This window comes from uncultured Pseudacidovorax sp., from assembly GCF_913773995.1.
Classification (GTDB): domain Bacteria; phylum Pseudomonadota; class Gammaproteobacteria; order Burkholderiales; family Burkholderiaceae_C; genus Xenophilus.
Genome location: NZ_CAJYES010000190.1, coordinates 1 through 56,139 on the forward strand (window position 1 = coordinate 1; position 56,139 = coordinate 56,139).

A 56,139-nucleotide genomic window follows, 5' to 3' on the forward strand; every position below is an offset into this window, starting at 1 on the left:
AGCTTGCCGGCCTTGATGTAGGGCAGCGAGCCGGTGATGGAGGTGCCGTGGATGTCGATCTGCCCACCCAGCAGCGCCTGCAGCGCCGGCGCGTCGCCGTTGAAGGGGATGTGCGTGGTGCTGAAGCCCTGGGCGCGCTCGAAGGCGATGGGCGCCAGGTTGGTCAGGATGGAGGCGCCCGGCGAGCCGCGGTTGATCTTGCCGGGGTTGGCCTTGGCATAGGCCACCATCTCCTTGATGTTCTTGTAGGGCAGGTCGGTGCGGCCCACGATCACCGAGGGCTGGTAGGCGATCTGCGTCACCGAGGCGAAGTCCCTGGCCGGGTCGTAGGGCAGCTTGTCGTACAGCGCGATGTTGTTCGCCAGCGTGCCCAGCGACGAGACCAGCACCGTCTGACCGTCCGGCTTGGAACGGGCCACGTAGTCGGCCGCGAGGATGCCGCTCGCACCCGGCTTGTTCTCGATGATGACGTTCATGCCGTGCTTGTTCAGCTCCTGGGCCAGGATGCGGCAGTACTGGTCGGTGCCGCCTCCAGCGGCGAAGGGCACCACGATGCGGGTGACGTTCTGCTGGGCGAAGGCCGTGCCCAGCGCGCAGGCGCCGAGCAGCAGGCCGGCCAGGAAGTGGCGGCGATGGCTCATGGTGTGTCTCCAGGTCTTGGGCCCTGTCTCGGGCGTGGCGGCCAGTCTAGGGGGGTGTCCACAGACCTTGATCTCGATCAATGAAAAGATGCTTTCCGACTCCTGCACATCGGGGCGCGGATCGGCTGCGGACACTGCACCGATGCAGCCGCTGCACCTCGACATCCGCCGCCTGGGCACCACGCGCGACCAGCTGGGCGAAAGCCCCTGCTGGGACGCCGAGGCGCAGGCCCTGTGCTGGATCGATGCGCTGGCCGGCGCGGTGCACCGCCTGCGCCCCGCCACCGGCGCTGTGGAATCGCACGCGCTGCCCGCGCCGCTGGGCGCCATCGCGCCGGCGCAGGGCGACGCGGTGGTGGTGGCGCTGCGCCATGGCTTCGGCCGCTACGACTTCGGCACCCGCCAGCTGACGATGCTGGGCGACATCGGCCTCACGGATGATGAGGTGCGGCTCAACGACGGCAAGTGCGACGCGGTGGGCAACTTCGTGGCCGGCACCATGCACATGAACCGGCCGGCGGATGCGCCGGTGCGCGGCGGGCTCTACCGCCTGCGGCCGGACGGCCGCGTGGAGCAACTGGCCGACGACATCGGCTTTGCCAACGGGCCCTGCTTCAGCCCCGACGGACGCACGCTCTACCTGGCCGACAGCCTGGCCCGCGTCATCTGGGCTTACGACTACGACCCGAAGTGTCCACTGGCCAACAAGCGCCGCTTCGTCGAGACGCATGCGTTCGAGTCCGGCCCCGATGGCGCCACGGTCGATGCCGAAGGGTTTGTCTGGAGCGTGCTGGTGCGGGCCGCACGGCTGGCCCGCTTTTCGCCGTCGGGCGAGCTGGAGCGGCTCGTGCCGCTGCCGCTCACATACCCGACCAGCCTGTGCTTCGGCGGGCCGGGCTTGACGCAGCTTTATGTGACCAGCATCTCGCGCAGCGCCCGGCTGGAAGGCCGTCTGCCGCAGGACGGCGGCCTGTTCGTTCTCGATGGGCTGCCCGTGGCGGGCTTGCCCACGCAGCGCTTCGGCGGGTGAGCGGCGAGCGTCATGCCTCGTCGCGTCGGCTCAGCCGGCCGCGAGCTTCAGCAACTGCACCAGCTTGGTCGCCTGCGCCGGGCTCAGGCGCGCCAGCGTGGCGTCGCTGACGCTGGCGGCGGCATCGGCAAGTCGTTCGTAAAGCGCCAGGCCCTCCGGTGTCAGCGAGACCAGGACCCGGCGCCGGTGCGCCGGGTCGTCTTGGAACTGCACCAGTCCCCGTGCTGCCAGGCGATCCGCCACGCCCTTGATCGTGGCGGCATCCATGGCGGTCATGCGCCCCAACAGGTTCTGCGAGCACTCCTGCACCTGGGCCAGCATGGAGATCACCGCCCACTGGGTGGGCGTCAGTCCGTCCAGGGCCTGGGTCAGCAGTTCCGCATTGCGCTGATAGAGAACCCGCAGCAGGAAGCCGACCTGTTCATCCAGTCGATAGCTCATCAGGCGATTGTGCTTTTGTGCGCCGAGCCGGTGCGCCGGCCCTGGCTCGGATTCTGCTAAGTGCCACGGTCCGATTGTTTGCATGCAAACAATCAAAGCGGCATGGCGAGGCTGCGGACGGCGCTCGCTCCTGTGCAAGCTGATTCCAACTCAATCGATCGCGAGGGATTCCATGACGAAGATGCAAGGATGGTGCGTGACCGGCGTGGCTGCGGCCGCCACGCTGCTGATGACCGCATGTGGAGGAAGCGGCGGGGGCACGAGCTTCGCGCCCACCGCAGCAGCGCCTGTGCCCGCGCCCGGCGGCACCTCGGCAAGCGCGCCGGCGCCGGCGCCTGCGGCCAGCTTCCAGGCCCAGTGCGGTGCCTTGGCCGGCCTGCCGCTGGCCAACGGAAAGCTGGTGAGTGCGGTGTACACGCCGGCAGCGGTCAACGCGGCAAGCCCGGCATCGTCGACACCCGACCACTGTCTGGTGCGCGGTGAGCTCAACAAGCGCACCGGTGTCGACGGCAAGCCCTACGCCATCCTCTTCGAGCTGCGGCTGCCCAAGGACTGGAACCAGCGCTTCTTCTACCAGGGGGGCAGCGGCGTGGACGGCAGCGTGCCGGTTGCGCTCGGCGCGTATCCCGGTGGCGGCGCCACGCGCAATGCGCTGCTGGACGGCTATGCGGTCGTGACCACCGACTCAGGCCACGAGGCGCCCTTCGACATGAGCTCGAACGTCACCTTCCTGTTCGCGGTCGATCCGCAGGCCCGTGACGAATACGGCGACAAGCAGCTGCCGCTGGTGGCCGGCTCGTCGCAGGTGGTGATGAAGCAGCTCTATGGCATGCAGCCCAGCCGCTCCTATTTCGTCGGCTGCTCCAACGGCGGGCGCCAGGCGATGGTCGCGGCCCAGCGCTATCCGCAGCTCTTCGACGGCATCGTGGCCGGCGCGCCCGGCTTTCGCCTGACGGCGGCGGCGCTCGAGGGCTCGATCTTCCGTGCCCAGGCGGCGGCGTCGGTGGCGCCCTTGGGCACCGACGGCAAGCCCGACATCTTCAATGCGCTCACGAGTGCGGAGAAGGACACGGTGCGCAACCGCATCCTCGCCAGCTGCGACGCGGCCGATGGCGTCACCGACGGCATGGTCAGCAAGCCGAGCGCCTGCAACCCCGATCCGTCCCAGTGGGTGTGCACCGGTGGCGCCACCAGCAATTGCCTGACGCCCGAGAAGGCGGCCTACGTGAAGAAGTTCTTCGGCGGTGCGAAGACCTCCACCGGCCGCCAGATCTACGGGCCGTGGCCCTATGACCCCGGCATGATCGACACCGTCGGCACGCCGGCCCAGCTGTACTACGCCATCTTTGCGGGCGAGGCCTCGCACGTGTACACCACGCCGCCCACGGTCACGACCGACCTGCTCGGCTACGCCCGCACGGCCAACCTGGATGCCGAATACGCCAAGATCTTCGACGTGGCCGGCATCTACACGCGTTCGGGCCACGAGTTCACCGACGCGGACTCGGCCGACATGGACGCCTTCCGAGCGCGGGGCGGCAAGATCCTCGCGTTCAACGGCACGGCCGACTGGGCCTTCTCCTTCACCGATCTGTCCAGGTACCAGGACCGCGTGATCGCACGCTACGGCCGCACCGAGGCCGACAAGTTCGCCCGCGCCTTCGCGGTGCCCGGCATGGACCACTGCAGCGGCGGCAAGTACGGCACCGACCAGTTCGATGCCTTCGGTGCGGTGGTCAACTGGGTGGAGAAGGGCCAGGCGCCCGAGGTGATGGTCGCTACCGCACGCGCCGCCGCGGGCGTGGCCTGGCCCGGGCGCACCCGTCCGCTGTGTCCTTATCCGAAGGAAGCGGTCTACAACGGCTCGGGCAGCATCGAGTCGGCCAGCAGCTTCAGCTGCCGCTGACGGGCGGCACGGCGCCGGCACCGCACCGCGTCAGGGCGGTGCCGGCGCGTCGTCCTGCAGCGCCTCGGCCACGAAGTCCACGAAGGCCCGCACCTTCAGCGGCAGGGCGCGGTTCTGGCGGAACACCGCGAAGATGCCATTGGAAAAAGCCCGCACCGCGAAGCGGTACTCGGGCAGCAGACGCACCAGCGTGCCGTCCTGCAGGTTGCTGCGCACCGTGGGCTCGGACAGCAGCGCGACGCCCATGCCGCCCAGCGCGGCCAGGCGCAGCATCTCGCCGTTGTTGGCGCTGAGCACGCCCTGGATCGCCAGCTCCTGCTGCATGCCCTGTTCGTCCACGTACTTCCAGGTCGTGGCCTCGTGCTCGCGCCGGTAGGTCAGGCATCGGGCCTGCGGCAGGTCGCTCGGATGCCTGATGCGTGAATTGGTCTTGAGGTAGGCGGGGCTGGCCACCAGCACCTCGTCGCTGGAGAGCAGCCGTTTGATCACGAAGCCCGAGTCGTTGGATTCGCCGGTGCGGATGTCCACGTCGAAGTCGTGCTCGACCAGGTTGACCGGATGTTCCGACAGCTCGATCTGCACCTGGATGTCCGGGTAGCGCTGGGCGAAGCGCGGCAGCAGCGGGGCCACCACGCGCAGGCCGATGTGGGTGCGCGAATGGACGCGCAGCCGGCCCTCGGGCCGCTGGCGGGCGCTGCGCGCGGCCTGCTCGGCATCGGCCATGGCTTCGAGCACGCCTTCCGCGCGCGAGAGGAAGGCCTGGCCGGCCTCGGTCATTTTGAGATTGCGGCTGGTGCGGTCCACCAGCTGCACGCCCAGCTCTTCCTCCAGCGCACTGATGCGCCGCGAGATGGTGGCCGGCGACAGGCTCAGGCTGCGTGCCGCGGCCGAGAGGCTGCCCTTGCGCTGGGTGGTGACGAAGATGCGCAGCGAGTCGAGGGCCTTCATTTCGAAAGACGCAAAGAAGGTGTGCGCATGACGGTGCGCTGGCAGGCCGGGGCGTTCCTAGCATTGATCCACGTCACGAACCAACGATCAGGAGCAACGGCCATGGACTTCGGAATCTTCATTCTGATGCAGCAGCGGAACAAACATAAGACCTCGCACGAGATCCTGCGGGACGCGGTTGAGCAGACGCGTCTGGCGGACGAGCTGGGCTTCGGCGCGGCATGGTATGCCGAGCACCACTTCAGCAACTACGGCATGTGCTCGTCGCCGTTGACGATGATCGCGCATTGCGCGGCCGCCACGCGCCGCATCCGTCTGGGCACGGGCATCGTGGTGGCGCCGCTGTACACCCCGGCCCGCCTGATCGCCGACGTGGCGATGGTGGACCAGCTGTCCAACGGGCGGCTCAATCTGGGCATCGGCTCGGGCTACCAGCATTTCGAGTTCGAGCGCTTCGGCGTGGCGCTGGAGACGGCCAAGGCGCGCACCTTCGAGATGCTCGACATGCTGGAGCTGGGCCTCAAGCAGCCCAAGTTCAGCTACGACGGCCAGTACTACCAGCAGCCGATGAGCGCCATCAGCCAGCGTGCGGTGCAGCAGCCCGGCCCGCCGATGTGGATCACCAGCGTGGACCCGAGCTTCGTCGCCCGCGCCGTGCGCGGCAACCACCATGTGTTCGTTTCGGGCGGCGACGGCGGTCTGGAGAAACTGGCCAGCACCCGCGCCCTCATCGACCGTGTGGCCACGCAGGAGGGCAAGGACCCGGCTGCCGTGCCCGTGGGCCTGCTGCGCGCGGCGTATGCCAGCAACGACAAGGACGAGGTCGAGAAGTACCTGGACTGCGCCCGCTACCAGCGCCGCATCGCCGTGAGCCTCAAGCGCCGCACCGCGCAGATCGCCGACGACTACCAGGTCGAGGAAGGCATCGTCGAGGGCGAGCCCACGCTCGACGAGATGCGTGCCCTGCTGCCCGTGGGCAGCATCGACACGGTGATCGAGCGCGTGGTCAAGGAGATTCGTACCCTCAAGCCGGTGCACTACTGCTTCCAGACCCAGATGGGCGACTTCGACCACCCCACCATGCTGCGCCAGCTGCGCACCTGGGCCGAGGTCATCATCCCCACCGTGCAGCAGGAGATCGCCAACGACCCGCCGCACCGCGCCGCCGCCGCCCAGCCCGAACTGGCCACGGCCTGAGCCGCACGCCGAGGCTCCACCATGACTGCGCTTGCCACCGCCGAACGCACCCGGCCCGCCATCGAGCCCACGCTGCTGCGCCAGCACCTGGGCTGCTTTCCGACCGGCGTGGCCATCGTCACCACGCGCACGGCCGACGGCCAGCCCGCGGGACTGACCTGCAACAGCTTCAGCTCGGTCTCGCTGGAGCCGCCGCTGGTGCTTTTCAGCCTGCGCAAGGCGAGCCGCCTGCTCGACACCTTCCAGCAGGCCGAGGGCTTCGCCATCCACATCCTGGGCGAGCACCAGGACGCGCTGTCGGGCCGCTTCGCCTCCAGCAGGATCGAGCACAAGTTCGAGGGCGTGGCCTGGCGCGAGGGCGAGCTGGGCATGCCGCTGCTGGACGATTGCCTGGCCAGCTTCGAATGCAGCTTGTTCGCTGCTCATGACGCGGGCGACCATGTCGTCTTCATCGGCGAGGTGCAGCACCTGGGCGCCGGCACGGGCGAGCAGGCGCTGGTGTTCTACAAGGGCGCGTACATGCGCCTGGCCGAGTCGCTGCGCCACCGCGTGGTGCAGGGTGGCATGGGCGACGCCGACGTGGACGAGGCCTATCGCACGCTCTACGGGCGACTGCTGCGCTTGGCCTGCGAGCGCGCGAGCGAGGCCGAGATCGACGCCATCGAGGCCGCCGCCGCGCTGATCGAGGCGCATCCCGAGGACGCGCCGCTCAAGGCCCGCATCGACTCGGCCAGCGCCTTCTTCGGCGCGATTGCCGCCGCCGGCCACAACGACGCGCTGATGCTCATGGCCCAGACCATGACCACGGTGCTGCGCGAGCGCATGACCCATGTGCTGTCGGTGCGTGCGCGGCCCGACCTGTACCCGCTGCGGCGCGCCGTGGTGCGCCACCTGCGTGAACGCGATGCCGAAGGCGCCGCCGCCGCGCTCGATGCGCTGATCGACCAGCTGCGTCGCGGCTGAGCGACCACACCGACGCGCCGCGCCCGAGCGCCCGCCGCCATTCCCGATTGAGTGAGAGAGACGAGGAGACACGATGTCCATCGACTACGCCGCGTTCCGGCGTGAACTGGAGGCCTTCGCCCGCCAGGCCTGCCCGCCCGAGATCCGGGCCATGGTGGCCGCCGGCCAGAAGATCACCAAGCGCGAGTACCAGGCCTGGCAGAAGATCCTGAACGACCGCGGCTGGGGCGCACCCAGCTGGCCGGTGGAAGTCGGCGGCACCGGCTGGGACATCCGCCAGCGCCTGATCTTCGAAGAGGTGATGGCCGAGAACGACTGCCCGCCGCTGTACCACCACGGCCTGGGCCACATCGGCCCGGTCATCATCCGCTTCGGCACGCCCGAGCAGAAGGCCCGCTTCCTGCCGCGCATCCTCGATGGCTCGGACTGGTGGTGCCAGGGCTATTCGGAGCCGGGCTCCGGCTCCGACCTGGCCTCGCTGCAGACCAGCGCCCGCCGCGACGGCGACGACTGGGTGGTCAACGGCCAGAAGATCTGGACCTCCCACGCGCACGAGGCCAGCATGATCTACATGCTGGTGCGCACCTCGAAAGAGGCGAAGAAGCAGGAGGGCATCTCGCTGCTGCTGGTGCCCATGGACACGCCCGGCATCACCGTGCGGCCCATCCGCACCATCGACGGCTGGCACCACCTCAACGAGGTCTTCTTCGACGAGATGCGGGTGCGCGCGGACAACCTGATCGGCGAAGAAGGCAAGGGCTGGACCTGCGCCAAGTTCCTGCTGGAGCGCGAGCGCCTGCCCCCGGCCAACGTGGCCCGGCTGGCGCTGATGCACCGCCAGGTCTCGGCCCTGCTGCAACAGGCCGCACAGGCCGCGGGCGCCCGGCGCGACTTCGGCGTGCTGCAGCACAAGCTGCTGCTGTGCGAGGCCGAGCTGCAGGGCGCCCGCGTGATGATGGCCAGCGCCACCGACGACCTGATCCACCAGCGGCCGCTGGGCGTGCAGCCCTCGGCCATCAAGATGACCTGCGCCGACGTGGCGCAGCGCCTGACCACCATCGCCCTCGATGCCGTCGGGCCCGAGGCGGCGCACCGCTTCCTGGCCGAGGAGGGCGGCGAGGAGCTGCCCGCCGCCACCTGGATCCAGAACTACATGTTCACCCGCGCCCGCACCATCGCGGGCGGCACCTCCGAGGTGCAGCGCAATGTGATCGCCAACGCACTGCTGGGTGCGGAGCCGGCGTCGTCCAGCGCCGCGCCGCTCTTCCCCGGCATGCTCTTCGACGCAGCCGACCGCTTTGCGCAGGACCATGTGCACAGCGCCACCCTGCCCGGCGACCCGGTGCGCGAACTGGGCTGGACCGCCACCCTGGTGCCCGAGGCCGACGGCGGCGTCGGCGGCACGCTGGACGACCTTGCCAGCGTGGTCGAGGGTCTGGCCGGCCCGGGCCTGCAGTTGCCCGTGATCGAGACCTGCGCGGTCGTGCCGCTGCTGCTGCGTGCCGCGCCGGCCGAGGTGGCCGGCCCCTGGCTGCAGGCCGTGGCCGAGTCCGAGGTGCAGATTGCGCCGCTGGCCGCGCTGTCGGCCTTGCCCGGAGACAGCACCCTGCGTGCGGTGCGCGCCGAAAGCGGCTTCGTGCTCGACGGCCGCGTGGATGGCGTGGATTCCACGCTGCCCGCCAGCCACTGGCTGGCCGTGGCCGACCTCGACGGCGCGCCCGCGCTCTTCCTGGTCGATGCCGAGCGCATCGGCGCACCTGCCGCCCGGTACCGCACCATGGAAGGCCGCCAGGGCGCGGACTTCAGGCTGGACGGCGTGTCGGTGCCCGCGACGGCACTTCTGGCGCAGGGCGAACAACTGTGCGCTGCGCTGGCCGCCGCGGGCGATGCGGTCCTGCTGCTCACGTTGGTCGACACCGTGGCCGCACAGGCCGCGCTGATCCGCCACACGATCACGCATCTGCAGGAGCGCCGGCAGTTCGGCGTGGCGCTGGCCACCTTCCAGGCGCTGCGCCATCGCGTGGCGGACATGTACGTCAAGGCGCAATGCGCCCAGGGCCTGGTGGTGCATGCCTTCCAGGCGCAGGAATCGGCCGCGCCCGACCTGCGCCGCACGCTGCAGCTGGCCAAGCTGTCCATCGCCGAGACGGCCCGAGCCGCGGCCGAGGCCGCCATCCAGATGCACGGCGGCATGGGCCTGAGCGAAGAGGTGCTGGCCACCCGCCTGGCCCAGCGGCTGATCGCGTCGGAGTTCCGCTATGGCGACCGGCTCACCCAGCTCGCGCAACTGCTGCATGCGGGCGGCGCATCCGTCGACAACCCCTCTTCCTCTTCTTCTTCCAACACCCTCCCCGGGAGCGCGCGATGAGCATCCACCTCGAAGTCTCCGAATACATCGCCGTCGTGCGGCTGGACAAGCCGCCCGTCAACGCCCTCGACCGCGCCTCGCGCCGCGACCTCATCGCCGCCTTCGACGAGATCTCGGAGCGCAGCGACGTGCGCGTGGCCATCCTCACCGGCACCGGCAAGGCCTTCTGCGCCGGTGCCGACCTCAAGGATCGGCCCGACGCCGACAAGGCCGGCGACTTCCTCGACCACAACCGCTGGACGCGCGAGACGGGCAACGCCATCCGCGAATGCGCCAAGCCGGTGATCGCCGCCATCAACGGCCCGGCGCTGGGCGCGGGCTTCGGGCTGATGGCGGCCTGCGACATCTTCCTGGCCAGCGAGGACGCCACCTTCGCCATGCCCGAGATCAACGTCGGCCTGGCCGGCGGCGTCTCGATGCTGCGCACGCTGGTGGGCCGCTCCTTCACGCGGCGCATGTTCTTCACCGGCATGAAGGTCTCGGCCGCCGAGCTGTATCGCCGCGGCGTGCTCGACGAGGTGGTGCCGGCCGAGCGGCTGATGCCGCTGGCCATGGAGATCGCGCAGGACATCGCCTCCAAGGCACCGCTGGCCGTGGCCTATGCCAAGCAGGCCGCCAACATGATGGACCTGATGCCCCAGCGTGACGGCTATCGCGTGGAGCAGAACTTCACCATGGCGCTGTCGCGCACCGAGGACGCCAAGGAAGCGCGCCAGGCCTTCCTCGAAAAGCGCCCGCCGGTTTACAAGGGCCGATGACCATGCGCCCCGACATCGAGGTCGGCCACGGCCTGGAGGCGCTGTTCGCGCCGCGCTCCATCGCCATCGTGGGCGCCTCCGACGACGTGACCAAGATCGGCGGCCGGCCGCTGCAGTTCCTGCGCAAGTACGGCTTTGCCGGCGCGATCTACCCGGTCAACCGCAAGGCGGCCGAGGTGCAGTCGCTGCGCGCCTACCCCGATGTAGCCGCACTGCCCGACGCGCCCGAGCTGGCCGTCATCGCCGTGCCGCCCGAGAGCGTGCCGCAGGCCGTTCGCGACTGCGCCGCGCGCGGCGTGAAGGCGGCCGTGGTGCTCTCCGCAGGCTTCTCCGAGATGGGCGAGGCCGGGGCCCGGCTGCAGGCCGAGATCGGCCGCATCGCCCGCGACACCGGCCTGCGCGTGGTGGGCCCCAACTGCCTGGGCGCCATCGGCGTGCCGGCCAAGAGCATCGCCACCTTCTCGGTCGCGCTGGAGTCGTCGTTCCCCGAGGCTGGCCCGGTGGGCATCGTCTCGCAGAGCGGCAACCTGGGCAGCTACACGCTGCGCCTCGCCTCCGAGCGCGGCCTGGGCATCAGCCGCATGCTGACCACCGGCAACGAATGCGACGTGGACATCGCCGATGCCATCGCCTCGGTCGCGGCCGACCCGGGCACTCGCGTCATCCTCTGCTGCATGGAGACCTGCCGCGACGGCGACAAGCTGCGCCGTGCCATGGCCCTGGCCCGCGCCGCGGGCAAGCCCCTGGTGGTGCTGAAGGTGGGCGTCTCCGAAGCGGGCAGCGCCGCCGCGGCCTCGCACACCGGCGCACTGGCCGGCTCCGATGCGGTATTCGACGCCGTGCTTCGCGAAGGCGGCGCCCTGCGCGTGCCCAGCATCGAGCAGCTGCTGGACGTGGGCCATGCACTGGCCGTGCTCGGCGAGGGTCGTCTGCCCACGGGTCGGCGCATCGCGGTGCTCACGGCCTCGGGCGGCTTCGGCGTGCTGCTGGCCGATGCGGCCAGTGCGCAGGGCCTGACGCTGCCGCGCCTCGCCGAGGCCACCCAGCAGCGCATCCTGCAGGCGGTGGCCTTCGCGGCGCCGGCCAATCCGGTGGACATGACGGCCCAGGTCTCCAGCCGGCCCGAGCTGCTGGCCCAGGTGCTGGACGCCGTGGCCGCCGATCCGGCCTGCGACACGCTGCTGCTGCAGTCGGCCAATGCCTTCCATGTGCCGCGGCTGCGCGACGTCTTCCTGGCGGCGCTCACGCAGATGCGCGAGCGGCATCCGCAGCGGCTCATCGTGCTGTGCGCGCGGGCACCGGCGGATGTGCGGCGGCAGCTCGATGCGCTGGGCATCCCGGCCATCGAGGGCATTGACGCCGCCTGCGCCACCGTGGCGGCCCTGGCCACGCTGGGCATGCAGTCCGCACAACCATCCACCGTCGAAGCAACACTGCGCACGCCGCTGGCCACCGAGGCCTTCGCCACCGAGGCCAGTGCCAAGGCGGCCCTGGCTGCGGCCGGCCTGCCGGTGCTGCGCGAGCTGGTTGCCACGACGCGCGACGAGGCGGTGGCGGCGGCACGCGCCATCGGCTTTCCGGTGGTGCTGAAGATCGTGTCGCCCGACATCGCCCACAAGACCGAGGTGGGGGGCGTGGTGGTGGGCGTGCGCCGCGAAGGCCAGCTTATCGATGCGCACGACACGATGCGGGCCCGCGTCGCCGACAAGGCGCCCCATGCCCGCATCGACGGCGTGCTGGTGGCGCAGATGGCGCCGGCCGGCTGCGAGCTGATCCTGGGCACCAAGACCGACCCGGTCTTCGGGCCCATGGTCATGGTCGGGCTGGGCGGCATCCATGCCGAGATCTGGAAGGACGTGGCCCTGCGGCCCGCACCTGTCGATGCGGCGGGCGCCGAAGCCATGCTGCGTTCGCTCCAATCCTTCGCGCTGCTGGACGGCGCGCGCGGCCGGCCCAAGGCCGACGTGGCCGCCGCAGCCCAGGCCATCGCCGCGCTGTCGCGCTTTGCCGCCCGCCATGCCGACGACGTGGCCGAGATCGACATCAACCCGCTGGTGGTGCTGGACGCCGGCCAGGGTGCCTTCGCGCTCGATGCGTTGCTGGTACCCACCTCCAAGACCCAGAAGGACGTTCACGCATGACCGCATTGCTTTCCTCATTGACAGGCCGCACGGCCTTCATCAGCGGCGCCGGCCACGGCATCGGCCGCGCCACGGCGCTGGCCCTGGCGGCGCGCGGCGCCGTCGTCGGCATCAACGACCTCAAGCCCGAGTTCGTGGAAGACGCCGTGGCAGCGGTGCGCGCCGCGGGCGGCCAGGCCATCGGCCTGCCCTGCGACGTCTCCACCCGCGACGGCATGCGCGAGGCGGTGCAGCGTTTCGCCTCCGACGCCGGCCGTCTCGACGTGATGGTCAACAACGCCGCCTGGGTACGCTATCAGCCGGTGGCCGAGATCACGCCCGAGGTCATGGACCGCATGGTGGAGATCGGCTTCAAGTCGGTGATCTGGGGCATCCAGGCCGCGGCCGAGGCCATGGATGCCGAACGGGGCGGCGCCATCGTCAACGTGGCCTCCATCGCGGCCTTCAAGTCGCCGGTGCGCTCGGTGGTCTACAGCGGCATCAAGGCCGGCGTGCTGGGCATCACCCGCGCCGCGGCGGCGGACCTGGGTGCGCGCCGCATCCGCGTCAATGCGGTAGCGCCGGGCGCCGTGCCCACCGAGGGCCCGGTACGCAACCGCAATGCCGAGCTGGATGCCAAGCGCATCGCCCGCACGCCGCTGGGCCGGCTGGGCACCGTGCAGGACATCGCGGACGCCATCGTCTTCCTCGCCAGCGACGAGGCCCGCTTCCTCAATGCGGAGGTGCTGCGGCTGGACGGCGGCGCCTCGGAGACCTCGCTGTGAGCGCGCCGGCCCAGCCCTTCGCGCCCTTGCGGTTGCAGAACGTCTACCTGGTGGCCGAGCAGCCCGCGGCCCTGCATGCCTTCTACAGCGAGGCCCTGGGCCTGTCGCTCAAGTTCGCCGATGGCGAGCGCTGGTACCAGTACGGCGTGGGCGGCGGCAATGTCTCGCTCGCCTGCCGCGAAGAAGCAGCGCCGGCTACGTCGGGCGCGGTGATGGTGTTCGAGGTTCCGGACTTCGACGGCGCCGCCGAGCGCATCGCGGCGGCGGGTGGCGAAGTGCTGGGCCTGCGCGACATGGGCGCCCATGGCGCCGTGCTGTCGTTGCGCGACCCGGAGGGTCATGTGGTGCAGCTGTTCCGGCGGGCGCCTGCGGCAGACGCCAAGGCGCAGCCGTGAGCGCCGCCGCCGTCGACACGGCCGCGCTGCAGGCTCTGCTGGACCGCGAGGCCATCCGCGACTGCCTCTATCGCTATTGCCGCGGCATCGACCGCTGCGACGAATCCGCGCTGCGTTCGGCCTACTGGCCCGATGCGACCGACTGCCATGGCGCCTGGACGGGCAGCGCCACGGGCTTCATCGACCAGGCCCTGGCCAGGCTGCGCCAGGGCGGGCGGCGGGTGCACCAGATCAGCAACATCCTGGTCGAACTCGCCGGCGACACGGCGGCGGTCGAGAGCAGCTTTCTCGCGCTGCAGTCGACGGCCGCGCAACCCGGCCGCGAGACCTTTCTCTGTGGCCGCTACGTCGACCGCTTCGAGCGCCGCCAGGGCGAATGGCGCGTGGCCGACCGCACCGTGGTGTACGACTGGATCGAGGAGCGAGCGCGGCCCGAGCTGGCGCAAGGCGATGCGCAGCTCTTCGGCGTGCGGCAGCCGACGGCGGCGATGGCGCCGGCCGACCCGGTCTATGCGCTGCTGTCGGCGCTGCACGAGCCGGCGCGCCGATGACCACCCGTGTGCACCCAAACGCGCCGAACAGCAGGTCCGGCCGGGATGAAGCCGGAAGCGGCTTCGCCAGCCTGCCCATCGGGCCCTCCACCGGCGCAGCGCCGCGGCATGTGCTCATCACCGGCGCGGCCGCGGGCATCGGCCGCGCCACTGCACTGCGGCTCGCGCGCGATGGCTGGCACTGCGTGCTCGTCGATGCCGACGCCAGCCGCCTCGCGCAGCTCGCCGCCGTTTGGCCGGCTGAAGCGCCTGCGCCGCAGATCCGCGCAGTCGATCTTTGCGACGCCGCGCAGCTCGCCACGCTGGGTGCCGACCTGCCGCCGCTCGACGCGCTGATCAACAACGCCGGCATGTCGGCCGGCGGCCGCGACGCGCTGGACGCCGAAAGCCAACGGCTGCTGGCGCTCAACCTCGATGCGCCCGCGCGGCTGGTGCAGGCCTGCGCCGACCGCCTGCGGCCCGGCGCACGCGTGGTCAATGTGGCCTCCGGCGCGGGGCTGCGCGCGATTCCCTGGCGCGGGCTCTACAGCCCCAGCAAGGCCGGCCTCATCGCCCAGACTGCCGTCCTGGCGCAGGCGCGCCCGGACTGGACGGTCACCGCGCTGGCCCCGGGCTTCGTTCGGACCGAGCTGGTGCAGCAGCTGATCGACAGCGGCCGTCTGGTGCCGGCCCAGGCCACGGGCAAGATCCCGCTGGGCCACATGGCCGAGCCCGAGGACATGGCCGAGGCGCTGTGCTTCCTGGCAGGGGAGGGCGCCCGGCCGCTGTCGGGCCAGCTGCTGGTGCTGGATGGCGGCTCGTCGGTGTCCGGCGGCAGCCAGCCGCTGCCGCCGGCCCAGGCGCCGCTGCCACCGCTGGACATGGCCTGCACCCCGCAGGACGACGGCGCGTCCACAGGCACGGGCGGCTATCCCGCGGTGCTCGATGCGAGCCTGATGACGGCGCCGCCGGGCCAGTGGCTGGCCACCTTGCAGGCCGCCGCGCGGCGCTTCCGTCTGGCGCATCCGACGCAGGCCAGCCTGACATTGCTGGTGCCAGCCAGGCAGCCTGCGCTGCCCTGGGCGCAGGCCGGTGATCCGGCGGCGGCCCGCATGCTGCTGCACACGCTGGCCGCCGAATGGGGCCACGAGGGCCTGCGCATCAACGCCGTGGCCATCGACGGGCCCGGTGTGGATGCCGGCACGCAGGCGCTGCTGGCTTTCGTCGCCGGCCCGCGTTCGCGCTTCCTCACCGGCCAATGGCTGCGGACCACAGCCGCGGCGACGACAACGATCCACCACGAGGAGACATCCCCATGAACGAGCCGCTTTGCAACCGCCGGCATCTGCTCACCGCCGCGGCCCTGCTGGGCCTGCATCCCGCGATGGCCCATGCCCAGGCCGATGCCTGGCCGCAACGCCCGCTCAAGCTGGTGGTGCCGGGGCCGCCCGGCGCCGGCTCGGACATCTTTGCGCGCCTGCTGGCCGTGAGCCTGCAGGAGGCCCTGGGCCAGCCGGTGGTGGTCGACAACCGTGCCGGTGCCAACGGGCTGATTGGCAACGAGGCGGTGGCGCGGGCGGCGGCCGATGGCTACACGCTGCTGCTGTCCCCCTCGTCGGCCATCGCCATCAACCCGGTGATCCAGCCGCGCATGCCCTACGACGCGCGCAAGGACCTGCAGCCCGTGGCACGGGTGGGATCGGCCGGCGTGCTGCTGGTGGTGCATCCGGCCACCGGACTGCGCTCGCTGGCCGATCTGGTGCGCGCCGCACGGGCGCAGCCGGACCGCATCGCCTACGGCTCCTGGGGCAGCGGCTCCACCGGCCACCTGGTGATGGAAGGCATCAAGGCGGAATACGGGCTGGTCATGCCCCATGTGCCGTACAAGGGCGTCTCGCCGCTGGTGGCCGACCTGCTGGCCAACACCATCGGCGTGGGCTTCGTGGACATCGCCTCGCCGGTGCCCCACATCCGCGCCGGCAAGCTGCTGGCCCTGGGCTGCACCGGCTCCGCCCGCGGCCCGGCCCTGCCCGAGGTGCCCACACTCACTGAGCAGGGCTACCGCTTCGACGTCGATGGCTGGTACGGCGTCTTCGTGCCGGCCGGCACGCCGCCGGCGGTGGTGCAGCGGCTCAACCGCGAGATCAACCGCATCCTGGCGACGCCGGAGGTGGTGCAGAAGTTCGCGGTGCAGAACATGCCGCGCCCACCGCTGAAGTCGGCCGAAGAATTCAGCGCCACCGTCTGGCGCGACATGGACAGCTGGCAGGGGCTGGCGAGGACGGCGCGGTTGCGGGTCGAGTGAGGGGCGGCGTCGCTGCTGCGCTGGATGTCAAAGAGCTGTTCGAGGCAGGCGCCCTCAAAGCCGGCGCAGCTTGGCCACCCATGCAGCGAAGTGCAGGCATTGGGCCTCCATCCGAGCCAACCCGATGCGCTCGGCGGCAATGGGTCCGTGACGGAGCTTTCGATAGGACGGGCTGCGCAGCAAGGCCTCCAGGCGAGCGGACGGTTTGGTCTTGTGGCCATCGTTGAGTTCTTCGGGCGTCGTCACCGCCGACCGGGCCTTGACGAGATCCGGCAGCGCGGCCGACCAGCCTTCCTCGACGGAAGCAAGACTGGCGACATCGCTGAACAGGAGCGCTTCGAATTCGTGAGGCTGGATGTGGGCGATGAATCGATTCGGGTGGCATCCGCAGTGAGCCACCACGTCGGCATGCAGTCCGATCTCCAAGGTCTGAAGGCGAGCGGCCAAGCTGGCGTGAGGCTGTACCGTGGCATAGCCCGGAAACTGGGAATCCAGCTTGTAAAGATCGATCAACGTCGTGACGGCCACGACGCGATTGCTCGCCAATGCATTGCGCAATGCCGGGCGCAAGCGGGCATAGCTCATCGCCCCACCCTTGTGACCTGGCGACGTCTCGACAGTGATGCCTTGAAGGTGAATGCCATCCGCTGCGAACGCCGGGAACAGCACCCGGGAGATGAAGGCTTCTTCGGTCTGGCCTTCACACACCACTACCACGCGACGCATCACAGACTGGGCCTCCCGCCAATCACATTGCGCTTCCATAGCTCGCCCAGGCTCTGGTAGTCGTCCAGCCAACCCCGGAGTTCCTCGACGTCCAGGCGCTCGAGCGTCGTGGCCCCATCCACGCGCTGCGCCACCACCACATCCTTAGGCTCCATGGCATTCAGCAGTTCGACCGACTGTGTGGAGACGATCAACTGCTTGGTTTGGGCCAACTCTTTCATCATGTCCGCCAGCAGGTTGATGGCAAACGGGTGCAAGCCCAGTTCCGGCTCGTCGATCAGGATGGTGTCCGGCAACAAATGCGATGGTTGCAGCAGCAGCGTCGTCAGACAGATGAAGCGCAGCGTGCCGTCCGAAAGCGTGTGGGCCCGGTACGGCGTCTCGGGATCGCTCTGCTCGAACCATTCCAACTCCACCGTATCGGGCATCGGCTCCCGCTCCACGAAACCACCGAAAAATGGTGCCGCCAGCTTGATCGTGTCGACGATGCGCTGATAGGCGGCCTGGTGCGATGGCAGCGCGCGAAGGCGGTAGAGGTAGGCCGCGAGATTGTCCGCTTGGGGCTTCAGCCGAAGGTTGTCATTGCTTGGATGGGGCAGCTTGACGGCTGCGCCTTCGCTCGTGTCGTGAAAGTGGAACTGCTGCCAGCTCTTCATCCATCGCGACACATAGTGGCTGACCTGGCGTCTATCTGTCAGTAGCCGAGCTTCCTCGTGCGCGCTGCCGAGCTCATAGCGCTTGACGACGTAGTCGCCGTCGATCCAAGGCACCTCACGGACGAACTGGATTCGGTTGTCCGCCGTTGGAGCAAGCGTGATGTCGTATCCGTTGACGACGCCGCCGTTGGGCCTGAATTTCAAGGCGATGCTGAGTTGGGGCGTCCTTTTGCGTCCGCCATGCAGCAGCACGTCGGGGCCGCCCTGCGATTTGACGTAGGTTTGCAAGTTACCTTGCGAGGCAGCCGTCAGTAGACGGAAGAGCGACAGGAAGTTGCTCTTGCCGGCGCCGTTCGCGCCAATCAGGACGTTCAGGTTGCCCAGAGCGAACTGATCGACTTTGGCAAAGGACTTGTAGCCCTCGATGCTGATGGTGTCGATCTTCATGGGGTGCCTTTCGAATGCATTGTGGTCAGAGCCTCATACACGCTCAGCGCGGGTCTGGCGGGTTGGCGCCCGGCCACAGGTGGGCGAAGTCGAATGAAAGCTGGCGGTGGTGCCGGATGGACAGCAGATAGACCGTCGCACTGGCGTCCACGACGGTGTAGAGCACCAGGTAGTCGCCATGCAGGTACTCGCGCAAAGCGCTGGCCGCGCCGGCGGGCAGTGCTGCGAGCTGGGCCAGTGCTTCGGCCGACTGCGGCGGGTTGTCCAGGTAGCGCCTGCCGATGCGAGGGAAGCGCGCCAAATTGGGGATGACCGTGGCACGCAGGCCGGCCAGCAGATCATCGAAGGCGAAAGCCGCGTCGGCTTCGGCCAGAAAGGCCTCGATGGCGTCCAGCCGCTCCAGAAAGCTCGCGGTCAGTTCGACCCGATGCAGGGCCTCAGCCACGCTTCTTGGCGGCTTTGCGAGTTGGGACGGCCGCGCGGCGCTGCTGAAGCTGGGCGATGGCCGCATCGGCACCATAGGTGCGGCCGGCCTCGATGTCGGCGATGCCGCGCCGGGCATCGTCGATCAGCAGCAGATGGATGCGCTCGCGCTCCAGGCGGTGGTAGTAGTCCAGCCGGTCGGCGTCGATGAGGGCGACGTAGCTTTCACCGTTCTTGGTGATGATCTTCTCGGCGCCGGCCTTGGCCTGATCGGCCAGTTCCGAGAGGTTGGCACGCGCCTGGGTGAAAGGCACGACGTCGCTGGCGGAAAAGCCCATGACCGGCTCCTTGAGGTTGCAGAATTCTGCGCAGTCTAAAGGAGGGGCCGGCGGGTCTCGGGCCAATACCGACCGCTCAGCCGCCGCCGCGCAGCGCCGCCAGCAGCGCATGCGTGTCCAGCGGCTTGGAGACATGGGCGTCGAAGCCCGCCTCCAGCGCCCGGTCGCGGTCCTGCGGACGCGAGAAGGCGGTGAGTGCCACGCAGCGCACGCGCGGGCGGCCGCCCTCGGCCTCCAGCCGACGCAGCGCGCGCACCAGCTCGTAGCCGTCGCGGCCGGGCAGGCCGATGTCGCTGGCCAGCAGGCTGGGCCAGCGTTCGCGCAGCGCCTCCAGGGCGCTGTCATGGTCGTGCACCACGCGCACCTGTGCGCCGGCCTCGTGCAGCACCACCTGCAGCATCTCGGCGGCGTCGGGGTTGTCCTCGACCGCCAGCACGTCGTGGCCCGCGAGGGGCCGGTCGCGGTGGGGCGCCTGAGCGCCATCGGCCATCGGCTCGGCGCTGGCGGCCTCGGGCTGGTTCTCGCCTGTGGGCTCGGGCGCCACGTCCAGCTCGACCACCAGGCGGGCCCCACGGCCCTCACCCTCGCTGAAGGCCTGCACGGCGCCGCCATGCAGCTCGGCCAGCCGCTTGACGATCGACAGGCCCAGTCCCAGGCCGCCGTGCAGCCGGTTGTCGGGGCCGTCGCTCTGCGCGAAGCGGTCGAACAGGTGGGGCAAAAAGTCCGGCGAGATGCCCTTGCCGTGGTCCTGCACCGCCAGCGTCAGCTGTCGGCCTTCGCGCTGCAGAACCACGTCGATGCGGCCGCCGTGCACCGAGAACTTGATCGCGTTGTTCAGCAGGTTCCACACGATCTGCTGGAAGCGCGTCGGGTCCAGCCAGGCGCTCTGGCGCGCCGGCTCGTCGGCCTGCAGCGCGATGTTCAGGCCGCGCGCCGCGATGTCGTCCTTGAGCGCGTCCACGGCGGCCTGGGTCAGCTCCAGCGGGTCGGTCCATTCGCGGTGCAGCCGCAGCTTGCCGGCGTTGACGCGGGAGACGTCGAGGATGTCCGAGATGATGCGGCTCTGCGCCTTCACGCTGCGGGCGATGGCGTCCAGCGCCTTGGCCATCAGGTCGGGCCGCCCGCCATGCTTCTGCAGGATGTGCACCCAGCCGCTGATGGCGTTGAGCGGCGTGCGCAGCTCGTGCGAGAGCACGGCCACGAAGTCGTCCTTGGTGCGGCTGTGGCGCTCGGCCAGAGCCCGGGCGGCCTGCTCGCGTTCCAGCACCTCCTGGCGGGCCTGCTCCAGGGCGAGGCGCTCGGAGATGTCGACGGCCACCGCCACCAACAGGCCGGTGGGGCCATGGGGCGACAGGCTCCAGGCCAGCGGGATCTCGTGCCCGTCGGCATGCAGCAGCGGAAACTCCGCCCGCCACACGCTGTTGGTGCTGCCCGGTGCCGCCTGCGCGGCCTGCGCCACGAAAGCCTGCACCTGGGCCGCGGCGGCCGATTGCGCCAGAGTGGCCAGGCGCACGCCGACCAGGGCGTCGGGCGTGCGGCCCAGAAGATGGGCCAGGGCCGGATTCACGTCGTCCAGCCGACCCTGCGCATCCAGCAGCGCCATGCCGTCGGGCACCTGGTTGTAGATGGCGCGGAAGCGGCTCTCGCTCTGGCGCAGCCGGTCCTCGGCGCTGCGCGCGCGGATCAGCGCCTGCAGCGTGGCGACCAGCACCGCCGGCTCCGCCGGGTGCACCAGGTAGGCGTCGGCACCGGCATTGAGGCCCGCGACCTTGTCGCGGTCATGGATGTAGGTGGCCGACAGGTGGATCACCGGCAGGCTTGCGGTGCGCGGATCCTCGCGCAGGCGGCGGCAGACCTCGAAGCCGTCCACGTCGGGCAGGTGCACATCCAGCACCAGGGCCGACATGCCCTGGGCCGCCAGCGCCAGCGCCTCGCCTCCCGAGGCAGCCTCCTCGGTGGCGAAACCGGCGGCACGCAGGGTGCGTGCGGTCGAGTAGCGGGTGGTGGGATGGTCGTCCACCACCAGGATGCGGTGGGCACCGCGGTCGATGGTGCTGTGGATCACGCCCGTGGTTTCCATCAGGCCTCCGGTCGGTCGGCCGGCGTGGCCGCAGGCCCGGGCGCCTGCGGCAGCTGCAAAGGCAGGGTGAGCCAGAAGGTGGAGCCGCGGCCCAGTTCGCTCTCCACGCCCACTTCGCCGCCCAACAGGCCGGCCAGCTCGCGGCACAGAGCCAGGCCCAGGCCGGTGCCGCGCAGCCGCTTCTGCACCGGCGAGTCCACCTGCGCGAAGTCGTCGAACACGGCCGCGTGGTGTTCGCGGGCGATGCCGATGCCGGTGTCGCTCACCGAGAAGCGCACGCGGTCGTCGCCGATGCGGCAGGCTGACACGCGCACTTCGCCCTGGGTGGTGAACTTGAGGGCGTTGGAGACGTAGTTGCGCAGGATCTGCGACAGCTTTCGGTCGTCGGTGTACAGGCGCGGCAGGTCGACCGGCTCCTCGAAGGCGAGGGTGACCTGCTGGTTCTCCAGCATGGGCCGGAACATGCCGCGCAGCGCCGAAAACAGGTCGACCATCTCGAACCAGGCGGGCGAGATCTCCACCCGGCCGGCCTCGATCTTGGCGAGGTCCAGCAGGTCGTCCACCATCTCGGCGAACTCGCGTGCCGAGGTCTGGATGAACTGCACCTGGCGCCGCTGCTCGTCGGTGAGCGGCCCATCCACCTCGTCGCTCAGCAGCCGCGCGATGCTGCGGATGGCGGCGACCGGCGTGCGGAACTCGTGGCTCATGTAGGCCAAGAAGCGGCTCTTGAGCTCGGTGGCGCGCTTGAGTGCGATGGCCTGCTCGTCCAGCTCGGCATAGAGCGCAACCACGCCGCGGTTGGTTTCTTCCAGCTCCTCGCGCAGCAGCGCGGCCTCGGCCTCGGCGGCCTGCAGTCGCTGCTGCAGCGCGTCGGCGTGCGCAGATGCGGTCATGGGCCCTCCTCGGGTCGCAGCACGACGATGCAGGCATCGTCGCGGCCACGCGCATAGTCGGCAAAGATGCGCGCGGCCAGCAGGGTGGGGTCGCGTCCTAGCAAGGGCGCCAGCGCGGCGCCGGGCCAGCGGGTCTGCACGCCGTCGCTGTGCAGCAGCGCGAGCGCATGGGGCGGCCGCGTCGCGTGGGTCATGTCGAAGCGGCGCACCTGCAGGCCCAGTGTGCCGTGGGCGGTCGCCAGGGCCTTGTCGGCCGTGCCCGAGACCAGCCGGCCCGCGACGTTGCCGGCGCCGGTGTAGCGAATGAGCTCGCCGTCGATCCACATGCCGAACACCGCGGCGCCGCGGGTGGTGCGCAGCGCGTCGTGCATGCACTGCATGACGACGACGCCATCGTCGAAGGGCTGGCGCTCGAACACGTCCAGCGCCGTGTCGGCTGCGGCCTGCGCTTCCGGCCCGTGGCCCAGGCCGTCGGCGACCAAGGCCGCCACATGCCGGCCCTCGAAGGCCAGCATCCAGCCATCGCCGCAGGCGGTTTCGCCGCGCACCGGCACGCACACGGCGCCCCAGTCGACGGCAACCCGCGGGGCCGGTGCGGCTGCGCAGCGCGGTCGCAGGCGGGCCAGGCACACGGTGCCCACGCCGGGCGCGGAATGCGCATCGAAGACCTCGCTCTGCCGCGCGATCGCACCCAGACCGGTGCCGGCGGTGGCGCTGGTCGAGTAGCCGTCGCGCATCGATCGCGGCAGGTCCGGAATGCCCGGGCCACGGTCCACGGCGATCAGCTCGATGTCGCCCAGTGCGTCGCGCGCGGCCACCAGCAGCTGGCCGGCCTGCGCATGCTTGGCCAGGTTGGTGCCCAGCTCGGTGGTCACCAACGCGGCCCGGGCGGCGTCGTGCTCGGGCCAGTCGCGCTCGGCCGCCAGTCGCGCCACATGGCGCCGGGCCTCACCGACGAAGCTCAGGTCCTCGATAGGGAACGCACGGTGCGTCCAGCCGCGGATCACCTCCACTTCACGATGCTCACGCAGGTGCCCTGGCCGGGCGCGGACCGGATGTCGAATTCGTTCACCAGCCGTTTGCTGCCCGGCAGGCCCAAGCCCATGCCGCCGCCGGAGGTGTAGCCGTCGGACATCGCCAGATCGAGATTGGCGATGCCGGGGCCTTCGTCCTCGAAGCGCAGCTGCAGGCCGCGGCGGGCGCCTTCCTCCAGCACCGCCCAGTGCATGCGGCCGCCGCCGCCGTGGATCAGCGTGTTGCGCGACAGCTCGCTGGCGGCGGTGACCATCTTGGTCTGCTCCACCAGCGAGAAGCGCAGCGTCTGGCACAGGGCGCGCACCGTCTGCCGGCTGGCGACGATGTGCTGCTCGCTGGCCAGCGGCAGGGTGCCGGTGGATTCAGGCGCCAAGGCCGGCTCCCTGCTGGGCGCGCAGCCGCTCGAGCAGGGCCATGCCGCGTTCCACATCGAGTGCGGTGCGCACGCCGTCGAGCGACAGGCCCAGCTCGACGAGGGTGATGGCCACGGCCGGCTGCATGCCCACCACCACCGCGGTGGCCGAGAGAATGCCGGCCGTGCCCGAGATGGTGGTGAGCATGCGGCCGATGAAGGAGTCGACCACCTCCAGCGCCGAGATGTCGATCAGCACGCCGTTGGCGCCGGTGGCCGCGATGCGGTTGGCGAGGTCTTCCTGCAGCGCCAGGGCGGTCTGGTCCTGCAGGTCGATCTGGATGGTGACCAGCAGGGTCTGGCCCATCCGCAGGATCGGGATGCGGTCCATGGGGTTCAGCCCTCGCGGCTGATGCGCCAGCCGTTGGTCTTGAGGGCCTGCGCCAGCGCGTCGGCCAGCGTGGCCTTGGTGACGATGCCCTGCAGGTCGATGCCCAGGTGCACGATGGTCTGCGCGATCTGCGGGCGGATGCCGCTGATGATGCAGTCCGCGCCCATCAGCCGGATGGCGGTGACGGTCTTGAGCAGGTGGCGCGCCACCAGCGTGTCCACCGTGGGCACGCCGGTGATGTCGATGATGGCGAGCGCCGAGCCGGTGTCCACCACCGTCTGCAGCAGCGTCTCCATGACGACCTGGGTGCGGTTGCTGTCCAGCGTGCCGATCATGGGCACGGCCAGCACGCCGTCCCAGAGCTTGACCACGGGCGTGGAGAGCTCGAGCAGGTCTTCCTGCTGGCGGCGGATCACGTCCTCGCGCGACTGCTGGAAGGTGTCGGCCGTGTGCTGGGCCAGCCGGTCCACCAGGGCGGACAGCGTCCACAGCGCGCGGCCCATGGCAGCGGGATCCTGCGCAAAGGCCTGTTGCAGACGGGCGAAGAGGGGCTTCTTCAGCGCCAGCACGAAGACGCTGGTGGCGCCGGCCGAGTCGCCCTTGGCGGCGCGGCTGGCCGACAGCTGCTCCAGCGTGCGGCGCAGCGGCTGCCAGGCGGGTGCCTGGAGCGAACCGGCATCGGCCTCGGTGGCCAGGCCGCTGCGCAGGCCTTCGACGATGGCTGCAGCCTCTGCCTTGGAGCTGGCATGCAGACTGCCCTGCGTGGCCTGGAGCTCGCGCATCCAGTCCTCGACCACGGCGGTGGCGTCGTCGTTCAGAACACGGACAAGGGCCGCGGTTTCCTGGTTCATGGGGAGGCCCTCGTTGAAATGCTCCCTTCTAGAAATGGGTTGGCGGAAGCGCCGAAAAGTTTAGGGAGCTTCAGCCAAGGTCGGTGTCAGCGGACGCCTCATTTGCGGCGCCATCCCACGCATTGGCGCGAATCGGTCCTGCGCCGCGGTCCCGGCACGGCCGGGCTCACGTCGTGGTCGGCTGGGGTTCGAAGGTCATGCAGGCCGCGTCCGCGAGGGCCTCGAAACCCAGGCCTCGGCGCATCACCTCGTCGTAGACCCGGACCATGCTTGCGCCATGGCGGATGAAGATCGCCACCAGCATCGGGTCGAAGGCCGCGCCGCTTTGCTGGTCCAGCAGGGCCATCACCTCCTGCGGTTTCATGCCCGAGCGATAGCGGCGATCGCTCACCAGCGCGTCGAAGAAATCCACCAGGGCCGTGATGCGTCCGGGCAGCGGGATGTCCGCGCCCTGCAGCCCGCGCGGGTAGCCGCTGCCGTCCCAGCGCTCGTGGTGGTTGAGGGCGACTTCGGCGGCCAGCCGCAGCAGCGGCAGCTCCGAGCCCCCCAGGATCTCGGCGCCGATGAGGGTGTGGGCCTCCATCTGCCGGTGCTGGTCGGTCGAGAAGCGGCCGGGATGCTTGAGCAGCGCGTCGGCCACGCCGATCTTGCCCACGTCATGCATGGGCGCGGCCTGCCGCAGCAGCAGTGCGGCCTCGGGGCTGCAGCCGGCGGCGAGCGCCAGTGCCCAGGCCAGGAAGCCCACCCGCACCATGTGTGCGCTCGTCTCGCCATCGCGAAAGCGCGCGGCGCGGGCCAGGCGTTCGAGCACTTCGCGCGGCTCGGCCGGACCGCTGTCCGCATCCATGCCGCAGCAGCAGTCGATGCCGATCTCGGCCGCGGCGTCCGAACCGGCGTCCTCGCCGGCCGCGGCGTGCGAATCAGTGTCCTCGCCGGCCGCGGCGACGGGCGATGTGGGGTCGCATGCGGTTGGAGCGGCGTTGTCGCACGCGGCCGGTGCCGCCGCCTTGGCTTCGGGCGCGGCGGTGTTCTTGTCCGGGGCCGCCTCGTCGACCGAGTCCAGCCGATAGCCCTGGCCGTAAACGGGCGTGAGGCGCTGCGGCCGCTGGCCGTCCAGACCCAGCTTGCGGCGCAGCCGGCTGACATGGGTGTCGACCGTGCGGGTGGTCACATCGACGGTCCTGCCCCACACCCGGTTGAGCAGGTGTTCACGCGTCAGCAGGACGCCAGGGTTCTGGAAGAGGTAGACCGCAAGGTCGAACTCGCGCTGCGTAAGCTCGGCTGGAACGCCGTCCACACTGATGCGCTGCTGGAGCAGGTCCACGCGGTAGCCCCCCAGTTCGAGCAACTGTGGACCGCGCGTGCGGACGCGACGGCCGAGGGCGCTGATGCGTGCCAGCAGCTCGGCCGGGCGGGCGGGCTTGACGATGTAGTCGTCGGCGCCACTGTTCAGGCCCTCGACCATCTGCGACTCCTTGTCGCGCGAGGTCAGCACGATGGTGGGGGGCTGCACGCCCGGGCGATTGCGCAGCCAGCTGAGCACGTCGCCACCCGTGCCATCGGGCAGCGTCCAGTCCAGCACCAGCAGGTCGTAACGGCGGGCACCGAGGTCGCGGATCAGCTCGCCGGTGCTCGCGAAGCTGGTCACCATGTGGCCGCCGTGCGTGAGCCACAGGGCGGCGAGGTCCCGCTGGTCGGGGTCGTCTTCCAGAAGGGCGATGTTCATGCGGGCAAGATATGGGGGGTGGAACGATCCACGGATTGGACGTCGGAGGAGGTGTCCAGATGGTGGCGGGAGTGCAAACTCGCCACGGTGCCGGCAGGTACCAACCAGCGGCTGAGCCGCACGGTGCTCACGCCGTCGTGGTGCAGGTACTCCACGCGGTCGGAGGCCTTGCGGATGATGGTCAGGCCGAAGCCGCCTTCGGGGTAGTCCTCGAAATTGGTCTGGACGTCGTGCTGCGGCGGCGCGAAGGGTTCGCCGATGTGCACCAGCTCCACCTCCAGCGCGTCGGACCGGCGGCGCACCAGGACCTCGATCGGCGCCTGCGGCAGCAGGCCGCGGGTATGGCGGACGATGTTGGTGAAGGCCTCGACCACGGCCAGGGTGAAGAGCTCGCTGGACGGACCGGTCTCGCCCGCCTCCGACAGGCCCGTGTCGACCAGGGCGCGCAGCAAGCCGATGGCTGCGGCATCGGTGGGCAGTTCGATGCGGTGCACCGGCTGCCGGAAGTCGCACACGCGCAGGGTGGCCAGCGTGACGTCGTCGGTCAGCAGGGTGCCGGTGAGCAGCTGCTGGCGCATGCGGTGCAGGATGGCCGCCGGCGTGGCGTGGTGCCCGGCAAGACGTCGGAAGGCGCTCTGCACCTGCTGCACACCCACGCGCTCGCCGTCGCCCCGCCGGGCATCGCACAGGCCATCGGAATGCAGCAGCAGCGCGTCTCCCGGCCCCACGGGCCGGCTCTGCTGCGTGAAGCGGGCATCGGCCAGCACGCCCAGGGGCGGGTGCTGGTTGCGCAGCAGCGCCACCGTCCCGCCGGGGCCGACGTGCACCACCTCTTCATGGCCGCAGCCGCACCAGGTCAGCAGGCCGCGTTCCAGGTCGATGCGCACATAGGCCAGGGTGACGAAGGTCTCCAGGGCCTGCAGGTGCGGCGTCATGGCGGCGTGCACGGCATCGAGGATGGCGGCGGGCTCGGGCGCGGCATCGCGGGCCGCGCGCTGCATCATCAGCTCGACCAGCGAGCGGCTGAACTGCATCTTCACGGCTGCGCCCAGCAGGGCGGCGTTGACGCCCTTGCCCATCACGTCGCCGGCGATCAGGTCCACGCAGCGCGGGCCCGGGCGCATCACTTCGAAGAAGTCGCCGTCGATGTCCTGCGAGGCATGGTTGAAGCTGCTCAGCCACAGGCCGGGCAGCTCCACCGCGGGCGCCGTCACCAGCAGCGAGGTCTGGATGCGGGCGCTGATCATCACCTCCAGCTGCCGTGCGGCGCGCAGATCCTCGCGGTGCTGGCGCTGCTCCTCGATGTCCTCCACGATGCCGATCATGTAGAGCACGCCGCCCCGGTCGTCATGCGCCAGCGAGGCCGTGAGGCGCACCCACAGCGGCCGACCGGTGGCCCGGGTGAGTCGCGCCTCCAGCCGCAGGCTCGGCCGGGTGCTGGTGAACAGGCTCGTCGTGCCCTGCATCACGTCCGGAGCGTCCATTGGGTGCAGCAGGCTGCGCAGCGGCAGGCCCAGCAGGTTCGAGGCATTGCGCCCGAGCAGGCGGCACAGGGTCTGGTTGACCCGCACCAGCCGCTGCCGCTCGTCGAGCAGGAAGATGCCCACGGCCGCCTGCTCGAAGGTGGCCCGTGCCCGCACCTCGCTGTCGCGCAGCGCGCGCTCCACCCGCCGCTGCTCCGAGATGTCGCGCATGGTGGCGGTGAACAGCGTCTGCGTGCCGGCGCGCACCGCGACCACGGTCGCCTCGACCGGGAAATGCTCGCCGCCGGTGCGCACCGCCATCACGTCGATGCGCCCGCCGGCATGCACACCGGCGCCGGCGCCACGCAGGACATGCATCACACGGCGGCGCATCGCCTTTCGCGCTTCACCGGGTGCCAGCAGCCGGTGGATGGGATGGTGCAACGCCTGTTCGCGGCGCAGGTCGAACATGCGCTCGGCGGCCGGGTTGAAGTCCACCACACGCCCGCGGGCGTCCGCCGTGATGACGGCGTCCAGCGCACTGTCCAGCACGGCCTGGTGCCGCGCCTGGGCATCGCTGAGGGCGGCCTCATTGGCGCGCTGGTCGGCGATGTCGGTGACGAAGCCCAGCACATGCATGGCTTCCTGGTCGCCGCGCACCACCGGCAGCGCCACGCCGCGCAGCAGCAGCCATTTCCAGCGGCCGTCGGTGCAGCGCACCCGCGCCTCGCAGTGCAGGCTGGCCAGGTCGCGGCGCAGGTGGCGCTCGAGCTGCGCCTGCAGCGTGCGGCGGTCTTCGGGATGCAGCAGCGCGAGCCATTCGTCGCTGTCGTAGCGCCGCTCTGCGGCCGCCTCGCCGCGCATCGCGGCCCAGCGCTCGCTGAGGTCCACCCGGCCGTGGGGCAGGCGCCATTCCCACAAGGCGTCGCCCGAGGCGGCCAGGGCGCGGCGCCAGCGCTGGGTGCGCTGCTCGCCCTGGGCATGCAGGCGCGCCAGCGCTGCGCGGGCCCTGCGCTGGCTGGCGATGCTGCTGCGCAGGGCACGCAGGGCCACCAGCACGATCGCGAGCGTGATCAGCGTCAGGGCCGCACCCACCCGCAGCTGACCGGGCAGCCGGCGAATCAACGGCGCATGGGGCTGCACGACGCGCACCGCGACGCCCAGCGTCGGCAGCGCTTCGTCGGCGAAGAGGTCGTCATCGGCCAGCGGCCCCGCGGTCGCCCCGGCGCTCCACGGTGCCGCGGCGCTGGCGGCGAGCACCTGGCCCTGGGCGCCGAGCAGCACGGCCCAGCCGCCGCGCTCCTCGGCCAAGGCATCGATCAACAGATCCAGCGGGCGCGCCGGCAGCAAGGCGACGGCCCAGCCCCGGCGCTCCCGCAGCGGCTGCATCAGCGCGATCGCGCCGCCGGGCGCGCGTGCGGCCATGGCCGGCGCAAGACGGTCGGGCGCGATCCGGCCGGCCAGGCAGGGATCGCAGGCGGTCGCGTCCGGCAGTGCCAGTCCGGGCAGGGGCAGCGGCGCCGCGGCCGGGCCCGCCAGCGGCCGGCCCTGCGGGTCGAGGGCGAAGACCATCGGCATGGCCGCGCCGCCTGCCGCGGCATCCGGCACGGGGGTGGAGGCTTGCTGCGTGTCGGCCGCCAGGGCCTGCGTGGCCGCACGTGCCGGCTCCACGCTCGCCGCCACCAGCCGCGTCAGCGCCCGGGCATGGAGCCGCACGTGCTCTTGTGCCTCGTCGCGCAGGCTGTGCCAGGCCTGGACCATGCGCGCGGCAAGCGTGAGCAGCACCGCCACGGCCACCAGCCAGCCGACCCAGCGCAGCTGCTGCTCGCGACGGCGCAGCGCCCGCTCCAGCACGGCCTCGGGCGCCGCGGGATCGGGCTCAGTCGAACGACGCCACGGCATCCTGCGGGTCCGCGTGGATCTGGAACACGCGGTTCATGCGCATCAATGCGAGCAGCGCCTGGACGGTGGGCGTGAGGCTGCACAGCCGCAGGTCGCCGCGCCGCGCATTGAGCTGGCGCAGGCAGGAGATGAGTGCGCCCAGGCCGGAGCTGTCGATGAACTTGACGCCCTCGAGGTCGACCACGACGCGGGTGGCCGCCGGGCCCACGAGGGCCTGCACCGCCTCCTTGAATTCGCGCACGTTGCTGGCGTCGAGGTTGGCCTCGCGCAGGGCGATCACGACGACGTCGGATCCGGCGTCCCGGCTGCTGATTTCCATGACGTGTTGTCTCCTTGGGGGGCGACGCCTGTCAGTGCGTCGATGGCGCAGGTCAGCGACGCGAGGGCGCTGTGCATGTCGCCGGGGGTGCGAGCGGCCTCGGCCCGCCGTGCCAACTCGCCCAGTGCCGCAAAGCCGTAGCTGCCGGCAGCGCCGGCCAGGCGGTGCAGGGCGTCGATGCGGCTGGCCTCGTCGGCCGCCTCGACGATCGCGGCCCGGCGCGCACCGAGGCCATCCAGGAAACGGCTGCGCAGCGCCGCATACGCCGCGCCTGTGCGCTCAGGCCCGATGTCCACGGCCGTGCTCCCAGTACATGCGGATGTCCTGCGGCAGCCGGACCGGGTCGAAGGGTTTGACGATCACGCCGGTGGCCCCGTGGCACAGCAGGTCCTCCAGTTGCTCCGGCATCGCCTTGGCGGTGAGGAAGACCACCGGCACGCCGGCCATGCCGGGCTGCTGGCGCAACTGCTCCAGCGTCTGCGGCCCGGACAGCTGCGGCATCATGACGTCGAGCAGCACCAGATCGGGCCGGAAACCGGGGGCGGTCGCCAGCGCCTCCGCGCCGCTGCCCACGGCGCACACCTCGTAGCCGCCGATCTGGCGCAGGCTGAAGTCGAGGATGTAGCGGATGTCGTCGTCGTCCTCCACGCACATCACGCGGCGCAGCCCGGCCTCGGCGTCGGGGCCGGAATTCACGGCGCCACCCTGGCGCGGGCCGGCCTGGAGGCCGCGACGGCCGGGAACCACACGTCGAAGGTGGAGCCGACTTCGCCGGGACCGGGTGCATAGCCGATGCGCCCGCCCATGCGTTGCACCAGGACCCGGGCCAGGTGCAGCCCCAGGCCCGTGCCGCTGGCGCCGCGCTGGTCCCCCTTGCCCGCCTGGGCGAATTTCTCGAACAGCTGGGGGCGGAAATCCTTCGGCACCCCCTTGCCTTCGTCGGTGACCGCGATGCGCTGGCCATCGCCGGCGTCGCTGAGTTCGATGACGACCGTCTGCCCGGGCGCCGAATGCTTGATGGCGTTGGAGATCAGGTTGGCCAGCACCTGCAGCAGGCGGTCCGCGTCCACGCTGACGCCGCGCCCCGTGCACGGGGTGCTGGCGGGGCAGCGAAGGCGCAGGTGGACGCCGGCGCGCGCGGCATAGGCCTGCGCCGCGCTCACCGCCTCGCCCGCCAGCGGCGCAAGGGCCTGGGTCTGGCACTGCAGCGTCATGCGGTCGCCTTCCAGCTTGGCGAGGTCCAGCACGTCGTCGATCAGCTTGCTCAGGCGCTCGCCGTTGCGCTGGGCGGCCGCCACCAGCGGCGCGGCCGTGGGCGGCAGGCGACCGGCCACCCCCGAGGCGAGCAGTCCCACCGCTCCCAGGATGGAGGTCAGCGGCGTGCGCAGCTCATGGCTGACGCTGGCGAGGAATTCGTCGTGCATGCGCTCGTTGCGCATCGTCTCGGTCAGGTCCCGCAGGACCCAGGTGGTGCGGGCGCTGCCGTCTTCGCCCCACCGGCTGGCGCTGGGCTGGGCCCAGAAGCCTGCCCCCTCGACGCCGCGCAGCCAGACGCGCTCTCCGGTGGCCAGCTGGCGAGGTGCGGCGCCGATGACGGCCTCCAGCGGCTGCCCGGCCAGGGCGGCCGCCCCGGGGGCGGCGAAGCGGCGCATGGCCGCCGTGTTCAGGTCCAGCACGGTGCCGTGGTCGTCGACGGTGATCACCGGATCGGCGATGTTGTCCTGAATCCCGCGCTGGCGCTCCAGTTGCCGCCGGCAGGCGCCGAGCATGGCCGCGCGCTGGGCGTGGCGCGCCAGGCGTGCGCCGAGCAGCGCATCGTCCAGCTCGCCCTGCAGGAGGTCGTCCGCGCCCGCCGCGAACACCGCCAGGGCCTGGGCATCGTCCTGCGCGTCGAACACCACCACGATCGGCAGGCATGCGTCCGCGGCCCTCAGGCGGGCGCACGCGCGCCCGGCGTCGCCGTCGGCCGGCGAGGGCGCCCACATCAGCGCGTCGATGGGAACGCCCGAGCCCGCCCAGGCGGCCGCCTCGCCGATGCCGGCGGCGGGCCGCACCCGAAGCCCCATGCCCTGAAGGCGCGCGCACAGCGCGGCCCGGGCAGCGGCATCGCTGTCGACGACGAGGACCCGAAGGGGCAAAGAGGTGGTGGAAGGCATGACTAGCGAGTTCTGTCTCATTTCGTGCCGCCATCTGTAACAGAGTGCTGACACATCGGTAAACAAACGGTAACAAGACGTTCTGTCCCGAAGCTGAACATCCCAGCGCGGCAGTGGGTCTCATCCTCCCGCTTCTCACCACCAGGAGTGGGCTCTTGGCGAGACCTCGAATAGTTTGGCGACCGGCGGATTGATCTGGATCAAGAAAAAACCACAGACCCGCGCCCAGACGCCAAAGACACAGATGAGAAACGATTTGTCACGAGTTGTTAGCTCCAATCCTTTCCATGACATGCCTGGCCGATGCCCGGCGAGTCACCAGACAAGGACCTGCGATGCGCATCAACCTGCCGATCACCACCCAAGAGCGCCAGCTGCCGGACGACGGCTTCATGGTCTCGCGCACCGACCTGAAGGGCCGCATCACGTATGTGAACGGCACCTTCGTGGACATCAGCGGCTTCGCCGAGGCGGAACTGCTGGGCCGGGCGCACAACATCATTCGCCACCCGGACATGCCCCCGGAGGTGTTCGCCGACATGTGGGCCACGCTGGCGCAGGGCCTGCCCTGGACCGGCACGGTGAAGAACCGCTGCAAGAACGGCGACTTCTACTGGGTGCGGGCCAACGCCAGCCCGATCTGCGCCAATGGCCGGATCGAAGGCTACATGTCGGTGCGCAACAAGCCCTCGCCCGAGGAGGTGCGCGCCGCCGAGCAGCTCTACGAGCGGCTGCGCAAGGGCAGCAGCCGTCTGCGGGTGCGCCAGGGCGAGCCGGTGGGGCCGGCCTGGGCCGACCCCATGGCCGCGCTGCGGCGGCTGCCTCTGCGGCGGCGCATGGCCTGGGCCACGGGCACGCTGGCCGTGGCCAGCGCCGCGGTCGGCGCCTGGCTGGCGTGGAGCGGCGCAGCCGGGCCGGCCACGGGCCTGCTGGCCGGCCTGTCCGCCGTCTCGGCGCTGGCCTGGACGGTGCTGGGACTCATGCTCGAGCGCACCGTGCTCGGCCCGCTCGACAGTGCGGTGCGCACCGCGCGCGCCATCGCCAGCGCCGATCCGCGCCGCTTCGTGTTGCGCCGGGGCGACGAGACGCGCGCCCTGGTGAGTGCGCTCAACCAGATGAGCGCCAACTTCGTGGCGGTGATCGCCGACGTCGGCAGCGGCGTGTCGGGCGTGAGCACGGCATCGACCGAGATCGCGCAGGGCAACCTCAACCTGTCCGCGCGCACCGAGGAGCAGGCCAGCGCACTGGAAGAGGCCGCCGCCTCGATGGAGGAGCTCACCAGCACCGTGGGCCAGAACGCCGAGAACGCACGCCAGGCCAACGAGCTGGCGGTGTCGGCGTCCGAGGTCGCCGCACGCGGCGGCAGCGTGGTGGCGCAGGTCGTGCAGACCATGGACTCGATCCATCGCTCGTCCAAGCGCGTGGTCGAGATCATCGACGTGATCGACGGCATCGCCTTCCAGACCAACATCCTGGCGCTCAATGCGGCGGTGGAGGCGGCCCGTGCCGGTGAGCAGGGCCGCGGCTTCGCCGTGGTGGCGGCCGAGGTGCGGCAACTCGCGCAGCGCTCGGCCCAGGCCGCGCGCGAGATCAAGACGCTGATCGACGACGCGGTGGCCCAGGTGGACACCGGCACCCGGCTTGTGGGCGAGGCCGGCAGCACCATGGGCGAGGTGGTGGGCAGCGTCAAGCGGGTCACCGACTTCATCGGCGAGATCGCCGCGGCCAGCGCCGAGCAGACGGCCGGCATCCAGCAGATCAACCAGACGGTGATCCAGCTCGACCAGGTCACGCAACAGAACGCGGCGCTGGTGGAGGAGGTGGCTGCCGCCTCCGCCGCGCTGGAAGAAAAGGCCCAGCACCTGGGCCAGGCGGTGAGCGTCTTCCGCGGCGGGGGCGCCGGCCAGCGCTCTTCCGCCCTCGCGCACGGCGCGAGTGCCGACGACGCGTCGGCCGACGACGGCGGCGAGTTCGCCTCCGACCTCCCGGCCGGCCTGCTGGCGCGTGCCTGAACCCCATTCCCAAAGGAACTGCCATGAAGATCCTGATTGCCGACGACAGCCGTGCCATGCGGCAGGTCATTGCCCACATGCTGCGCGAAGCCGGCTTCCGCGGCCATCACATCGTCGAGGCGGCCGATGGTCAGCAGGCCCTGCAGGCTGCCCATGCCGAATCGCCCGAGCTGATCATCTCGGACTGGAACATGCCGACCATGAACGGCATCGAGCTGCTGCAGGCGCTGCGAAGCGAGGAGTCGACCACGCCCTTCGGCTTCGTCACCACCGAGGTGAGCACCGAGATGCAGCAGCAGGCCTTCGATGCCGGGGCCGCCTTCCTGATCGGCAAGCCCTTCAGCGCCGAGGACTTCCGGGTGGCGCTGGTCGACATCCTGGAGTGAAGGCACGCCATGATGCTGACCCTGCCCACAACGGCCCAGCTGGAGCGCTCGCTGTCCCTGCTGCTGCGCCGTGGCGTGGATGTGTCTACGCAGCCCGTGGCCACGCGCTGCCGCTTCGCGGCGGCCGGCAGCTACCACGGCGGCGACAAGACGCCGCTGGCCTGGATGGCGGCCGACCTGCCGCTGGCTGCCCACATGGCGGCTGCCCTCTCGCTGGTGCCGGCGGATGCGGCCGACGACCGCGTGCGTGCCGGCTCGCTGGACCAGACCCTGTGCGAGAACTTCGCCGAGGTGCTGAACGTCGGGGCCCGGCTGATCGTGCGTGACGACGCTGGCCGCCTCACCCTGCTGCAGACCGGCTTCGGGGACGCTGCCGCCGCACTGCTTCCGCCGGCCGGTGCACGCATGCGCCGGGCGCTCGTCCAGGTCGAGATCGCCGGCTACGGCGAAGGCCTGCTCGGGCTCTGGGGCGTGGCATGAGCACGCCCCTGCCCGTGGCCCTGGGGCTGCCCGCTGCCGGCGACGCTTCGTCTCCCGGCACCGAGGGCGGCCCGCCGAGTGCCGAGGCGATGGCGCTGCAGCTGGAGGCCGGTGCCCGTGAACTCGCCCTGGCCAGCGCGATGCTGGCGCAGGCCATGGGCGACCTGCGCGCGGGCTTCGTGCAGGTGGCTGGCCTGAGTCCCGGCCCCGATGCCCTGGCGCGCGACGCCCTCCAGCAGGTCATGGTCGCGCTCCAGGCCGAGGACACGCTCGGCCAGCTGCTGCAGGCTGCCGAGCGGCGGCATGCGCAGCTCGCGCGGGCCATGCGCCTCGTCGCGGACGCCGGCCCCGGTGCGGACCATTCCTGCGCCGCGTGGCCTGCGGCCATGGCCTGGGGCGACGCGCACGGGGCTTCTCTTCCGGCACACGGCAAGGGCCGTGCCGGCTCCCACGAATTCTTCTGAACCGAAAGCGTTGCGATGCGCCTCACCAATTTCAAGACCGGCAGTCGGCTCGCCGTCGCCTTCCTCCTCGTGCTGATCGTCACCGGCCTGGTGGCGACCCTGGCCGTGTCACGGCTCAAGGCCCTGCGCCAGGCCATCGACTACCAGGCGACGGTGATCCATGAGCGCGAGGTCCTCGCGCAGCAGTGGGCGGCCGACATCCGCCTGAACATGGTGCGGGCACTGGCCATCCTGCACAGCCGCGACGCGGCCTATGTGCAGACGCTCTCCCGCGAGACGGAGGCGACCTCGCACCGCATCGGCCAGACGGCGCGACGGGTGGCCGACATGGCCGACGACGAGGAGGCCCGCCAGCACATCGCCCGCGTGGTGGCCGACCGCGGGACCTACACCCGGATGCGCGAGCAGCTGTTCACCGCCCAGGCGGGAGGACGCGTCATGACGATGGATGAGGAACGCTCGCTCATCGCGCATGGCGAGGCCTACCTGGCCGCGCTCGATCGTGTGACCGAGGACATCCGCGACACCGGCAGCCGCCATCGCGCATTCACGCTCGACAGCCTGCAGCGCAGCGAGTGGATGATCGTCGCGGGTGGCATCGTCGCGGTGCTGCTCGGCGGGCTGTGCTCGGTGCTGGTCACCCGCTCGATCACGCGGCCCATCGCCGGTGCCTCGGGGGTGGCCGAGTCGGTGGCCGCGGGCGATCTGACCGTGCGCGTCGAGGTCCTGGGCCGCGACGAGACCGCGCGCCTGCTGCACAGCCTGGAGGCCATGCGCGGCAAGCTCTCGGCCGTGGTCAGCGAGGTGCGCCGCAATGCCGACGGGCTGGCCTCGGCCAGCCGGGAGATCGCCTCCGGCAGCAGCGACCTGTCGGCACGCACCGAGCAGCAGGCCTCAGCGCTGGAGGAGACGGCGGCCTCGATGGAACAGCTCAACACGACCGTGCGCCAGAACTCGGAGCATGCGCAGCGCGCCAGCGACCTGGCCACCCGCGCCTCCGAGGTGGCCGCCGAGGGCGGCGCCGTCGTGGCGCAGGTGGTGCAGACGATGCGCGGCATCGCCGACAGCGCAGGGCGCATCTCCGAGATCATCAGCGTGATCGACGGCATCGCCTTCCAGACCAACATCCTGGCGCTCAACGCCGCCGTCGAAGCCGCCCGCGCCGGCGAGCAGGGCCGCGGCTTCGCGGTGGTGGCCAGCGAGGTGCGCGCGCTGGCCCAGCGCAGCGCCGAGGCCGCCAAGGAGATCAAGTCGCTGATCACCGCCAGTGTGGACACGGTGGCCCACGGCTCGGCCCTGGCCGATCAGGCCGGCAGCACCATGGACCAGGTGGTCGGCGCCATCCGCGGCGTGGCCCAGGTGGCCGGCGAGATCAGTGCGGCCAGCCGCGAGCAGAGCCTGGGCGTCGCCCAGGTGGGCCAGGCCGTGGTTCAGATGGACCAGGCCACCCAGCAGAATGCGGCGGTGGTGGAGGAGCTGTCGGCCGCCGCCGCCGTGCTCAAGGAACAGGCCGAGCACCTGGTGCGCAGCGTGGCGGTGTTCCGCCTCGGTGCCGATGCCGTGGTGCCGGTGGCCGCGCCCACGCGCAAGCCACGTGCGGCTGCGGCAAAGGTCGCCGCCAGCGCCTCGCCTGTGCGGGCCAAGGCAGCGCCGGCACGGCGCCTTTCCGGCCCCACGCCCGCGCTGGCCGCGGCCGGCGCGGACGCCGGTTGGGAATCCTTCTGAGGCCGGGAGCGACACACGCCATGAACAAGACCGTGATGACCGTGGACGACTCCCCCTCCATCCGCCAGATGGTGGCCATGACGCTGCGCATGGGCGGCTATGCCGTGGTGGAGGCCGCCGATGGCGCCGAGGCGCTGGACAAGCTGGCGGAGGGCGTGCACGTCGATGCCATCGTCACCGACCAGAACATGCCGAACGTGGACGGCCTGACCTTCACCCGCCGGCTGCGCGGTCAGGCCCAGCATGCGCGCACCCCCATCCTGATGCTGACCACCGAGTCCAGCGCCGAGATGAAGGCCGCCGGCCGCGCGGCCGGCCTGACGGGCTGGATGGTCAAGCCCTTCGATCCACAGACGCTGATCGCGGTGATCGGCAAGGTGCTGATGTGAACTGCACCGGAAGGGCACGGCGATGAAAGTGGACCTCGGCGAGTTCATCGGCATCTTCGTGGAAGAGGCCCGCGAGCACCTGGACGTGATGGAGTCGCTGCTGCTGGCGCTGGACCCGCAGCAGGTCGATGGCGAGACCCTCAATGCCCTGTTCCGCGCGGCCCATTCGATCAAGGGCGGCGCCACCACCTTCGGTCTGGACGAGGTGACGCGGCTGGCCCACGTGGCCGAGTCGCTGCTGGACCGTGTGCGCGACCGGCGGCTGGCGCTCACCCCCGAGATCGTCGATGCGCTGCTGGTGGCCGACGACGTGATGCGTGCGCAGATCGCGGCCTTCGAGGGCCAGGCGCCCGTGCCGCCCGCGGACGTCGAGGCGGTGCGCGCACGGCTGGCGGCCCTGGCTGGCAGCACCGAGGCGCCGGCCGACCCGGTCGCGGCGCCGGCCACGCCGGCCGCCGTGGCCGAGGCACCGGCCCAGCCCGCGGTCGCCGATCCGATCGTGGGCGAGGGCGTCAAGTTCGGCTTCTTCGACGACGAGCCCGAGGTGGCCGCCGCGCCTGCCGAGGCCGCGCCGGAAGCCGCGCCGGCAGAGACTCCGCAGGCTGCGCCGGTCACGCCCGCGCCCGCTGCCGAGGCGAGCGCACCGGGCGCCGCAATCGCGGCGCCGGCCCCGGCGGCCGCGTCGACCGCGGTGCCGAGCGCGCCGGTGGCCGCCGCGGCGCTGCACGAATCCAGCTCCATCCGCGTCAGCGTCGACAAGGTGGACCAGATCATCAACCTGGTGGGCGAGCTGGTCATCATCCAGTCCATGCTGGCCCAGTACGCACAGGGCGAGACGCCGCAGCATGTCGACCGGCTGCGCTCGGGTCTGGACCTGCTGGACCGCAACACCCGCGGTCTGCAGGAGGCCGCCATGGCCATCCGCATGATGCCGATCTCGGCCGTGTTCAACCGCTTCCCGCGCCTGGCGCGCGACCTGGCGCAGCGCCTGGGCAAGGAGGTCGAGATCCGCCTGGAAGGCGAGGGCACGGAGTTGGACAAGGGCCTGATCGAGCGCATCGTGGACCCGCTCACGCACCTGGTGCGCAACAGCCTGGACCACGGGCTGGAGCTGCCCGCCGACCGCGTGGCGGCCGGCAAGCCGGCCGTGGGTGCGATCACGCTGAGCGCCCGCCACGAAGGCGGCAGCATCGTGATCGAGGTGGCCGACGACGGCCGCGGACTGGACCGCGAGCGCATCCTGGCCAAGGCGCGCGAGCGTGGCATGGTGGTGCCCGAGCAGCCCACCGATGCGCAGGTGTGGTCGCTGATCTTCGAGGCCGGCTTCTCCACGGCCGCCGCCGTCACCGACGTGTCGGGCCGCGGTGTGGGCATGGACGTGGTCCGCCGCAACATCCAGGCCCTGGGCGGCCGGGTGGACGTGAACAGCGAGAAGGGCAAGGGCATGCGCATCGCGGTGCGGCTGCCGCTCACGCTGGCCATCCTCGATGGCCTGTCGGTGGCCTGCGGGGGCGAGGTCTTCATCGTGCCGCTGGCCTTCATCGTCGAATCGCTGCGGGCGGAAGGCGATGCCGTGCGCACCGTGGCCGGCGCGGGCCGCGTGCTGCGCATCCGCGGGCGCTACCTGCCGGTGATCGCGCTGCACGAGGTGCTGGGCCTGCCCGGCAGCAAGCCGCCCGGGCCCGACGGCATCTTCATCGTGCTGGAAACCGACGGTCAGCGTGTCGCGCTCTTCGTGGACGCGCTGCTGGGCCAGCACCAGGTGGTCATCAAGAGCCTGGAAGCCAACTACCGCAAGGTGGCGGGCATCTCGGGCGCCACCATCATGGGCGACGGCCGCGTCGCCCTCATCCTCGATGCGGCGGCGCTGGGCCGTCTGGCGGCTTCGGCCGGCCGCATCGCGTCGCTGCCGGGGGCCACGGCCTCCCTGTCCGAACTCCTTCCTGCCTGAGGCCTGCCATGCACGCTGCAGATACCGCCACCCCCGCCGCCGAACTCGCCCTTCAGATGGCGCAAGCCGGCATCCTCACGTTCCGGCTCGACACCGAGCACTACGGCATCGACATCCTCAAGGTGCAGGAGATCCGCAGCTACGAACCGGTCACCCGCATCCCCCAGGCCGACCCCGCCGTGCGCGGCGTGATCAACCTGCGCGGCGCCATCGTGCCCATCGTCGATCTGCGGCTGCGCTTCGGGCTGCCCCGGGCCGACTGCGACAACTTCACCGCCGTCATCATCGTCAACGTCGGGGCCAAGGTCATCGGCATGGTGGTCGATGGCGTGTCGGAGGTGGTCACGCTCGAGGCCGAGCAGATCCAGCCGCGGCCCGACATGGCGGCGGTGGACCTGTCGTGCATCACCGGCCTGGCGACGCTGCAGGGCCGCATGGTCATGCTGCTCGATCTGGAGGCGCTGCTGGCGCACGTCGCACGGTGAGCCGCGCCAATCCCGCGGCCCTGTCCGCCCTGCCTGCCGCCGCTGCGCGCGAATTCGACTACGGCCCGGCCGACTTCGCGCGCGTGCGCCGGATGATCCACGCCCGCGCCGGCATCGCGCTGGCCGAGAGCAAGGAGGCGATGGTCTACAGCCGGCTGTCGCGGCGGCTGCGGGCCTGCGGGATCGAGCGCTTTCGCGACTACCTGGATGCGCTGGAGCAGGACGCCGGTCAGCCGGAGTGGGAGCAGTTCGTCAATGCGCTGACCACCAACCTCACGTCCTTCTTCCGCGAGCCGCATCACTTTCCGGTGCTGGTGCGGCATCTGCGAAGTCTGCGGCGCAACCGTCCCCTGCGCGTGTGGAGCTGCGCCTCGTCCACCGGCGAGGAGCCGTATTCCATCGCCATGGCCGTGGCGCAGGAGTGGGGCAGTGCCAGTCCGCCGCTGGAGATCCTGGCCACCGATCTGGACACGCGGGTGCTGGCCACCGCCGAGGCGGGCATCTACGACCAGGAGCGGCTGGACAAGCTCACGCACGAGCAGTTGCACCGCCACTTCCTGCGCGGCACCGGTCCCAACGCCGGCAAGGCGCGGGTCAGGCCCGAACTGCGGGCGCTGATGAGCTTCCAGCCCCTGAATCTGCTGGCGTCCGACTGGCCGACGCTGCCTTCCTTCGACGCCATCTTCTGCCGCAACGTGATGATCTATTTCGACAAGCCGACGCAATACCAGGTGCTGCAGAAGCTGGCCCGCCTGCTCGAACCCGACGGGCTGCTCTTCGTCGGCCACTCGGAAAGCCTGCTGTTCGCATCGGACCTGTTCCGCCTGCGCTCGCAGACGGTGTACGAGCGCGTGAAGGCGGTGGCATGAGCGCCCGCAACCCGATCGCCCTGATGGGTGCCCGTCACGGAGACCGCCCATGAGCCTGGACCTGCATCCCGCCGAAAGCGGCAAGCTGCACTACGAAACGGTGTTCGGCCGGCGCGGCGTGCGCGTGCTGCCTGGCGAGTTCCACGCCACCGCCGAGGACCTGGTGCTCGTGACGGTGCTGGGCTCCTGCGTGGCCGCCTGCATCCGCGACCCCGAGCGCGGCGTGGGTGGCATGAACCACTTCATGCTGCCCGATTCCGGCCCGGCCCAGGGCAGCGCCGACTCGGCGCCGGCGCGCTACGGCACCTATGCGATGGAAGTGCTGATCAACCAGCTGGTCAAGCTCGGCGCCCGCCGCAACCGGCTGGAGGCCAAGGTCTTCGGCGGCGCCAACGTCATCCCCGGCATGAATCAGGTCAACATCGGTCATCGCAACGCCCGCTTCGTGCTGGACTTCCTGGCCACCGAGCACATCGCCGTGCGCGCCCAGGATCTGGTGGACACCTGTCCCCGCAAGGTCGCCTACTTTCCACGCACGGGCGAAGCCCGCGTCAAGCGGCTGAACGACGCGCTGCCCGCCAGCGTGGCCAGTCGCGAACAGTCCTACCAGGCCAGCCTGGCTCGCACACCGGTGGCTGGCGCCATCGAGCTGTTCGACTGATGCCGGCGGAACGCCTGCGCATCCTGGTGGTGGACGACTCGGCACTGGTGCGCCAGGTCCTGTGCGCCATCATCGACGCCCAGCCCGACATGCAGGCCGTGGGCACCGCCGTCGACGCCGTCGCCGCCCGCGCGCGCATTGCCGCGCTGGCGCCCGATGCCCTCACGCTCGACATCCAGCTGCCGGGCATGAACGGCCTGGATTTCCTGCGCGAGCTGTCCGGTGGACCGCCCCTGCCGGTGCTGATCGTGGCCACGCCCACCGAGGCCCAGGCCCAGGTGGTCCAGCAGGCCCGCGCTCTCGGGGCCTGTGGTGTCCTGCCCAAGCCGCGCCTTGGCGTGGCACAGGGCCTGCTCGACGATGGCGTGGCCATCTGCCAGGCGCTGCGCACGGCCGTGCAGGCCGCGCGGCGGGCCCGCGCCGAGGCCGGACCCTCCTCGACCTCGGCTGCCGCCACGGCCTCCGCCAGGGGCGGCCCGGCCACGCCCGGCCGCGCGCCGGCCGCACCGCCGGCCGGCGGCGGGCGGGCGGTGCGCGGCGAGCGCATCATCGTCGCGGGGTCTTCCACTGGCGGCACCGAGGCGCTGCTGCAGTTCCTGGCGCAGTTGCCCCCCGACTGCCCCCCGGTCCTGGCGGTGCAGCACATGCCGGCGGGCTTCACGCGCAGCTTTGCCGACCGGCTCGACCGCAACCTGCCGCTGCGCGTGAGCGAGGCGCAGGACGGCCAGCCGCTGCAGCCGGGTCAGGCGCTCATCGCGCCCGGCAGCCATCACCTGATCGTCCGGCGCGGTGCACAGGGTCGGCTCGAAGCCGGCCTGCTGGAGACCGAGCCGGTCAACCGGCATCGGCCGGCGGTCGACGTGCTCTTCGACAGCGCCGCCGTGCTGACGGGTCGGCGGACCAGTGCGGTGCTGATGACCGGCATGGGCCGCGACGGCGCCGCCGGCCTGCTGGCGCTGCGCCGCGCAGGCGCCCTGACCTATGCACAGGACGAAGCCAGCTGCGTTGTCTTCGGCATGCCGCGCGAGGCCATTGCCCTGGGCGCGGCCGGACGGGTGCTGCCCTTGAGCCAACTGGGCGTCGCCCTGATGCAGGACCTGGCCGAGGCGGGCAATTCAGGCTGAGCGCACGAGCCGGAGACCGAGGGGCGGTGCTACATTAGCGCCCGCGCTGCGCGAGCCTTGTGCGGCGATGCGGGAGGTACCGGACGGGCGATCGACGCGCGGTCCGTTTCCTTCGAGGCCCCTCGACGGGGCTTTTTTCTTTCTGGGCCAACAGCAGCGCATGGATGCTCCGGTGACGTCGTTCGGCGGGTGGCGCCATTCCTCGCTCGTGGGAATGACGCCATCACCCGTTTCCGGCGATGAGGCGGACCGCTGGGTCCGCGGCGAATTGGTGCGCTCGCTCATGCGTGCCGCCCGGGGCAACTACATCCTGGCGGCGGTGCTGACCCCCGTGGTCGTCGCCCTCAGCTGGCGGGATGTGCCCTGGTGGGTGGCGTTGTCGTGGGTGTTCCTCGTCATCTGCGTCTCGCTCGCGCGGGTGCGCTTCGAGCACATCTACCGCGAGCGCTACGAGGGTCGCGACGCGGACGCGCAGGAACATTTCATCCATCGCTACCGGCATCTCTGGGGCGCCAGCGGCGTGGTCTGGGGCATGTCGGCGTACCTGTTCTTCGAGCGCACGCCGCTGGTCAACCAGTTCATCTGCTGGTTCATCGTGGCGGGGGCCGCCACCTTCCCCGTGGTCAGCATCGCCCTGCATCCGCCGGTTCTGCGGCGCTACATGGCCTCGCTGTTCGTCACCATGCTGCTGTGCATGGGCCTGCGGGTGGCCGAGGTGGGCGTGGGCGGCCTGCAGTTCGGCCTGCCTTTCGTGCTGCTGCCCGCGCTGCACTGGTGGCTGCTGCTGCATGCGGGCCGCCGCATCTATGAGACGGCGCGCAACAGTTTCGAGCTGCTGTTCCACAACAAGATCCTGATCGCATCGCTCACCCATCAGCGGCAGGCGGCCGTGTCGGCCGTGGCGATGAAGAACCGCTTTTTGGCGAGCGCCGCCCACGACATGCGCCAGCCGGTGCTGGCGCTGTCGCTGTATGCGGACTGGCTGCGCAACGAGCCGGAACTGGTGCACGAGATCGCGCCCAAGATCTCGGGCGCTACGCAGGCGGTGAACGTGCTGTTCGATTCGCTGTTCGACCTGGCACGTATCGATTCGGGCCAGGTGCGGCTGCACATCGAGCGGGTGGACGTGGTGCAGCTGCTGCGCGATCTGGAGCTGCAGTACCGTCCGGTGGCCGAGGCCAAGGGGCTGCGCTTCCGGGTGCACCTGGTGCCCGGCACGGTGCTGACCGATCCGGTGCGCGTGCGCAGGATGCTGGGCAACCTGCTGTCCAACGCGATCAAGTACACGCACGAGGGTGGCGTGCTGCTGGCTGCCCGCCAGACACGCGAGGGCCTGCACGTGGAAGTGTGGGACACCGGCATCGGCATCCCGCGCGAGCACCTGCGCGACGTGTTCCTGGAGTTCTACAAAGTGGCCGACCACGACGCCGGCACCTCCGACGGTTTCGGCCTGGGTCTGGCCATCGTCGCCCGCCTGTCTCACGCCCTGGGCCATGCCGTGAGCGTGCGCTCCCGCGTAGGCCGCGGCAGCATGTTCCGCGTGGTGCTCAACGACGCCGACGAAGCCGAGGCCCAGGCCCGCATGTCGGACGCGGTGGGCTGACCCGCGCGCGGCGCCGAACGGCTGGGATCGGCCCTAGATAGGCCATCAAGTCAGGCGTGTTGCAACATACAACGCGCCCATCGTCGGCAGGCTCCAACAGTCCCCCGATCCGATGGCCGCGGAGCAGGCCAAGCCAGAGCACCCGCGGAACCGGCTTTGCCGGGCCGCTGGGTGCGCCCCCTGCAAGGGGGGAGGCGGAGCGCGAAGCGCGCAGCCTGGGGGTTAGCGAAGATTCGAAAGCAGCCCGTGGCTGCGCGCATGGTGCAGCGCCTGCGTGCGGCTCTTGACGCCCAGTCGGCGGAACAGCCGCCACAGGTGCACCTTGACGGTGTGCTCGCTGATCTCCAGCTGGGTCGCGATGTCGCGGTTGGACAGGCCTTGGTCGAGCATGGCGATCAGCTGCGTCTGCCGACGCGAGAGCTTGCCCGTGGGCGCCGGCGGCTCCAGGTCGCCGTCGTCGGCCAGCAGCAGGCCGCGCAGGGCCGCCGTCAGCTCGGCCGAGCCGCTGGACTTCTCGATGTAGATGTCGGCGCCGGCCTCTATGCAGGCCTCCTCCATGTCGGCGGCGGGCGAGGCGGAATACACGGCCACCGGGATGTCGGGGTACGACTCCTTGACCGTGAGCACGCCCGAGACGCCGGTGACGTCCGGCAGCTTCAGGTCCAGGCAGAACAGCTTGGGCCGGCCGTGGTGCTCCACGGCGTTGGACAGCTTGTCCAGGCGGTCGAGTTCGACCACGTTCTCGGAGGGCCGCAGGCGGCGAAGGACCATCACGATGGCCTCGCGCATCAGGGGATGGTCGTCGATGACGTAGATGCTCATGGTGTGCGTGTCGGGAGAGGGGCCGGGAGGTGGCGTCCGTCGGGGGCGACGTGCCGGGTCAGGACGCTCGGGCGGATTCGGCCGCCGTCTCCGCCAGCACGGCCAGCGCCGCCAGGACGGCAGCGCGGGCCGCATTGTCCAGCGGCGCGAGCCGGGATGCCAGCGCGGCGAGGGCCGGTTCGCCCTCCGCCTGCAACTGCGCGATGGCGCGGCCGGCCTCTTGTGGCGAGGCGAAGCCCAGGCTCTGCAGCAGGACCGTGCCGCGGGAATCCTGCAGCTTGAAGAAGAACTGGCCGTCGCGTTCGCGGTACTGCTTGAAGCTGGGCCGCGCGGCCTTGGCGGCTTTCGCAGCGCCGCCAGCGGCAGTGCCGAGCTGGCCCAGGTTGCGCAGGCCCACCGCTTCGCGCAGGCGGGCGGTGAGGGCGCGCGACAGCACGCGGGCCTTCTCGCCGCCGGCGCGCAGCGTGTCCTCGATGCGTTGCGGCTCGGCCATCAGCGCCTCGTAGCGCTCGCGCAGGGGTGCGACCTCCAGGTCGATGCGGTCCACCAGCACCTGCTTGGCGTCGCCCCATGCGATGCCTTCAGCGTAAGCCTTGCGCAGCGTCTCGGTCTCGTCGGCGGTGGCGAAGGCCTGGTAGATCTGGAACAGCGCCGAGCCCTCGGTGTCCTTGGGCTCACCCGGCGCGCGTGAGTCGGTCACGATGCCGGCGATCAGCTTCTGCAACTGCGCGCGCGAGGAGAAGAGGGGAATGGTGTTGCCGTAGCTCTTGCTCATCTTGCGGCCGTCCAGACCCGGCAGCAGGGCGACGGCGTCGTCGATCTCGGCCTCGGGCAGGGTGAAGTGCTCGCCGTAGAGGTGGTTGAAGCGCTGCGCCATGTCGCGCGCCATCTCGATGTGCTGCACCTGGTCGCGGCCCACCGGCACCTTGTGGGCGTTGAACATCAGGATGTCGGCCGCCATCAGCGCCGGGTACATGAACAGGCCGATGCTCACATCCGCATCCGGGTCGGTGCCGGCGGCGGTGTTGCGGTCCACCGCGGCCTTGTAGGCATGGGCGCGGTTGAGCACGCCCTTGCCGGTCACGCAGCTGAGGAACCAGGTCAGCTCCGGAATCTCGGGGATGTCGGACTGGCGGTAGAAGGTGACGCGCTCGGGGTCGAGGCCGCAGGCCAGCCAGGAGGCGGCGATCTCCAGCGTGGAGCGCTGGATGCGCGCCGGCTCGTCGCACTTGATGAGCGCGTGGTAGTCGGCCAGGAAGTAGTAGCTCTGCACGTCCGGGCGCTGGCTGAAGCGCACCGAATGGCGGATCGAGCCGACGTAGTTGCCCAGGTGCGGCGTGCCGGTGGTGGTGATGCCGGTCAGGAAGCGGGTCGGAGCGGAGGCGGAGGACATGGCGGGGCGGACGGCAGCGAAAGGGAAATCAGCGCAGCAGCGCGGCGATGGGCGAGATCAGCAGGTTCAGGAAGGCATAGCCCAGGCCCATCAGCGGCCGCAGCCACAGCGAGCCGACCACGCCCAGCACCACCAGGCCCATCACGATGAAGAAGCCGAAGGGCTCGATGCGGGCCAGCCAGTACTGGGCTCGGCCGCGCGGCAGCAGGCCGGCCAGGATGCGGCCGCCGTCGAGCGGTGGCAGCGGGAACAGGTTGAAGGCCCACATCACAAGGTTGGTCAGGATGCCGGCATTGGCCATGCCGACGAAGAAGCGCTCCTGCACGCCGGCCACGGTGAGCCCGACCAGGAACAGCGTCCAGAGGATGGCCTGGATGAAGTTGGAGGCGGGCCCCGCCAGCGCCACCCAGATCATGTCGCGCTTGGGGTTGCGCAGGTGGCCGAAGTTGACCGGCACCGGCTTGGCGTAGCCGAACAGGAAGGCGCCCGAGGTGGCGAAGTACAGCAGGATCGGCATCGCGATGGTGCCGATCGGGTCGATGTGCTTGAGCGGGTTGAGCGTGAGCCGCCCCATCATCAGCGCGGTGTTGTCGCCGAAATGGCGGGCCACGTAGCCATGGGCCGCCTCGTGCACCGTGATCGCGAAGATCACCGGCAGGGCGTAGATGAGGACGGTCTGGATGAGGTTGGAGGCTTCCACCGCGGGATTGTCTCAGACGCGATTCACAGGCCCAGGGGCCCCAGCGGGCCTCGCCCTTGACGGATCAGCGCCGGCTCGCCGCCCGCGTCCATGGGCGTCAGGTCGACCACCGTGGTCGGTTCGGACGCGCAGGCGCCGGCATCGATCACTGCGCCGATCAGCTTCTCGAAGCGGTCGCGGATGGCCTCGGGCTCGTTCATGGGCTCGGTCTCGCCCGGCGGGATGAGCGTGCTGGCCAGCAGCGGCGCGCCGTGCAGCGCCAGCAGTTCGGCGAGCACGGGATGTTCCGGCACGCGCAGGCCGATGGTCTTGCGCTGCGGATGGCTCACGCGGCGGGGGACTTCCTTGGTCGCCTCCAGCACGAAGGTGTAGGGGCCGGGCGTGCAGGTCTTGAGCAGGCGGTACTGGCGGTTGTCCACGCGGGCGTAGTTGGCCAGTTCGCTCAGGTCGCGGCACAGCAGCGTCAGCAGCCGCTTCTCGTCGATCTGGCGGATGCGGCGCAGCTTGTCGACCGCGTTCTTGTCGTCCAGTTGGCAGGCCAGCGCGTAGCTGGAGTCGGTGGGCACCGCGATCACCTCGCCCTTGGCGAGCAGCGCCGCCGCCTGCTTGAGCAGGCGTGGCTGGGGGTTGTCGGGGTGCACCTCGAAATACTGGGCCATGTCCTTGTCCTCCTGTCGAAGTTCAGCCCTCGACCGGCTCGATGGGCTGGCGCCGCTCGCGCACCGTGAGCCAGGCGCCGCCGGCACCGCACACGGCGATCAGGCCGATGCCCGCGAACGAAAGTTGGTCAGGCAACTGGTCGAACACCAGCCAGCCGCCGAGCATGGCGAAGCCGATCTGGGCATAGAGAAAGGGCGTGAGGGTCGACGCATGGGCCCGCTGGTAGGCCAGGATCAGCAGGAAATGGCCCACGGTGCCCATCAGGCCCATGAGCGCCAGCAGGGCCCAGTCCTGCCAGGCGGGCAGCGCCTCCCAGGCGAAGGGCAGGAACAGCGCAGCGATCAGCGTGCCCACCCAGCCGGTGTAGAAGTGCAGCGTCAGGGGCTTTTCGGTGCGGGCCAGGCGGCTGGTCAGCACCTGGAACCAGGCGTTGCACACCACCAGTCCCACGGGCATGAGCACCGCCCAGCCGAAGCCCTCGCCCCCCGGGCGCAGGATCAGCAGCGTGCCCACGAAGCCGCCCGCCACCAGCGCCCAGCGCAGGGCCGACACCCGCTCACCCAGGAGTGTGGCGGCCATCAGCGTGACGGCCAGCGGAACGACCAGCACGATGGCGGTGAATTCGGCCATGGGCATGTGGCCCAGGCTGAGATAGGCCAGCAGGCTGCTGCCCAGCAACAGCGCCCCGCGCAGCACCTGGAAGCGCGGGTGCTGCGTGCGCAGCAGCGCCGTGCCGTGCAGCGGCAGCAGGATGGCGGTGGTGGCGACGGCCTGGAAGGCGTAGCGGAACCACACGGCCATGAACACGGGCACGGTGGCTGAGGCGACCTTGGTGGTGGTGTCGAGCACCGCGAAACAGCCCACGGCCATCAGCAGCAGCCCCATGCCGGCGAGCGTCCGCAGGGTGTCGCGCGCGGGGACGGCACCCCGCGTGGCGCAGGCCGCGCCGGTCACTGCACGCGGTCCGCCAGCAGGGACCAGACGGGCTGCAGGCTGGGCGAAAGAAGGGGCAGACGCCCCAGGTCGCAATGGCTTTCTTCGGGGCTGTGGAAGTCGCTGCCGCGGGAGGCGGCAAAGCCGAATTCCAGCGCCTTCTCGGCATATTCGACGTACTCGGCCGGCGTGTGGCTGCCGGTGACCACCTCCACCGCCTGGCCGCCGTGGCCCTTGAACTCGGTGAAGAGGGCGTATTCCTCGTTGGCGGTGAACTTGTAGCGGCCCGGGTGCGCGATGACGGCCATGCCGCCGGCATCGCGGATCCAGCGGATCGCATCGCCCAGGTTGGCCCAGCGGTGGGGCACATAGCCGGGCTTGCCTTCGGTCAGGTACTTGCGGAACACCTCGGAGGTGTCGCGGCAGTGGCCTTGCTCGACCAGGAAGCGCGCGAAGTGGGTGCGCGAGATGAGTTCGGGATTGCCGACGAAGCGCAGCGCGCCTTCGTAGGCGCCCTTGATGCCCACCCGGGCGAGCTGGTCGGCGATCTCGCGGGCGCGAGGTCCGCGGCCGTTGCGGGTGTCGTACAGGCCCTGGCGCACGGCGGCGTCCTCGGCATCGAAGCCCAGGCCCACGATGTGCACCGTCTCGGCGCAGAAGGTGACGGAGATCTCGACCCCGGTGAGGAAGCGCAGGCCGTTGGCGCGGGCGGCTTCGGCGGCACGCTGCAGGCCGCCCACCTCGTCGTGGTCCGTCAGGGCCCACAGCTGCACCCCGTTGGCCGCCGCGCGGGCGGCCAGATCTTCAGGCGTCAACGTGCCGTCCGAGACCACGGAGTGGCAATGAAGGTCGGCGTTGAGGTCGTTATCGAACACCCGTGCGATTCTAAGGACTCGGTTTCGCCATGCCCGCGCAGGGGGCGCTGCATCGGGAAACGCGCCGACCCGCTTCAACAACCCCGGAACTGACTCGGAGTTGTCATATTTCCCAGGGGGAGGCAAGAGGAGAATCCGCGCCTGTCTGTCATCTTTTGCCTACGCATGAACGCCATCAAGGAAGCCCGCCGCTACATCGAACGCCGTCCGCCGGAAGATCCAGCGGCCCGTACGCTGGCGGCCCTCGTCCTGGCGCTGGAGACCGACCGCGGTTTTGACCTGTCCTCGCTCTACGACCTGGACTACAAGAGCTTCGACCTGGCCATCGAGGTGCTGCGCGACTGGCGCCTGGACCGCTACTACGCCGGCAAGGCCAAGCTGTTCGATCTCTCCATGCAGGTGCATCAGTCGCCGGAGACACCGGCCACGTCCGCCGACGCTACTTCTTCTTCCTGAAGGCCAGCCAGGCCGCCACGGCCGTGAAGGTGGCCACGATGGCCACCAGATGCCAGAACCCGTGCGGGTTCTCGGCCAGCGGGATGCCGCCCACGTTCATGCCGAACAGGCCGGCCAGGATGTTGATGGGCAGCGCCAGCACCGTTACCACCGTCAGCACGAACAGGCTGCGGTTGTTGTCCTCCTGAACGCTGGCGGCGATCTCTTCCTGCAGCAGCTTCACGCGCTCCTGCAGGCCATGCATGTCGCGCAGCACGACCGAGAACTCCTCCGACGCATCGCGCAGCCCCTGCGCATCGGCCTCGGCCATCCAGGCCGGCGGGCGCTGCAGCAGGCGGAACAGCGCTGCCGGCTCTGGCGCCAGCAGGCGCTGAAGCCGCACCAGCACGCGACGCAATTCGCCCAGCTTTGCGCGCTGCGCGTCGGGGCGGCGGGCGAGCAGGGCGTCCTCGATGGCGTCGATGCGTCCGGTGACGCTGCGCACCACGCCGACCAGCACATCAGCCTGCGTCCGCATCAGCCGCTCCAGCAACTCGGTGGTGGAGCGCGGCGCCTCGCCCGTGCGCACGGCCAGGCGCAGGTCGTCCACCGAGCGAAGCGGCCGCGTGCGCGCCGTGACCACCAGCCGTGGACCGACGCCGATCCACAGCGTGGCGATGTCCGAGGGCTCGAAGCCGAAGTCGAAATGCAGGTCGTTGATGACGGCTACCAACGCGTCGTCGTCGCGCTCGATGCGGGTCGAATGCGCGCCATCGCGCAACGCCTCGTAGAAGCTGTCGGGCAAGCCGGCATGGCGCTCCAGCCAGCGCTCGGCCTGGGCATGGCTCAGGTTGAAGTGCAGCCATGCGTAGGGCGGGGCGCCAGCCGGTTCGCCACGGGCGACGGTGCTGGCGTCGCCGTGCGTGTCGCCGACCCCTTGCAACCACAGCGCGGCCTCGTCCAGATCGAGCGGGCGCGGCGGCGCAGAGGTCTCGCCGTCGAAGAGGTAGCCGCAGATCAAGCCGGCGGCGTCGGCGCCGTGGGCGGCAGCGAGCGGAACGGGGGGCGGCAGGAGCGAGGGCACGGCGCGGGGAGCGAAAGTAGGTCTGGGATGATGTGACGTCGGCATGTCAATCCGATGACGGCCCGGGCGGGCACTGTCATGGTTGCGTCACGGGGCCGCACGAGCATGTGCGGCGTTCTTGTCCTTCTCTTGCGGTGCCTGCCATGTCTTCCTCTGCCTTCACGCCCACCGACCATGACCTGCTGATGCGCCGCATCGCCGAGGATCTGATCGACGGCTACGACGAGGAGATCGAGCTGGAGCTGGAAGACCGCGTGGTCGGCGCCGACGGCATGCTGAGGCACGAGGAGGGCAGCATGCCCCGCCGGGCCTACTTCGAGGCGCTGTTCCGTCTGCAGGGCGAGCTGGTCAAGCTGCAGGACTGGGTGCAGCACACGGGCCAGAAGGTGGTGATCCTGTTCGAGGGCCGCGACGCGGCGGGCAAGGGCGGTGTCATCAAGCGCATCACTCAGCGGCTGAACCCGCGGGTAGCCCGGGTGGCGGCGCTGCCGGCGCCCAACGACCGCGAGCGCACGCAGTGGTACTTCCAGCGTTACGTGTCACACCTGCCGGCGGCGGGCGAGATGGTGCTGTTCGACCGCAGCTGGTACAACCGCGCCGGCGTCGAGAAGGTGATGGGCTTCTGCACCGACGACGAGCTGGAGGAGTTCTTCCGCACGGTGCCCGAGTTCGAGAAGATGCTGGTGCGCTCGGGCATCCGCCTGATCAAGTACTGGTTCTCCATCACCGACGAGGAGCAGCATCTGCGCTTCCTGGGTCGTATCCACGATCCGCTCAAGCAGTGGAAGCTCAGCCCCATGGACCTGGAAAGCCGCCGCCGCTGGGAGGACTACACCAAGGCCAAGGAGGCGATGCTGGAGCGCACCCACATCCCCGAAGCGCCGTGGTGGGTGGTGCAGGCGGTGGACAAGAAGAAGGCGCGCCTGAACTGCATCACGCACCTGCTGGGGCAGATGCCCTACCGCGAGGTGGAGCATCCGCCCATCGCGCTGCCTGACCGCGAGCGGCATCCGGACTATTTCCGCCAGCCCGTGCCGCAAAGCATGATCGTTCCGGAAATTTACTAACCCCCAGGCTGCGCGCTTCGCGCTCCGCCTCCCCCCTTGCAGGGGGCGCATCCTGCGGCCCGGCAAAGCCGGTTCCGCGGATGCTTCGGCTTGGCCTGCTCCGCGGCCTCTCGAGTATTCGTTCGTCGGACCGCGCTGGCGGTAGGCAACGCCGCGGTGCGCCGGCCACGTACGCAGCCGGCGTCGCGTTGGGACGTCTGCTGCTTGACGGCGCGCGGCGCGGTCCCAAGCATGGAGCGCTTCGCTTCTGCCCAAGGCCCCGCCATGCCCCGTCGTCCCCCTTCCCTCGGCCGTACTTTCGCCAAGGCCTATCAGCGGCAGTTGAAGGCCGTCACCGGCGCGATGGCCCGCGCCGGGCAGGGGGCGGCCAAGCGGGTGCGCAATGCGGCGGCGGAGAGTACGCGGCCGCCACCCGGGCCGGGCGACTGGCTGGCCGGGATCGCCTTCGCGGCCGGTGGGGCCTGCCGCTATCACCTGTTCGTACCGCCGCCGGTGCCGGGGCGGCCGGTGCGTGGCATGCCACTGGTGGTGATGCTGCACGGTTGCCGGCAGACGGCGCGCGACTTCGCCATCGGCTCGCGCATGAATGCGCTGGCGCGGCGAGAGGGCTTTCTGGTGCTCTATCCGCAGCAGTCGGCGCTGGCCAATCCGGAAGGCTGCTGGAACTGGTTTTCTGAACAGCGCGCCGATGCCGAGGTGGGTCTGGTGCTGGCGGCCATCGACCAGGCCTGCCTGCTCTACGGCGCCGATGCCTCGCGCATCGCCGTGGCCGGGCTGTCGGCCGGCGCAGGGCTGGCCGCGCGGCTGGCGATGCGCGCGCCCGAGCGGCTGCAGGCGGTGATGATGCATTCGGGTGTCGCGCCGGGTGCCGCGACCTCGGCGCGCCAGGCACTGGGCGCCATGTCGGGCCGGCGCGCGCCCGTGCTGGAACTGGCGGCCGACGGCGCCGCCATGCTGCCGCCGCTGCTGGTGGTGCAGGGCGGACGCGACATGGTGGTGCGACCCGCGGCCGGCCGCCTGGCGGCCGAGGTCTGGGCCCGCGCCGTCGGCGCCGAGTCCACCGACACCGTGACTCAGCAACGCGGCAAGCGCCATCCCATGCAGGTCACCGACTTCCGACGGGGACGCGTGGTGGAGGTGCGCCTGGTGGAGATCGAGGCGCTGGGCCATGCCTGGAGCGGGGGCAGCTCCCGCGGCAGCTACACCGACCCCGCGGGGCCGGACGCGAGCCGGCTGTTCTGGGATTTCTCGCGCCGCGCATTCGCGGCGGCATGTACGCCACCCGGCGTATAGCCCGTCCGGGGCCCGGCAAGGAGACTCCATCCCGTTCCTTCCATCCCTTGCCAACCGAAACCCCAGGAGAAGAGCAGCCATGCAACGTCGCTTCACCCTCAAGGCGCTGACCGCCAGCGTCGCCCTCGCCAGCCTCGGCGCCGCGCCCGCCTTTGCCCAGCAGGACACCATCAAGGTCGGCGTGCTGCACTCGCTGTCCGGCACCATGGCCATTTCCGAGACCGTGCTCAAGGACACGGTGCTGATGGCCATCGACGAAATCAACGCCAAGGGCGGCGTGCTGGGCAAGAAGCTCGAGCCCGTGGTGGTCGACCCGGCCTCCAACTGGCCCCTGTTCGCCGAGAAGACCAAGCAGCTGCTGGGTCAGGACAAGGTCTCGGTCATCTTCGGCTGCTGGACCTCGGTGTCGCGCAAGTCGGTGCTGCCGGTCGTCGAAGAGATGAACGGCCTGCTGTTCTACCCCGTGCAGTACGAGGGTGAAGAGCTGTCGAAGAACGTGTTCTACACCGGTGCCGCGCCCAACCAGCAGGCCATTCCCGCCGTCGACTACCTGATGAGCAAGGAAGGCGGCGCCGCCAAGCGCTGGGTGCTGCTGGGCACCGACTACGTGTACCCCCGCACCACCAACAAGATCCTGCGCGCCTACCTCAAGAGCAAGGGCGTGGCCGACAAGGACATCGACGAGAAGTACACCCCCTTCGGCCACAGCGACTACCAGACCATCGTCGCCGACATCAAGAAGTTCAGCCAGGGCGGCAAGACGGCCGTGGTGTCCACCATCAATGGCGACTCCAACGTGCCCTTCTACAAGGAACTGGGCAACGCCGGCCTGAAGGCCAAGGACGTGCCGGTGGTCGCCTTCTCGGTGGGTGAGGAAGAGCTGCGCGGCGTCGACACCAAGCCGCTGGTGGGCCACCTGGCCGCCTGGAACTACTTCATGAGCATCAAGAGCCCGGCCAACACCGAGTTCATCAAGAAGTGGTCCGCCTATGCCAAGGCCAAGAACATCCCCGGCCACAAGGACAAGCCGCTGACCAACGACCCGATGGAAGCCACCTACATCGGCATCAACATGTGGAAGCAGGCCGTCGAGAAGGCCAAGTCCACCGACACCGACAAGGTCATCGCCGCCATGGCAGGCCAGACCTTCAACGCACCCTCGGGCATCGTGAGCAAGATGGACGAGAAGAACCACCACCTGCACAAGTCGGTGTTCATCGGCGAGATCCAGGCCGACGGTCAGTTCAAGGTGGTGTGGAAGACCAAGGAGCCGGTCAAGGCCAAGCCCTGGAGCCCGTACATCGAAGGCAACGACAAGAAGAAGGACGAGCCGGACGGCAAGTCAAAGGTTTGACCACCCCGTTTCTTGCTCACTTCGTGTAGCCGAATCCCCCTCGAGGGGCGCACCCGGCGGCCCGGCAAAGCCGGTTCCGCGGGTGCGTGCGAACTGGCTGCGCTTCGCTCGCCCTGGGCTAACGGGCGACACGGCTCGATCTTGCTTGTCGGGATCGGGCCTTCTTTGTTTATGTCGAGGATGACGTGAAGACACCCCTGCGTTTGTTCATGCAGATGGCCTGCCTCGCCCTGCTCATGCTGGCTGGGCCGGCCCGGGCGCTGACGGCCGACGAGGCTCTGGCCATGGCCTCGGGCGATGCCGAAAGCCGCATCGCGGCCATCAACAAGGCCGTGGCCGTGGCCGACGAGAAGACCAAGGCCTTCCTGCAGGCGCTGGTGGACGAGGCGGTGAAGTTCACCGACAAGCAGGCTTTCGTCATGAAGGACGACAAGGGATTCGACCCGGTCACCGGCGCCGAGCTGAAGGTGCCGGCCGAGGCCGAGGATGTCGTCAACAACAACCTGATGCGCGGCGCGCTCGATGCCGCGCAGGCGGCGCTGCAGCTCACCAGCCCCGACGAAGCCGTGCGGCTGGAAGCGGCCGAGGCCCTGTTCAAGGAGCCCGACGAATCGCGCGTGCCGCTGATCGAGAAGGCCCTGGCCGCCGAGCAGAGCGCCAAGGTCAAGGCCAAGCTGATGCTGGTGCGCGACGCTTCCATGCTCTCCAGCGCCGACGCCGCCAAGCGTCTGGCCGCCGCCAAGGCGCTGGGCGACAACAAGAACCCCGACACCAAGCTGCTGCTCAACCAGCGGCTGGCCGATGAGACCGATCCGCAGGTCAAGGCCGCCATCCAGGCCAGCATCGCGTCCATCGACGGCGCGCTGGTGTGGGGCGACCGGCTGGGCGTGATCTTCAGCGGCATCAGCCTGGGCTCGGTGCTGCTGCTGGCGGCCCTGGGCCTGGCCATCACCTACGGCCTGATGGGCGTGATCAACATGGCCCACGGCGAGCTGATGATGATCGGCGCCTATGCCACCTATGTGATTCAGGGCGTGTTCCAGCGCTTCCTGCCCGAGTCGATGTTCGGCTGGTACCTGGTGGCCGCCATCCCGGTCTCGTTCATGGCCTCGGCCCTGGTGGGCGCGGTGCTGGAGCGGGGCGTGATCCGCTTCCTGTACGGCCGGCCGCTGGAGACGCTGCTGGCCACCTGGGGCATCAGCCTGATGCTGCAGCAGCTGGTGCGCACG

General features: G+C 70.4%; 55 protein-coding genes (1 of these 55 only partly in view). 29 read left to right on the forward strand and 26 right to left on the reverse strand.

What is annotated here, in order from left to right; genetic code table 11:
- On the reverse strand, positions 1-641 hold a 641-nt coding region (locus QZ772_RS17715; protein WP_295528995.1), incomplete at its 3' end, for a tripartite tricarboxylate transporter substrate binding protein.
- Positions 642-783: 142 nt separating this feature from the next.
- On the opposite strand from QZ772_RS17715, the gene QZ772_RS17720 reads away from it, so the two are divergent.
- Entirely contained in the window at positions 784-1,671 is an 888-nt protein-coding gene (locus QZ772_RS17720; RefSeq protein ID WP_295528997.1) for an SMP-30/gluconolactonase/LRE family protein, read from the forward strand.
- A 30-nt stretch (positions 1,672-1,701) separates the two neighbouring features.
- Here QZ772_RS17720 and QZ772_RS17725 read toward each other — a convergent pair whose 3' ends face one another.
- Positions 1,702-2,112, reverse strand: coding sequence for a MarR family transcriptional regulator (locus tag QZ772_RS17725; protein WP_295528999.1), 411 nt, complete (start codon positions 2,110-2,112; stop codon positions 1,702-1,704).
- Between the two features lie 172 nt (positions 2,113-2,284).
- On the opposite strand from QZ772_RS17725, the gene QZ772_RS17730 reads away from it, so the two are divergent.
- The gene (locus QZ772_RS17730) at positions 2,285-4,018 is read left to right on the forward strand and encodes a tannase/feruloyl esterase family alpha/beta hydrolase (protein ID WP_295529001.1); all 1,734 of its coding nucleotides are present in this window, start codon (positions 2,285-2,287) and stop codon (positions 4,016-4,018) included.
- Positions 4,019-4,048: 30 nt separating this feature from the next.
- On the opposite strand, the gene QZ772_RS17735 is transcribed toward QZ772_RS17730, so the two are convergent.
- Positions 4,049-4,966 carry a LysR family transcriptional regulator gene (locus tag QZ772_RS17735; RefSeq protein WP_295529003.1) on the reverse strand — a complete coding sequence of 306 codons (918 nt, stop codon included), beginning with the start codon at positions 4,964-4,966 and terminating at the stop codon, positions 4,049-4,051.
- 102 nt (positions 4,967-5,068) lie between these two features.
- Between QZ772_RS17735 and QZ772_RS17740 the strand changes: the two genes are divergently transcribed.
- The 10 genes from QZ772_RS17740 (at position 5,069) to QZ772_RS17785 (ending at position 16,387) form a co-directional block, all read left to right on the forward strand.
- Entirely contained in the window at positions 5,069-6,163 is a 1,095-nt protein-coding gene (locus tag QZ772_RS17740) for an LLM class flavin-dependent oxidoreductase (RefSeq protein ID WP_295529005.1), read from the forward strand.
- Between the two features lie 21 nt (positions 6,164-6,184).
- Positions 6,185-7,126: a flavin reductase family protein gene (locus QZ772_RS17745; RefSeq protein WP_295529007.1), complete on the forward strand. Its 942-nt coding sequence runs from the start codon at positions 6,185-6,187 to the stop codon at positions 7,124-7,126.
- 73 nt (positions 7,127-7,199) lie between these two features.
- Positions 7,200-9,494: an acyl-CoA dehydrogenase family protein gene (locus QZ772_RS17750; protein WP_295529009.1), complete on the forward strand. Its 2,295-nt coding sequence runs from the start codon at positions 7,200-7,202 to the stop codon at positions 9,492-9,494.
- Entirely contained in the window at positions 9,491-10,252 is a 762-nt protein-coding gene (locus tag QZ772_RS17755; protein ID WP_295529011.1) for an enoyl-CoA hydratase/isomerase family protein, read from the forward strand. Before QZ772_RS17750 ends, QZ772_RS17755 begins: the two co-directional genes overlap by 4 nt.
- A complete protein-coding gene (locus QZ772_RS17760) occupies positions 10,249-12,393 on the forward strand; it encodes an acetate--CoA ligase family protein (protein WP_295529014.1) in 2,145 nt (714 codons plus the stop codon). Before QZ772_RS17755 ends, QZ772_RS17760 begins: the two co-directional genes overlap by 4 nt.
- A 5-nt stretch (positions 12,394-12,398) precedes the next feature.
- Positions 12,399-13,157 carry a glucose 1-dehydrogenase gene (locus tag QZ772_RS17765; RefSeq protein ID WP_295529248.1) on the forward strand — a complete coding sequence of 253 codons (759 nt, stop codon included), beginning with the start codon at positions 12,399-12,401 and terminating at the stop codon, positions 13,155-13,157.
- The gene (locus tag QZ772_RS17770; RefSeq protein WP_295529016.1) at positions 13,154-13,552 is read left to right on the forward strand and encodes a VOC family protein; all 399 of its coding nucleotides are present in this window, start codon (positions 13,154-13,156) and stop codon (positions 13,550-13,552) included. Before QZ772_RS17765 ends, QZ772_RS17770 begins: the two co-directional genes overlap by 4 nt.
- Positions 13,549-14,103, forward strand: coding sequence for a nuclear transport factor 2 family protein (locus QZ772_RS17775; RefSeq protein WP_295529017.1), 555 nt, complete (start codon positions 13,549-13,551; stop codon positions 14,101-14,103). Before QZ772_RS17770 ends, QZ772_RS17775 begins: the two co-directional genes overlap by 4 nt.
- Positions 14,100-15,401 (forward strand): SDR family oxidoreductase, encoded by a 1,302-nt coding sequence (locus QZ772_RS17780; protein ID WP_295529019.1) that lies wholly within the window; start codon positions 14,100-14,102, stop codon positions 15,399-15,401. Before QZ772_RS17775 ends, QZ772_RS17780 begins: the two co-directional genes overlap by 4 nt.
- Entirely contained in the window at positions 15,398-16,387 is a 990-nt protein-coding gene (locus QZ772_RS17785; RefSeq protein ID WP_295529021.1) for a tripartite tricarboxylate transporter substrate binding protein, read from the forward strand. Before QZ772_RS17780 ends, QZ772_RS17785 begins: the two co-directional genes overlap by 4 nt.
- A gap of 54 nt (positions 16,388-16,441) precedes the next feature.
- Here the strand turns inward: QZ772_RS17785 and QZ772_RS17790 are convergent, their stop codons facing one another.
- The 16 genes from QZ772_RS17790 to QZ772_RS17865 all read right to left on the reverse strand — a co-directional run bounded on the left by QZ772_RS17790 (position 16,442) and on the right by QZ772_RS17865 (position 32,145).
- The gene (locus QZ772_RS17790) at positions 16,442-17,152 is read right to left on the reverse strand and encodes a DUF4276 family protein (protein WP_295529022.1); all 711 of its coding nucleotides are present in this window, start codon (positions 17,150-17,152) and stop codon (positions 16,442-16,444) included.
- Positions 17,113-18,216 carry an AAA family ATPase gene (locus QZ772_RS17795; protein ID WP_295529024.1) on the reverse strand — a complete coding sequence of 368 codons (1,104 nt, stop codon included), beginning with the start codon at positions 18,214-18,216 and terminating at the stop codon, positions 17,113-17,115. The genes QZ772_RS17790 and QZ772_RS17795 overlap by 40 nt, the downstream gene beginning before the upstream one ends.
- Before the next feature lie 43 nt (positions 18,217-18,259).
- Complete coding sequence (locus QZ772_RS17800; RefSeq protein WP_295529026.1) at positions 18,260-18,661, reverse strand: type II toxin-antitoxin system RelE/ParE family toxin; 402 nt, start codon at positions 18,659-18,661, stop codon at positions 18,260-18,262.
- On the reverse strand, positions 18,654-18,977 hold the full coding sequence (locus QZ772_RS17805; RefSeq protein ID WP_295529028.1) for a type II toxin-antitoxin system Phd/YefM family antitoxin: 324 nt from the start codon (positions 18,975-18,977) through the stop codon (positions 18,654-18,656). The genes QZ772_RS17800 and QZ772_RS17805 overlap by 8 nt, the downstream gene beginning before the upstream one ends.
- 76 nt (positions 18,978-19,053) lie before the next feature.
- Positions 19,054-21,057, reverse strand: a complete 2,004-nt coding sequence (locus QZ772_RS17810; RefSeq protein ID WP_295529030.1) for a response regulator — start codon at positions 21,055-21,057, stop codon at positions 19,054-19,056.
- A complete protein-coding gene (locus tag QZ772_RS17815; protein WP_295529032.1) occupies positions 21,057-21,950 on the reverse strand; it encodes an ATP-binding protein in 894 nt (297 codons plus the stop codon). Before QZ772_RS17815 ends, QZ772_RS17810 begins: the two co-directional genes overlap by 1 nt.
- Positions 21,947-22,963: an ATP-binding SpoIIE family protein phosphatase gene (locus tag QZ772_RS17820; protein WP_295529034.1), complete on the reverse strand. Its 1,017-nt coding sequence runs from the start codon at positions 22,961-22,963 to the stop codon at positions 21,947-21,949. The genes QZ772_RS17815 and QZ772_RS17820 overlap by 4 nt, the downstream gene beginning before the upstream one ends.
- Positions 22,954-23,358 (reverse strand): anti-sigma regulatory factor, encoded by a 405-nt coding sequence (locus tag QZ772_RS17825; RefSeq protein WP_295529036.1) that lies wholly within the window; start codon positions 23,356-23,358, stop codon positions 22,954-22,956. Before QZ772_RS17825 ends, QZ772_RS17820 begins: the two co-directional genes overlap by 10 nt.
- Positions 23,348-23,728 carry an STAS domain-containing protein gene (locus tag QZ772_RS17830; protein WP_295529038.1) on the reverse strand — a complete coding sequence of 127 codons (381 nt, stop codon included), beginning with the start codon at positions 23,726-23,728 and terminating at the stop codon, positions 23,348-23,350. The genes QZ772_RS17825 and QZ772_RS17830 overlap by 11 nt, the downstream gene beginning before the upstream one ends.
- 5 nt (positions 23,729-23,733) lie before the next feature.
- On the reverse strand, positions 23,734-24,579 hold the full coding sequence (locus QZ772_RS17835) for an STAS domain-containing protein (protein WP_295529040.1): 846 nt from the start codon (positions 24,577-24,579) through the stop codon (positions 23,734-23,736).
- A gap of 166 nt (positions 24,580-24,745) precedes the next feature.
- Positions 24,746-26,305 (reverse strand): HD domain-containing phosphohydrolase, encoded by a 1,560-nt coding sequence (locus QZ772_RS17840; protein ID WP_295529042.1) that lies wholly within the window; start codon positions 26,303-26,305, stop codon positions 24,746-24,748.
- Positions 26,302-29,670: a PAS domain S-box protein gene (locus QZ772_RS17845; protein ID WP_295529044.1), complete on the reverse strand. Its 3,369-nt coding sequence runs from the start codon at positions 29,668-29,670 to the stop codon at positions 26,302-26,304. Before QZ772_RS17845 ends, QZ772_RS17840 begins: the two co-directional genes overlap by 4 nt.
- Complete coding sequence (locus QZ772_RS17850) at positions 29,648-29,989, reverse strand: STAS domain-containing protein (protein WP_295529046.1); 342 nt, start codon at positions 29,987-29,989, stop codon at positions 29,648-29,650. Before QZ772_RS17850 ends, QZ772_RS17845 begins: the two co-directional genes overlap by 23 nt.
- The gene (locus QZ772_RS17855) at positions 29,947-30,285 is read right to left on the reverse strand and encodes an Hpt domain-containing protein (RefSeq protein ID WP_295529048.1); all 339 of its coding nucleotides are present in this window, start codon (positions 30,283-30,285) and stop codon (positions 29,947-29,949) included. The genes QZ772_RS17850 and QZ772_RS17855 overlap by 43 nt, the downstream gene beginning before the upstream one ends.
- Positions 30,269-30,685: a response regulator gene (locus QZ772_RS17860; protein WP_295529050.1), complete on the reverse strand. Its 417-nt coding sequence runs from the start codon at positions 30,683-30,685 to the stop codon at positions 30,269-30,271. The genes QZ772_RS17855 and QZ772_RS17860 overlap by 17 nt, the downstream gene beginning before the upstream one ends.
- A complete protein-coding gene (locus tag QZ772_RS17865; protein WP_295529052.1) occupies positions 30,682-32,145 on the reverse strand; it encodes an ATP-binding protein in 1,464 nt (487 codons plus the stop codon). The genes QZ772_RS17860 and QZ772_RS17865 overlap by 4 nt, the downstream gene beginning before the upstream one ends.
- A 335-nt stretch (positions 32,146-32,480) precedes the next feature.
- On the opposite strand from QZ772_RS17865, the gene QZ772_RS17870 reads away from it, so the two are divergent.
- The 12 genes from QZ772_RS17870 (at position 32,481) to QZ772_RS17925 (ending at position 44,294) form a co-directional block, all read left to right on the forward strand.
- Complete coding sequence (locus QZ772_RS17870) at positions 32,481-34,157, forward strand: PAS domain-containing methyl-accepting chemotaxis protein (RefSeq protein WP_295529054.1); 1,677 nt, start codon at positions 32,481-32,483, stop codon at positions 34,155-34,157.
- Positions 34,158-34,180: 23 nt separating this feature from the next.
- Positions 34,181-34,543: a response regulator gene (locus QZ772_RS17875; protein WP_076508341.1), complete on the forward strand. Its 363-nt coding sequence runs from the start codon at positions 34,181-34,183 to the stop codon at positions 34,541-34,543.
- Positions 34,544-34,552: 9 nt separating this feature from the next.
- Positions 34,553-35,023, forward strand: coding sequence for a hypothetical protein (locus QZ772_RS17880; protein ID WP_295529057.1), 471 nt, complete (start codon positions 34,553-34,555; stop codon positions 35,021-35,023).
- Positions 35,020-35,487 carry a hypothetical protein gene (locus QZ772_RS17885; protein WP_295529059.1) on the forward strand — a complete coding sequence of 156 codons (468 nt, stop codon included), beginning with the start codon at positions 35,020-35,022 and terminating at the stop codon, positions 35,485-35,487. The genes QZ772_RS17880 and QZ772_RS17885 overlap by 4 nt, the downstream gene beginning before the upstream one ends.
- A 15-nt stretch (positions 35,488-35,502) precedes the next feature.
- Entirely contained in the window at positions 35,503-37,212 is a 1,710-nt protein-coding gene (locus tag QZ772_RS17890) for a methyl-accepting chemotaxis protein (protein ID WP_295529061.1), read from the forward strand.
- A gap of 20 nt (positions 37,213-37,232) precedes the next feature.
- Positions 37,233-37,601 (forward strand): response regulator, encoded by a 369-nt coding sequence (locus QZ772_RS17895; RefSeq protein WP_295529063.1) that lies wholly within the window; start codon positions 37,233-37,235, stop codon positions 37,599-37,601.
- A 22-nt stretch (positions 37,602-37,623) separates the two neighbouring features.
- On the forward strand, positions 37,624-39,552 hold the full coding sequence (locus QZ772_RS17900) for a chemotaxis protein CheW (protein ID WP_295529064.1): 1,929 nt from the start codon (positions 37,624-37,626) through the stop codon (positions 39,550-39,552).
- Between the two features lie 8 nt (positions 39,553-39,560).
- Positions 39,561-40,037 (forward strand): chemotaxis protein CheW, encoded by a 477-nt coding sequence (locus QZ772_RS17905; RefSeq protein WP_295529066.1) that lies wholly within the window; start codon positions 39,561-39,563, stop codon positions 40,035-40,037.
- A complete protein-coding gene (locus QZ772_RS17910; protein ID WP_295529068.1) occupies positions 40,034-40,906 on the forward strand; it encodes a CheR family methyltransferase in 873 nt (290 codons plus the stop codon). The genes QZ772_RS17905 and QZ772_RS17910 overlap by 4 nt, the downstream gene beginning before the upstream one ends.
- 49 nt (positions 40,907-40,955) lie before the next feature.
- Positions 40,956-41,567, forward strand: a complete 612-nt coding sequence (gene cheD / locus QZ772_RS17915; protein ID WP_295529070.1) for a chemoreceptor glutamine deamidase CheD — start codon at positions 40,956-40,958, stop codon at positions 41,565-41,567.
- A complete protein-coding gene (gene cheB / locus QZ772_RS17920; protein ID WP_295529072.1) occupies positions 41,567-42,691 on the forward strand; it encodes a chemotaxis-specific protein-glutamate methyltransferase CheB in 1,125 nt (374 codons plus the stop codon). The genes cheD and cheB overlap by 1 nt, the downstream gene beginning before the upstream one ends.
- A 214-nt stretch (positions 42,692-42,905) precedes the next feature.
- Entirely contained in the window at positions 42,906-44,294 is a 1,389-nt protein-coding gene (locus tag QZ772_RS17925; protein WP_295529074.1) for a HAMP domain-containing sensor histidine kinase, read from the forward strand.
- Positions 44,295-44,516: 222 nt separating this feature from the next.
- On the opposite strand, the gene QZ772_RS17930 is transcribed toward QZ772_RS17925, so the two are convergent.
- From QZ772_RS17930 to QZ772_RS17955, 6 genes are all read right to left on the reverse strand, one after another.
- Positions 44,517-45,116, reverse strand: a complete 600-nt coding sequence (locus QZ772_RS17930) for a response regulator transcription factor (RefSeq protein ID WP_295529076.1) — start codon at positions 45,114-45,116, stop codon at positions 44,517-44,519.
- A 58-nt stretch (positions 45,117-45,174) separates the two neighbouring features.
- On the reverse strand, positions 45,175-46,509 hold the full coding sequence (locus tag QZ772_RS17935) for a tryptophan--tRNA ligase (RefSeq protein ID WP_295529078.1): 1,335 nt from the start codon (positions 46,507-46,509) through the stop codon (positions 45,175-45,177).
- Between the two features lie 28 nt (positions 46,510-46,537).
- A complete protein-coding gene (locus QZ772_RS17940) occupies positions 46,538-47,209 on the reverse strand; it encodes a site-2 protease family protein (RefSeq protein ID WP_295529079.1) in 672 nt (223 codons plus the stop codon).
- A 23-nt stretch (positions 47,210-47,232) separates the two neighbouring features.
- Positions 47,233-47,868: an L-threonylcarbamoyladenylate synthase gene (locus QZ772_RS17945; RefSeq protein ID WP_295529081.1), complete on the reverse strand. Its 636-nt coding sequence runs from the start codon at positions 47,866-47,868 to the stop codon at positions 47,233-47,235.
- Between the two features lie 22 nt (positions 47,869-47,890).
- Positions 47,891-48,754, reverse strand: a complete 864-nt coding sequence (locus tag QZ772_RS17950) for a DMT family transporter (protein ID WP_295529250.1) — start codon at positions 48,752-48,754, stop codon at positions 47,891-47,893.
- Between the two features lie 65 nt (positions 48,755-48,819).
- A complete protein-coding gene (locus QZ772_RS17955; RefSeq protein ID WP_295529083.1) occupies positions 48,820-49,677 on the reverse strand; it encodes a 3',5'-nucleoside bisphosphate phosphatase in 858 nt (285 codons plus the stop codon).
- Positions 49,678-49,842: 165 nt separating this feature from the next.
- On the opposite strand from QZ772_RS17955, the gene QZ772_RS17960 reads away from it, so the two are divergent.
- Positions 49,843-50,133 carry a hypothetical protein gene (locus tag QZ772_RS17960; protein ID WP_017761105.1) on the forward strand — a complete coding sequence of 97 codons (291 nt, stop codon included), beginning with the start codon at positions 49,843-49,845 and terminating at the stop codon, positions 50,131-50,133.
- Here the strand turns inward: QZ772_RS17960 and QZ772_RS17965 are convergent.
- Positions 50,117-51,196: a transporter gene (locus tag QZ772_RS17965; protein WP_295529086.1), complete on the reverse strand. Its 1,080-nt coding sequence runs from the start codon at positions 51,194-51,196 to the stop codon at positions 50,117-50,119. The two genes, QZ772_RS17960 and QZ772_RS17965, sit on opposite strands and share 17 nt — an antisense overlap.
- 143 nt (positions 51,197-51,339) lie before the next feature.
- On the opposite strand from QZ772_RS17965, the gene ppk2 reads away from it, so the two are divergent.
- The 4 genes from ppk2 to urtB form a co-directional block, all read left to right on the forward strand.
- Positions 51,340-52,263 carry a polyphosphate kinase 2 gene (gene ppk2 / locus QZ772_RS17970; RefSeq protein WP_295529088.1) on the forward strand — a complete coding sequence of 308 codons (924 nt, stop codon included), beginning with the start codon at positions 51,340-51,342 and terminating at the stop codon, positions 52,261-52,263.
- Between the two features lie 264 nt (positions 52,264-52,527).
- Positions 52,528-53,556: a PHB depolymerase family esterase gene (locus tag QZ772_RS17975; protein ID WP_295529090.1), complete on the forward strand. Its 1,029-nt coding sequence runs from the start codon at positions 52,528-52,530 to the stop codon at positions 53,554-53,556.
- A gap of 79 nt (positions 53,557-53,635) precedes the next feature.
- Positions 53,636-54,910, forward strand: a complete 1,275-nt coding sequence (urtA, locus tag QZ772_RS17980; protein WP_295529093.1) for an urea ABC transporter substrate-binding protein — start codon at positions 53,636-53,638, stop codon at positions 54,908-54,910.
- Between the two features lie 209 nt (positions 54,911-55,119).
- Positions 55,120-56,139, forward strand: partial view of an urea ABC transporter permease subunit UrtB gene (gene urtB, locus QZ772_RS17985; RefSeq protein ID WP_295529252.1) — the 5' portion only. Its footprint extends 549 nt past the window's final position; the window shows 1,020 of its 1,569 coding nt (coding positions 1-1,020); the start codon lies at positions 55,120-55,122; its stop codon lies beyond the right edge, outside the window.

Coding starts and splice junctions, on each gene's coding strand:
- ppk2 (WP_295529088.1), top strand. CDS start 51,340: ATGTCTTCCTCTGCCTTCACGCCCACCGACCATGACCTGCTGATGCGC.
- QZ772_RS17740 (WP_295529005.1), top strand. CDS start 5,069: ATGGACTTCGGAATCTTCATTCTGATGCAGCAGCGGAACAAACATAAG.
- QZ772_RS17830 (WP_295529038.1), bottom strand. CDS start 23,728: ATGGACCGCATCCCGATCCTGCGGATGGGCCAGACCCTGCTGGTCACC.
- QZ772_RS17780 (WP_295529019.1), top strand. CDS start 14,100: ATGACCACCCGTGTGCACCCAAACGCGCCGAACAGCAGGTCCGGCCGG.
- QZ772_RS17935 (WP_295529078.1), bottom strand. CDS start 46,509: ATGTCCTCCGCCTCCGCTCCGACCCGCTTCCTGACCGGCATCACCACC.
- QZ772_RS17890 (WP_295529061.1), top strand. CDS start 35,503: ATGCGCCTCACCAATTTCAAGACCGGCAGTCGGCTCGCCGTCGCCTTC.
- QZ772_RS17870 (WP_295529054.1), top strand. CDS start 32,481: ATGCGCATCAACCTGCCGATCACCACCCAAGAGCGCCAGCTGCCGGAC.
- QZ772_RS17750 (WP_295529009.1), top strand. CDS start 7,200: ATGTCCATCGACTACGCCGCGTTCCGGCGTGAACTGGAGGCCTTCGCC.
- QZ772_RS17875 (WP_076508341.1), top strand. CDS start 34,181: ATGAAGATCCTGATTGCCGACGACAGCCGTGCCATGCGGCAGGTCATT.
- QZ772_RS17925 (WP_295529074.1), top strand. CDS start 42,906: ATGACGCCATCACCCGTTTCCGGCGATGAGGCGGACCGCTGGGTCCGC.
- QZ772_RS17815 (WP_295529032.1), bottom strand. CDS start 21,950: ATGACCGCATCTGCGCACGCCGACGCGCTGCAGCAGCGACTGCAGGCC.
- QZ772_RS17730 (WP_295529001.1), top strand. CDS start 2,285: ATGACGAAGATGCAAGGATGGTGCGTGACCGGCGTGGCTGCGGCCGCC.
- QZ772_RS17865 (WP_295529052.1), bottom strand. CDS start 32,145: ATGCCTTCCACCACCTCTTTGCCCCTTCGGGTCCTCGTCGTCGACAGC.
- QZ772_RS17745 (WP_295529007.1), top strand. CDS start 6,185: ATGACTGCGCTTGCCACCGCCGAACGCACCCGGCCCGCCATCGAGCCC.
- QZ772_RS17895 (WP_295529063.1), top strand. CDS start 37,233: ATGAACAAGACCGTGATGACCGTGGACGACTCCCCCTCCATCCGCCAG.
- QZ772_RS17975 (WP_295529090.1), top strand. CDS start 52,528: ATGCCCCGTCGTCCCCCTTCCCTCGGCCGTACTTTCGCCAAGGCCTAT.
- QZ772_RS17785 (WP_295529021.1), top strand. CDS start 15,398: ATGAACGAGCCGCTTTGCAACCGCCGGCATCTGCTCACCGCCGCGGCC.
- cheD (WP_295529070.1), top strand. CDS start 40,956: ATGAGCCTGGACCTGCATCCCGCCGAAAGCGGCAAGCTGCACTACGAA.
- QZ772_RS17725 (WP_295528999.1), bottom strand. CDS start 2,112: ATGAGCTATCGACTGGATGAACAGGTCGGCTTCCTGCTGCGGGTTCTC.
- QZ772_RS17905 (WP_295529066.1), top strand. CDS start 39,561: ATGCACGCTGCAGATACCGCCACCCCCGCCGCCGAACTCGCCCTTCAG.
- QZ772_RS17930 (WP_295529076.1), bottom strand. CDS start 45,116: ATGAGCATCTACGTCATCGACGACCATCCCCTGATGCGCGAGGCCATC.
- QZ772_RS17735 (WP_295529003.1), bottom strand. CDS start 4,966: ATGAAGGCCCTCGACTCGCTGCGCATCTTCGTCACCACCCAGCGCAAG.
- QZ772_RS17810 (WP_295529030.1), bottom strand. CDS start 21,057: ATGGAAACCACGGGCGTGATCCACAGCACCATCGACCGCGGTGCCCAC.
- QZ772_RS17880 (WP_295529057.1), top strand. CDS start 34,553: ATGATGCTGACCCTGCCCACAACGGCCCAGCTGGAGCGCTCGCTGTCC.
- cheB (WP_295529072.1), top strand. CDS start 41,567: ATGCCGGCGGAACGCCTGCGCATCCTGGTGGTGGACGACTCGGCACTG.
- QZ772_RS17805 (WP_295529028.1), bottom strand. CDS start 18,977: ATGGGCTTTTCCGCCAGCGACGTCGTGCCTTTCACCCAGGCGCGTGCC.
- QZ772_RS17720 (WP_295528997.1), top strand. CDS start 784: ATGCAGCCGCTGCACCTCGACATCCGCCGCCTGGGCACCACGCGCGAC.
- QZ772_RS17885 (WP_295529059.1), top strand. CDS start 35,020: ATGAGCACGCCCCTGCCCGTGGCCCTGGGGCTGCCCGCTGCCGGCGAC.
- urtA (WP_295529093.1), top strand. CDS start 53,636: ATGCAACGTCGCTTCACCCTCAAGGCGCTGACCGCCAGCGTCGCCCTC.
- QZ772_RS17835 (WP_295529040.1), bottom strand. CDS start 24,579: ATGAACCAGGAAACCGCGGCCCTTGTCCGTGTTCTGAACGACGACGCC.
- QZ772_RS17900 (WP_295529064.1), top strand. CDS start 37,624: ATGAAAGTGGACCTCGGCGAGTTCATCGGCATCTTCGTGGAAGAGGCC.
- QZ772_RS17840 (WP_295529042.1), bottom strand. CDS start 26,305: ATGAACATCGCCCTTCTGGAAGACGACCCCGACCAGCGGGACCTCGCC.
- QZ772_RS17795 (WP_295529024.1), bottom strand. CDS start 18,216: ATGAAGATCGACACCATCAGCATCGAGGGCTACAAGTCCTTTGCCAAA.
- QZ772_RS17850 (WP_295529046.1), bottom strand. CDS start 29,989: ATGGAAATCAGCAGCCGGGACGCCGGATCCGACGTCGTCGTGATCGCC.
- QZ772_RS17950 (WP_295529250.1), bottom strand. CDS start 48,754: ATGGGGCTGCTGCTGATGGCCGTGGGCTGTTTCGCGGTGCTCGACACC.
- QZ772_RS17790 (WP_295529022.1), bottom strand. CDS start 17,152: ATGGAAGCGCAATGTGATTGGCGGGAGGCCCAGTCTGTGATGCGTCGC.
- QZ772_RS17960 (WP_017761105.1), top strand. CDS start 49,843: ATGAACGCCATCAAGGAAGCCCGCCGCTACATCGAACGCCGTCCGCCG.
- QZ772_RS17945 (WP_295529081.1), bottom strand. CDS start 47,868: ATGGCCCAGTATTTCGAGGTGCACCCCGACAACCCCCAGCCACGCCTG.
- QZ772_RS17760 (WP_295529014.1), top strand. CDS start 10,249: ATGACCATGCGCCCCGACATCGAGGTCGGCCACGGCCTGGAGGCGCTG.
- QZ772_RS17845 (WP_295529044.1), bottom strand. CDS start 29,670: ATGCCGTGGCGTCGTTCGACTGAGCCCGATCCCGCGGCGCCCGAGGCC.
- QZ772_RS17755 (WP_295529011.1), top strand. CDS start 9,491: ATGAGCATCCACCTCGAAGTCTCCGAATACATCGCCGTCGTGCGGCTG.